43 protein-coding genes (2 of these 43 cut by a window edge) are annotated in these 57,671 nt (G+C 55.6%); 19 read left to right on the top strand and 24 right to left on the bottom strand.

Annotated elements, in window-relative coordinates; all coding sequences use genetic code 11:
- Both CEE69_RS09225 and CEE69_RS09220 read right to left on the bottom strand, forming a co-directional pair.
- Positions 1-805 carry the 5' portion of a TIGR03364 family FAD-dependent oxidoreductase gene (locus CEE69_RS09225; protein WP_099260379.1) on the bottom strand. 368 nt of this gene lie to the left of the window's left edge, so only the first 805 of its 1,173 coding nucleotides appear in the window; the start codon lies at positions 803-805; its stop codon lies off the left edge, out of view.
- A gap of 34 nt (positions 806-839) precedes the next feature.
- Positions 840-2,183, bottom strand: a complete 1,344-nt coding sequence (locus CEE69_RS09220) for a DUF5690 family protein (RefSeq protein WP_099260378.1) — start codon at positions 2,181-2,183, stop codon at positions 840-842.
- 162 nt (positions 2,184-2,345) lie between these two features.
- Here CEE69_RS09220 and CEE69_RS09215 point away from each other — a divergent pair, with 162 nt between their 5' ends.
- Together CEE69_RS09215 and CEE69_RS09210 are read left to right on the top strand one after the other, a co-directional pair.
- A complete protein-coding gene (locus CEE69_RS09215) occupies positions 2,346-2,900 on the top strand; it encodes a helix-turn-helix domain-containing protein (RefSeq protein ID WP_099260377.1) in 555 nt (184 codons plus the stop codon).
- Positions 2,873-4,033 (top strand): zinc-binding dehydrogenase, encoded by a 1,161-nt coding sequence (locus CEE69_RS09210; RefSeq protein ID WP_099260376.1) that lies wholly within the window; start codon positions 2,873-2,875, stop codon positions 4,031-4,033. The genes CEE69_RS09215 and CEE69_RS09210 overlap by 28 nt, the downstream gene beginning before the upstream one ends.
- A 32-nt stretch (positions 4,034-4,065) precedes the next feature.
- On the opposite strand, the gene CEE69_RS09205 is transcribed toward CEE69_RS09210, so the two are convergent.
- Positions 4,066-7,830, bottom strand: a complete 3,765-nt coding sequence (locus CEE69_RS09205) for an FHA domain-containing protein (protein WP_099260482.1) — start codon at positions 7,828-7,830, stop codon at positions 4,066-4,068.
- Positions 7,831-8,358: 528 nt separating this feature from the next.
- Here CEE69_RS09205 and CEE69_RS09200 point away from each other — a divergent pair.
- Entirely contained in the window at positions 8,359-8,781 is a 423-nt protein-coding gene (locus CEE69_RS09200; RefSeq protein WP_099260375.1) for a TraR/DksA family transcriptional regulator, read from the top strand.
- Between the two features lie 186 nt (positions 8,782-8,967).
- A complete protein-coding gene (locus CEE69_RS09195; RefSeq protein ID WP_199169832.1) occupies positions 8,968-9,540 on the top strand; it encodes an adenine phosphoribosyltransferase in 573 nt (190 codons plus the stop codon).
- Between the two features lie 36 nt (positions 9,541-9,576).
- Here CEE69_RS09195 and CEE69_RS09190 read toward each other — a convergent pair whose 3' ends face one another.
- The 4 genes from CEE69_RS09190 to CEE69_RS09175 all read right to left on the bottom strand — a co-directional run bounded on the left by CEE69_RS09190 (position 9,577) and on the right by CEE69_RS09175 (position 16,180).
- Positions 9,577-10,470 (bottom strand): glycosyltransferase family 2 protein, encoded by an 894-nt coding sequence (locus tag CEE69_RS09190; protein WP_099260373.1) that lies wholly within the window; start codon positions 10,468-10,470, stop codon positions 9,577-9,579.
- A 227-nt stretch (positions 10,471-10,697) separates the two neighbouring features.
- Positions 10,698-12,710, bottom strand: coding sequence for a LamG-like jellyroll fold domain-containing protein (locus tag CEE69_RS09185; RefSeq protein WP_099260372.1), 2,013 nt, complete (start codon positions 12,708-12,710; stop codon positions 10,698-10,700).
- Positions 12,711-13,017: 307 nt separating this feature from the next.
- Positions 13,018-14,577, bottom strand: coding sequence for a glycoside hydrolase family protein (locus tag CEE69_RS09180; RefSeq protein WP_099260371.1), 1,560 nt, complete (start codon positions 14,575-14,577; stop codon positions 13,018-13,020).
- Positions 14,578-14,794: 217 nt separating this feature from the next.
- Positions 14,795-16,180 carry a phospholipase D-like domain-containing protein gene (locus CEE69_RS09175; protein ID WP_099260370.1) on the bottom strand — a complete coding sequence of 462 codons (1,386 nt, stop codon included), beginning with the start codon at positions 16,178-16,180 and terminating at the stop codon, positions 14,795-14,797.
- A 334-nt stretch (positions 16,181-16,514) separates the two neighbouring features.
- On the opposite strand from CEE69_RS09175, the gene CEE69_RS09170 reads away from it, so the two are divergent.
- Positions 16,515-17,018: a hypothetical protein gene (locus CEE69_RS09170; protein WP_099260369.1), complete on the top strand. Its 504-nt coding sequence runs from the start codon at positions 16,515-16,517 to the stop codon at positions 17,016-17,018.
- Positions 17,019-17,044: 26 nt separating this feature from the next.
- Here the strand turns inward: CEE69_RS09170 and CEE69_RS09165 are convergent, their stop codons facing one another.
- The 4 genes from CEE69_RS09165 to CEE69_RS09145 all read right to left on the bottom strand — a co-directional run bounded on the left by CEE69_RS09165 (position 17,045) and on the right by CEE69_RS09145 (position 23,422).
- Positions 17,045-17,623, bottom strand: a complete 579-nt coding sequence (locus CEE69_RS09165; protein ID WP_099260481.1) for an ECF-type sigma factor — start codon at positions 17,621-17,623, stop codon at positions 17,045-17,047.
- A 104-nt stretch (positions 17,624-17,727) separates the two neighbouring features.
- Complete coding sequence (locus CEE69_RS09160; protein ID WP_099260368.1) at positions 17,728-18,402, bottom strand: hypothetical protein; 675 nt, start codon at positions 18,400-18,402, stop codon at positions 17,728-17,730.
- A gap of 497 nt (positions 18,403-18,899) precedes the next feature.
- Entirely contained in the window at positions 18,900-19,406 is a 507-nt protein-coding gene (locus CEE69_RS09150; RefSeq protein ID WP_099260366.1) for a hypothetical protein, read from the bottom strand.
- Between the two features lie 143 nt (positions 19,407-19,549).
- Positions 19,550-23,422: a protein kinase domain-containing protein gene (locus CEE69_RS09145; protein ID WP_099260365.1), complete on the bottom strand. Its 3,873-nt coding sequence runs from the start codon at positions 23,420-23,422 to the stop codon at positions 19,550-19,552.
- 241 nt (positions 23,423-23,663) lie between these two features.
- Between CEE69_RS09145 and CEE69_RS09135 the strand changes: the two genes are divergently transcribed.
- The 3 genes from CEE69_RS09135 to hisG all read left to right on the top strand — a co-directional run bounded on the left by CEE69_RS09135 (position 23,664) and on the right by hisG (position 25,673).
- Positions 23,664-24,176 (top strand): hypothetical protein, encoded by a 513-nt coding sequence (locus CEE69_RS09135; protein WP_099260364.1) that lies wholly within the window; start codon positions 23,664-23,666, stop codon positions 24,174-24,176.
- A gap of 139 nt (positions 24,177-24,315) precedes the next feature.
- Positions 24,316-24,678 (top strand): phosphoribosyl-ATP diphosphatase, encoded by a 363-nt coding sequence (gene hisE / locus CEE69_RS09130; RefSeq protein ID WP_099260363.1) that lies wholly within the window; start codon positions 24,316-24,318, stop codon positions 24,676-24,678.
- Between the two features lie 104 nt (positions 24,679-24,782).
- The gene (gene hisG, locus CEE69_RS09125) at positions 24,783-25,673 is read left to right on the top strand and encodes an ATP phosphoribosyltransferase (protein ID WP_099260362.1); all 891 of its coding nucleotides are present in this window, start codon (positions 24,783-24,785) and stop codon (positions 25,671-25,673) included.
- Positions 25,674-26,117: 444 nt separating this feature from the next.
- Here the strand turns inward: hisG and uvrA are convergent, their stop codons facing one another.
- Positions 26,118-29,120 carry an excinuclease ABC subunit UvrA gene (uvrA, locus tag CEE69_RS09115; RefSeq protein ID WP_099260361.1) on the bottom strand — a complete coding sequence of 1,001 codons (3,003 nt, stop codon included), beginning with the start codon at positions 29,118-29,120 and terminating at the stop codon, positions 26,118-26,120.
- Between the two features lie 83 nt (positions 29,121-29,203).
- On the opposite strand from uvrA, the gene CEE69_RS09110 reads away from it, so the two are divergent.
- From CEE69_RS09110 to CEE69_RS09095, 3 genes are all read left to right on the top strand, one after another.
- Complete coding sequence (locus CEE69_RS09110) at positions 29,204-30,568, top strand: 3-keto-disaccharide hydrolase (RefSeq protein ID WP_099260360.1); 1,365 nt, start codon at positions 29,204-29,206, stop codon at positions 30,566-30,568.
- A 452-nt stretch (positions 30,569-31,020) separates the two neighbouring features.
- Complete coding sequence (locus CEE69_RS09100) at positions 31,021-31,821, top strand: hypothetical protein (RefSeq protein WP_099260359.1); 801 nt, start codon at positions 31,021-31,023, stop codon at positions 31,819-31,821.
- 24 nt (positions 31,822-31,845) lie between these two features.
- Complete coding sequence (locus CEE69_RS09095; protein ID WP_099260358.1) at positions 31,846-32,928, top strand: DNA glycosylase AlkZ-like family protein; 1,083 nt, start codon at positions 31,846-31,848, stop codon at positions 32,926-32,928.
- On the opposite strand, the gene CEE69_RS09090 is transcribed toward CEE69_RS09095, so the two are convergent.
- From CEE69_RS09090 to der, 4 genes are all read right to left on the bottom strand, one after another.
- On the bottom strand, positions 32,917-34,044 hold the full coding sequence (locus CEE69_RS09090; protein ID WP_099260357.1) for a hypothetical protein: 1,128 nt from the start codon (positions 34,042-34,044) through the stop codon (positions 32,917-32,919). The genes CEE69_RS09095 and CEE69_RS09090 overlap by 12 nt on opposite strands.
- Positions 34,045-34,101: 57 nt before the next feature.
- The gene (locus CEE69_RS09085; RefSeq protein WP_099260356.1) at positions 34,102-36,138 is read right to left on the bottom strand and encodes an alpha/beta hydrolase family protein; all 2,037 of its coding nucleotides are present in this window, start codon (positions 36,136-36,138) and stop codon (positions 34,102-34,104) included.
- 150 nt (positions 36,139-36,288) lie between these two features.
- Complete coding sequence (locus CEE69_RS09080) at positions 36,289-36,738, bottom strand: NINE protein (protein ID WP_099260355.1); 450 nt, start codon at positions 36,736-36,738, stop codon at positions 36,289-36,291.
- 184 nt (positions 36,739-36,922) lie between these two features.
- Positions 36,923-38,287, bottom strand: coding sequence for a ribosome biogenesis GTPase Der (gene der / locus CEE69_RS09075; RefSeq protein ID WP_099260354.1), 1,365 nt, complete (start codon positions 38,285-38,287; stop codon positions 36,923-36,925).
- Positions 38,288-38,377: 90 nt separating this feature from the next.
- On the opposite strand from der, the gene CEE69_RS09070 reads away from it, so the two are divergent.
- The gene (locus CEE69_RS09070; protein WP_099260353.1) at positions 38,378-39,352 is read left to right on the top strand and encodes a uracil-DNA glycosylase; all 975 of its coding nucleotides are present in this window, start codon (positions 38,378-38,380) and stop codon (positions 39,350-39,352) included.
- A gap of 52 nt (positions 39,353-39,404) precedes the next feature.
- Here CEE69_RS09070 and CEE69_RS09065 read toward each other — a convergent pair whose 3' ends face one another.
- Entirely contained in the window at positions 39,405-39,917 is a 513-nt protein-coding gene (locus CEE69_RS09065; RefSeq protein WP_099260352.1) for a hypothetical protein, read from the bottom strand.
- A 14-nt stretch (positions 39,918-39,931) separates the two neighbouring features.
- Positions 39,932-40,114, bottom strand: a complete 183-nt coding sequence (locus CEE69_RS09060; protein ID WP_099260351.1) for a Flp family type IVb pilin — start codon at positions 40,112-40,114, stop codon at positions 39,932-39,934.
- Between the two features lie 367 nt (positions 40,115-40,481).
- On the opposite strand from CEE69_RS09060, the gene CEE69_RS09055 reads away from it, so the two are divergent.
- Together CEE69_RS09055 and CEE69_RS09050 are read left to right on the top strand one after the other, a co-directional pair.
- Positions 40,482-43,151 (top strand): M1 family metallopeptidase, encoded by a 2,670-nt coding sequence (locus CEE69_RS09055; RefSeq protein WP_099260350.1) that lies wholly within the window; start codon positions 40,482-40,484, stop codon positions 43,149-43,151.
- Between the two features lie 38 nt (positions 43,152-43,189).
- Positions 43,190-43,741, top strand: coding sequence for a DUF6702 family protein (locus CEE69_RS09050; protein ID WP_233215070.1), 552 nt, complete (start codon positions 43,190-43,192; stop codon positions 43,739-43,741).
- A gap of 50 nt (positions 43,742-43,791) precedes the next feature.
- On the opposite strand, the gene CEE69_RS09045 is transcribed toward CEE69_RS09050, so the two are convergent.
- Both CEE69_RS09045 and CEE69_RS09040 read right to left on the bottom strand, forming a co-directional pair.
- On the bottom strand, positions 43,792-44,640 hold the full coding sequence (locus tag CEE69_RS09045; protein ID WP_099260348.1) for a ParA family protein: 849 nt from the start codon (positions 44,638-44,640) through the stop codon (positions 43,792-43,794).
- Between the two features lie 74 nt (positions 44,641-44,714).
- Positions 44,715-44,990 carry a hypothetical protein gene (locus CEE69_RS09040; protein ID WP_099260347.1) on the bottom strand — a complete coding sequence of 92 codons (276 nt, stop codon included), beginning with the start codon at positions 44,988-44,990 and terminating at the stop codon, positions 44,715-44,717.
- Between the two features lie 351 nt (positions 44,991-45,341).
- On the opposite strand from CEE69_RS09040, the gene CEE69_RS09030 reads away from it, so the two are divergent.
- From CEE69_RS09030 to fliG, 4 genes are all read left to right on the top strand, one after another.
- Positions 45,342-46,196 (top strand): TIM barrel protein, encoded by an 855-nt coding sequence (locus CEE69_RS09030; protein WP_233215069.1) that lies wholly within the window; start codon positions 45,342-45,344, stop codon positions 46,194-46,196.
- Positions 46,197-46,252: 56 nt separating this feature from the next.
- Complete coding sequence (locus CEE69_RS09025) at positions 46,253-48,478, top strand: hypothetical protein (protein WP_099260345.1); 2,226 nt, start codon at positions 46,253-46,255, stop codon at positions 48,476-48,478.
- Between the two features lie 39 nt (positions 48,479-48,517).
- Positions 48,518-50,146, top strand: a complete 1,629-nt coding sequence (locus CEE69_RS09020) for a Na+/H+ antiporter NhaC family protein (RefSeq protein ID WP_099260344.1) — start codon at positions 48,518-48,520, stop codon at positions 50,144-50,146.
- Between the two features lie 180 nt (positions 50,147-50,326).
- Positions 50,327-51,334: a flagellar motor switch protein FliG gene (gene fliG / locus CEE69_RS09015; protein ID WP_099260343.1), complete on the top strand. Its 1,008-nt coding sequence runs from the start codon at positions 50,327-50,329 to the stop codon at positions 51,332-51,334.
- A 346-nt stretch (positions 51,335-51,680) separates the two neighbouring features.
- On the opposite strand, the gene CEE69_RS09005 is transcribed toward fliG, so the two are convergent.
- The 3 genes from CEE69_RS09005 to CEE69_RS08995 form a co-directional block, all read right to left on the bottom strand.
- On the bottom strand, positions 51,681-52,379 hold the full coding sequence (locus CEE69_RS09005) for a 3-keto-disaccharide hydrolase (protein WP_099260341.1): 699 nt from the start codon (positions 52,377-52,379) through the stop codon (positions 51,681-51,683).
- 85 nt (positions 52,380-52,464) lie between these two features.
- The gene (locus tag CEE69_RS09000) at positions 52,465-53,994 is read right to left on the bottom strand and encodes a PA14 domain-containing protein (RefSeq protein WP_099260479.1); all 1,530 of its coding nucleotides are present in this window, start codon (positions 53,992-53,994) and stop codon (positions 52,465-52,467) included.
- A 149-nt stretch (positions 53,995-54,143) separates the two neighbouring features.
- Positions 54,144-55,847 (bottom strand): B12-binding domain-containing radical SAM protein, encoded by a 1,704-nt coding sequence (locus tag CEE69_RS08995; RefSeq protein ID WP_099260340.1) that lies wholly within the window; start codon positions 55,845-55,847, stop codon positions 54,144-54,146.
- 194 nt (positions 55,848-56,041) lie between these two features.
- Here CEE69_RS08995 and CEE69_RS08990 point away from each other — a divergent pair, with 194 nt between their 5' ends.
- A complete protein-coding gene (locus tag CEE69_RS08990; RefSeq protein ID WP_099260339.1) occupies positions 56,042-56,431 on the top strand; it encodes a hypothetical protein in 390 nt (129 codons plus the stop codon).
- Between the two features lie 478 nt (positions 56,432-56,909).
- Here CEE69_RS08990 and CEE69_RS08985 read toward each other — a convergent pair whose 3' ends face one another.
- A protein-coding gene (locus CEE69_RS08985; RefSeq protein ID WP_099260338.1) for a glutamate synthase subunit beta crosses the window boundary here: on the bottom strand, positions 56,910-57,671 show its 3' portion. The gene runs 741 nt beyond the window's last position; only the last 762 of its 1,503 coding nucleotides appear in the window; the start codon falls outside the window, past its right edge; its stop codon occupies positions 56,910-56,912.

Here is a 57,671-nt window from a genome sequence, read left to right as displayed (position 1 = left end):
CGGTGGCTTTGATTGCGTCCCAAGAGGGGCACTGGGAGAAGCTTTCGTAGCGGCGAATCGACAATCCAGTCAGGATATTTCCAGGGAGAACGGATTGTTTTTGAGGTGCGAGTCGGAGCATTTGCAATTTGCAAAGCTTCATCTCGCTTTGACGAAAATGTTCCGGGAACAGAGTTTGAAATTCTGCACCGCAGCAGACGATGACTTTGTTGGCTGAAAACTTTTCACCTCGCGAAGTTTCAAGTTCGATCAGATCCGACCGGACCGGATTCACTTGTTGGATCAAAGTCTCAAATCGTGGCTCAAAGTTCGATTGAGTTCGCAAGTGTTCGTGCAGATGATGGATCATCCGTCTCGGATTGACGGAAACCTCTGCTGGGAAGAAGAGACCACCACGGCAGTAGTCACTGCGAAGATTGGGGTACCTTGCTCGGCACTGTTCTGCCGTCAATAGTTCTGAGTGATACTCGGTCTCACGATTGATCTGATGCAGTTCCTCGATCAACGTACATTCTTCATCGTCCGAGGCGATGTAGATGCTTCCGTTTTGCTGTAACGAGATATCAGTTTGCGCTTGGATCTCTTTGTAAATCCGGAGGCTTTCGCGGCCGTGTTTTTGCCAGTTTTGGTCCAGTCCTGATGGGACGACCTGCCCAAAGTTACGAACCGTTGCATCGCTTGGTCGCGAGTTGCGTTCCACCAGCTTCACCCGCAAACCACGTTGCAACGCGTGATAAGCATAGAAGCTTCCGAGAACTCCGCCGCCGATGACGACCAAGTCGGAGTGGTGAGTGTCAGCGGTCATGGTTGAGTTTGGAGTGGGCAAAGAGCTTCGCGTTTCAGTTGTTCTCGTCAGCGATTGGTTCGCTGCGAGGAATCTTGGTTGTGTAGTGCATGCAAAGGAAGATCGTGATGACACTTGCCAACGCTGCGACCACCACGGAGGTTCGGTTCATCAGCGACAAAAAGTTGTGATCGGAAGTGACTGAGTTGCGATAAAACATCACACCGACGTAGCCGAGGTACCCAAGGGCATCGGCCAAGTACATCAAGTAGCCGATCGTGCCCGTTTCTCGAAGTGCGGCGATCATGCGTTCAAACACGGTGGTATGGAAGGCAACATACGGGATATACATCCCAAGTCCCAGCAGCACCATGAACGCCATCGGTGAAAGTTGTCCGTAGGTTTGGCCAACCACCGATGCGACGACGATCACAAACCCAGCCACGAGCAATCCAAGGGCCGATAGAAACGCGGTGCGGTTGTTGCGAATCAAACTGGTGAGCCCCGAAATGACAACCACGCCAATCATCACCCAGAATTCCGAACGGGCGAACACCGTGGGTTCGTTTTCCACGCCAAGTTCACTCCAGATTTCGATCGCGAAATCGTCTCGCAAGCTGCGGATGACGGTGAGCAGGACATAGATCGAAAGCAGTCCGGTCAATCCGAACGCGTGACGACGCCAATAGGCAAGGCGTTGTTCCCCGTTCATCGGTGATCGTTTGGATCGCAATTGTTCATCGGTCGCCGACGGTGCGGGGATTTGCGATAGCATCCAGACGAACAACAACAGAGGACCAACGAAGAAGAGGCCTGTCATGGCTGGCATCCAAAACGTATCGACGCCGTGACTTTCGATCAGAGTCCGACCAACGGATTTCACGAAACCAGACGACAGAATGAAGCTTGCACACAATCCTGCTGACAGAGCTTCGGTGACGGCGCGTCCTTCTAAGAAACCGAGCACCAAACCGAAGACCATTCCGAGCGGCAATCCATTGACGAACAGCCAAACGAAATTCCAGGGGACCGGCGTGACGGCAAACAGTAGCAGCGCGAACTCTGCTATTGCGATCAAAGCGACAATTGAGATCGCTCGATAGCGAGCTGGCATCTCGGAGACAACTTTGATGCCTACAAACTTTGAAAGGGTGTATCCGGCGACTTGTGACGTGATCAGAATTGTTTTGTAGCCAACGCCAAATGCGATCATGCCATCATAGGTGGCGGCAGTGAACGGCTTTCGAAACGCATACATGCAAAAGTAGGTTCCGAAAGCCGCAACGATGCAGTAGATCGAGAAGGCCGTTGGATTCGTACCCGACAACCAACGGGTGATGAGGCTGTCCCGCGCGATCGTTGCTTGCCCATCAAGGGAAGCATCCGTGGTCATAGCCATGATGTCACGCGTGGAATGTAGATTGTGTGAAGGAAAGCTGCGGCGGTGCGACGCAATGCCTGGACGTGAGTTCGCGATGGTGCAACAATGTTTCTTTACAGTCAACACGAGCGGAGGATTTTTCACCCGATCCTCATATTGCGTGCGACACGGAGTCGGTGAATGAATCTGGTGGAGCTAGCACAACGTCTTCGGCAACTGCGGTTGGATCGTGGGATGACGCTGGACGAAGTGGCGCAACAGAGCGGCCAAACGAAAAGTTGGTTGTCGAGGGTGGAAAACTTTCGGATCACGCCGTCGCTTCCTGCGCTCGCTGATTTGGCGACTGCTTTGGGGGTGTCGACGGCGAGTTTGTTGGAGGGGTTGGACGATCGTCCACAAATCGTGTGCGTCCGGCACGACGAAAAAAAGGCTATTCAACGGGATCCCGATTCGTCCATCGAGTATTACTCACTCGCGAGTGAGCGAGCCCACCGTACGATGGATCCGTTTCTGTTGAAGGTGCCCAGCGGCGAAGAGCGTGAGCCGCGCACCCATGAAGGCGAAGAGTTCTTGACCGTGCTGAAGGGGCGAGTACGGTTCTACTACGGCGAGCAAGAGTTCACGCTATCGAAAGGCGACAGCTTGTATTTCGATAGCGAAGTGGAGCATTGCTTGGCCAATCCATTTGCAAATGAAGCGGAAGTGTTATGTCTATTTCGGCTGGGACGTCAGTGACTCAGAGCGACTTTGAGTCGGAATCGTTTGCTGACGTTCCGAACGTCGCGATGGAGTTTGATTCCACCGAGCGGCGATTCGTGGAATCAAAGAGCAAGCTCAAGCCATTGCTCGAAGGCCAGGTCCTCGTTCGCGTTCTTTGTTGCACGTTGTGTGGAAGCGATTTGCACACGGTTTCGGGAAGACGGTCGGGGCACAACCGCGGCGTGCTCGGACACGAAATCGTGGGCGAAGTGGTGGGGTGGTGCGGCGAGTTCACGCCGATGGATTACCACGGCGCACCGCTTCAGATCGGGCAGCGCATCACCTGGGCGATGTCGGTCGGTTGTGAGCACTGTTTTTACTGCGACAACGACTTGAATCAGAAGTGTGATTCGCTATTCAAGTACGGACACGAAGCAAACGATGGTCATCCAACCGGTGGCTTGAGCGAACATTGCGTGCTGGTCGCGGGAACGCCGATCTTTCCGGTTCCGGACGCGTTGAGCAACGAAGTGGTTGCGCCGGTCAATTGCGCGACGGCGACGGTTTCGGCGGCGCTTCGTCTGGTCAATCAAACGCATCAGATCAAAGGTTCAACCGTGCTGGTCGTCGGTGCTGGGATGCTTGGTTTGACCGCAGCGGCACAGCTGAGCGAAGCAGGCGCGACGCGAGTTGTGGTTGCAGATCCAAATGCGGACCGAGCGAAACTGGCACAATCCTTTGGTGCGACTGACGCTATTGTCACTGAGACCGCGGAAGAACGACACTTGAAGCTTCGAGAATTGACCGACGGTCGTGGAGTCGACGTCGCCATCGACTTTGCGGGAATGACGACCGCCGTCGAAGCTTGCCTGCAGTCGGTTCGCATGGGTGGATGCGTGATGTTGGTTGGGTCCGTGTTTCCATCGGACCCCGTGCCGTTGTATCCCGAGCAAGCGGTCCGCCGAATGTTGACCATTCGTGGACTGCACAACTACTTGCCTCGTGATCTCGATGACGGGTTGCGATTCTTAGAACGCAACCACCATCGATTTCCATTTGAATCGCTGGTCGGTAGAAGCTTTCCGCTCAGTGAAGTGGATCAAGCGTTCGAGTACGCCATGCAAGAGCGACCCGTTCGAGTCGCTGTGTATCCCAGCTCAACAGATTGAGCTACGTGGACTAAGAGACACACGGCTTGCGATCACTCGACGACTTCTGCGAGGTGAATTTCCTCAGCAGGGTCAACCGCAGGTTGCTTGGGTGAGCGGCCCCGTGTTGAATTCAGCAGCGTCAGACCTTCTTTGACGCAAATGACTGCGATCAACAAGGCGGCAACCGCGGCGACGATCTTCAGCGTCCCTTGGGCGACAAACGTGACGGCCGCGATACCGCAGATGATAGCCACAACCGCTTGTGCGAATTTGACCATCGCTTGCACACGAGAACTGTGTGATTGCGATTTGGCACTTCGTTCGACTGCACTGCGAGCGGATTCGTTGGCCAGTTCTCGCATCGCGGACAGGTTGCTGTTTCGTTCGGGAGCTTGCGAACGAGGGATCAAAGGCGCGTTTGGATCAACCGGCTCGATGACCTCTGGTTCCAAATCGTGGTCCGTCGTTTCGGCCTGAACCGGAATTTCGACAGGTTCGGTAGCAGCCTTCTGAGGTTTTTCAGCCGCCGGTGTCGCTTCGTCACCCGACTGTTTTTGAACGCGTTGCAACAAACGATTCATGTAGGCTTCGATCGAATCGTCGTCCGGCTCTCCCGCCTCAGGAGCGACAACGGTTTCGGCGGCGACTTCATTGGTGCTAGGCAATTCAAGTTCAGCTGATTCTTCCTCGATGCTAGAAAGTGACGATTCAAATTCGTCTGCAACGTCGAGTGGTTCCTCGGAGTCCTGCTGATCCCATGAGTGAGGCTGCGTCGAGGTCAAATCGTTGGAGTCGTAGCCCTCGGACGTGGTGTCTTGCAATCCGGCATCCAGATCCGCTTCCGGAGCGTAGTCCGCTTGACCGTCCCACATTTGGGTTCCGGTTTCGTTCGACAACTCTTCGTTTGGTAGCGACAGCTCGGTTTCATCCGATGTCTTCTCGTTGCTGAGATCGCGAATCAGTTGGTCAGCGAGGCTGAGAGGTGATTGCGAATCCGCGTCGTCAAACGAATTTTGTTGTTCAGCCGATGGCTCGTCGCTTGGAAAGGACTGGTCCAGATCAGCTGTCGCCCATGGATTGTCATCGTTGAGCGACGCTTCCACGGGGATGTCATCACTTGCTTCTACGTTCGACTCGGAAACGGTCTCGGGTGAGAGCTCTTCCGAATTCCATTCTTGCGAAAGTCGAGCTTCGCGAATTTGCTCGGCTTCCTCTTGGGCAGCCGCGGTGAATTCGGCAGCGAACATTTGAGCGTCGACGTCCTCGGCGGAGTCGTCTTCATCGGTTTCGGAGACGCTGGCCCAATCAGCGTTGGCTTCACCGCTATCTAGATTGACGGATTCATTGATTTCATTGTTGATGACATCGTTCAACGGCTCGGCAACATTGAGTTGCTCTGCGTCGCTGTGCAGCTCAGCATCGTTGCCAAGCCGTTCTGCTGGCAGCAAAAGCGATTCCGATTCGTCGGGCCAAGCGGGTGAAGGCGAATCGTTGGCATCGACGCTCGATGGTTCATTGCTAAACTCGTCCGCACCCGCGGCGTCTGCGTTGGAAACGTGTGCATCGAGGTTTGGAAGGTCCGCTGCCTCGGCACTTTCGTAGGTTGGCCACGCATCTTCATCGTCGGTTTCCTCAACCGTTTCTTCCGCGATCGGCGTGCTCCAACTCGCTGCTTTTTCTTCGGCTTCGTCTAGCAAGCGATCCGTTTCAGAATCGTGGACCACGCTCATGGCTTCATCAATCAGATCATTCGAGGCGTGCTCTTCGGTCGCCACAGCCTCTGTGACGTCTTGAACTGGTTCATTCGCGATATGGAGTCCCAATCCATCAGTGATGGATTCAGGTGTGTTGTCTTCTGCGTAGGATGCGTCGGCAGACTCGAGAGGTTCGATTGTTTCTTCGGTGCCATCCTCATCCGCGGTCAACGAATCGCTCGCCGAGAGGATGCCCAAGCGAACATTGGAAGCCGGGGCGTTTGATTCGGCGTCGTTCTTTCCGCTGATTAGGTGGCGGGTTTCTTCCTCGAGCCGTTCGATTTGATCTAGCGTGTCGTCGTGGTCCCGGTTGGATCGGTCGAACAGTTGACGAGTTTCGGAAACTTCACGTTCGGCGCGAATGCGTTGCTTTTCCGAGGTTTTGTACTTGGCCTTGAACTCGTTGCGTTGTTCTTCGGTCAGCGACAACGTTTCGCGAAGTTTGTCATTGTCTTCGCGGAGTTGTGCGAGTTGCTGTTCCGCCTGCGCGAGGCTGAGCGTCAGCTCATCGACGCCATTTCGCAGGGCGTCCATTTCGTCGCTCCACGAAGTCCGGTCGGTGTCGTGGCGATTTTCAGATTCGCGAACTCGTGCTTCCAGTTCTCCGATCGTGGTGCGGGCGTGCTGGCAGTCACGACGCAACGCTTCCGCTTCTTTGCGAGCGTCGGAAATTTCGATCTGCAGGCTTTCGATTTCTTCCCGCAGTGATTCCTCGGTTTTCAACAAGTCATCGCATCGTTCGCGAGTCTCGTAAAGTTTGGCGTCGCTGCTAGCCTTTTGATCGAGAACGTCGTCGCGTTCTTTGTTGGCACTTTCGCGTTGGGCAACGGCTTCATCGCGAGCTGCTGACAATTCTTTGCATTGGCGAGCGTGTTCTTCAACACGTTCCAATCCCATCGTTTGCAGGGACTCTTGCTGTTCACCGAGAGCCAACAGTTGTTCGTTGAGCGAAGCAAACTTGGTTCGCATCTGTGTCACCGCTTCCGCGGCGGCGTCGGCCTGACTTTGTGACTCCTTCAATTGTTGACGAGTCTCATTCAGTTGTCGTTCGCTGTCACGTTCCCGTTCGAACAGGCTTTCTTTTTCGAGCAACAACTCTTCGATCTGAGTTCGGTAGTGAGCGTCGCGGCCCTGCAGGCGTTCTTGTTGGACCTTCCAGTCCTCGCGTTGCTGCTCCAGTTGATTCTGTTGAGCGGCAAGTTGGTCCTGACGTTCGGTGAGGTCACGATGACGAACTTGGAATTCCGCGTGCAGTTCCACCGCGGCGGTTTCTTGCGAACGGATCTCGTCCTCGCGTTCACGCAGTGCCTTGAACTGAGCCTCGATCTGATCGGCTTGCTTTTTCAGTTCTTCTTGTCGTTCACGCACCCAATGGTCGTGTTTCTCGGCTTCTTCCTTGAGCTTGTGCCAGCGCGCGGCTTCCTTCTGGAATTCGACATTGGAATCGAACATCGATGCCGAGTTGCCGGAAGCAAGTCGTGGGACTGATTCAGCGAATCGGTGCGTGGTCGGCTTCTGTTGCTTGGTTTCCTCAAACTTGGCTTGGACCAATTCAAATTCGTAGTTGCCCAATCGAAGCACGTCGCCTTGTTGCAACGTTCCTTCGGTGACGCGAACGTTGTTGATCAACAACGGAATCGAATACGCACGAATCAGGATGCGATGTGCGTCGCGAATCAGAACCGCGTGCAGCGGACGCAAAGTCGGGTCGTCGAGACGGATCGAGCATCCAACGCCGTTGCCGAGCGTGTATCGAGCACCGGCGAGGCGCAGTCGACGAGTGGGATGCGCTTCGCTCCGGACTCGAAACTCGATCGCACCTTCTTGGTTCCACATCGTGCCGTGGTCGCCAAGCGATTTGCCGGTCGATTGATCCGACGAATGTTCGGCGGCGGATCGAGATTCGACCGCTGGCGTGTTGCGTGGTTGATTCAACCAACTCGTTGCGGATCCTTCGCCGACGGAACGATTCAGTGACTCCGTTCGTGAAGGAGCCGCGAACGCGGTTGCGGAGTTGGAGTCGGCGTGTGTTGGTGTATTCGAGGAGTCAGTTGCCACCACGGAGTTCCTTCTCACTGGAATGCTTTCTTGAGAACGGTGAAACGCGACCAAAACGACCGTGGCGGACCTGTGTGGGGAGGATCCGACTGGATTTTGACTCGTTTCTCTGCCGTTCAAGCGGTTCGGAGTCACCACTTGGTTCTATTTATTCGGTTGAACCGATCAGGGGCATGAAGGCATTTGTTCCGTTTTGGCAAACTTTGCGGGTTCGAGGCGACTTTGCAGGGGGGAAAGCATCTGGTTGAATGCTCTTGGTTCCACGGAGGGGTTTGCGGCTTCGCGGGTTGTCGTCAAAGCGATTTTCCTTTCAACCGGAAATTTCTCACCGACGGCGCCCCGAAAACGGTTAAAAGTTCCCTTTGGTGGGAGGGAAAGCTTTTCCTCGATCTACCCTAACGAAACCGAGGTTTGACTCGGTGTGCAGCTAGGAACGCTCCATTTGAGTGAACTTGAATGGCTTGGCGTGCGTCACAGTCAGTGCCGTCGTTGGGTCGGTTTCGGTCACTTTGCCAGCCAGAGAGGTGAATTATGTCTCGCGATGAAACACTGAAGACGCTTCGGATCACGTTGCTTCGACGCCGAGACGCGCTTCGAAAGGCTTTGGAGGGCGATCTCAGCCTTCTGCAGGAGCTTCACAATCAGAAAACCGGCGATGCCCTCGATGCGGCGGCTGACACGGTCCAAGACGAGCTGAATAGCCAATTGGTCGAAGTCGAAAGTCGCGAATTGCTTGCAATCGAAGAAGCGATCGCGAAATTCGAAGAAGGCCGATTTGGTGATTGCGAAGATTGTGGCAAGCCGATTCCGCTGAATCGTTTGAAAGCGATTCCTTACGCGGTGGATTGCATCAATTGCCGTCGCGCCGCCGAGCGAGAAACGTCGACTGGCGTGGTTGCACCAACGGAATGGAATCGCATCTTCGACGCTCCTAAAGTCGACCCAGCCGTTTGATTGATCGAAGTTTGCTGCCCTGATTGTTTCGGGTGTGCAGATTTCGAGAAACTTCTTTTTGACCGGGTGTCGGACTGGGTGCCCGGTGTGAGACGTACGTGTTGATTCGTTAGGATGCGGCAAACAGGTTGATCAATATTGTGTGATCAGCTGGACTTTGCTTCTCAACGAAAATCGTATCAGCACATGGATCTGCGTCATCACGTTCGTGACATCCCGGATTATCCCAAGCCCGGCATTCTGTTTCGAGACATCACTCCCCTGCTCGCCCATCCTGACGCGCTGAATGCGTCGGTCGATGAAATGGCGAAGCCGTTCTTGGATCAAAAGATCGATGTGGTCGCCGCCGCGGAGGCTCGCGGTTTTATCTTTGGAACGCCGTTGGCAATGCGACTCGATGCGGGCTTTGTACCGATTCGAAAACCGGGAAAGCTCCCGTTTGATTTGCACTCCTTCGCGTACGAACTGGAGTACGGGACCGACGAATTGCAAATTCACGTCGACGGAATCAAACCTGGCCAACGCGTGTTGATCGTGGACGATCTGTTGGCGACCGGCGGAACGGTGGAAGCCTGTTTGCGACTGCTTGAGAAATGCGACGCAGAGATTGTCGGCTGTTCGTTCCTGATCCACTTGGTCGCTTTGGGCGGCGAAGCTCGCTTGTCGCCTTACCACGTGCACAGTGTGCTGGATTATGGCGGAGATGATGCGGAGGACGAACTCAGCATTCAAAACCGTCCGCCCGGCCCCAGCATCTGAGCGGAGGACTTTGGCAACGTTTCATGCCGTTGCGAATCAGTTGCCGTTGCGGTGTGCGATCAGGCTGCGAAGCGTCGTCATCGCGGTTTTTGCGTTGCGAGCGTACTCGGGGGCTCGCAAGTCCGCGGTGTAGTGCGTTGGCACTTCCATCACGGTGGAAGCGGCTCGGGCAACTTTCGCTGTGATTTCCGCGTCGATGCCGGATCCGGTTTCAGTCAGCGGCAAGGAGCGGATCAGATCTCCGAGGAAGACTTTGTGTCCGGTCTCGAGATCGGACAGGTGCAGACCCGTGGTCAGGTTGCTGCATGTGGTCAGGCAACGATTGACGATGCGACGCATCCGGTTGCTCAGCCCGCCACGCAAGTTGTTGCTGTGTGATCCGCCGCGACGCATCGAACGCGAGCCGTAAACCACTTCGGCTTGTTCTTCCAAGATGGGCCAGATCGCACCGAGGAGATCCGCGGGATCGTAGGCCATGTCGGCATCTTGAATGGCGACGACGTGTCCGCGCGTGTGACGCAGTGCCATACGGATAGCAGACCCGCGACCATGGTGTCGTCGTCGGTGCAGGATGGTTCGGTTGGAACGCTCGGGAAGTCCTCGCAGGTAGTGCCAGCTTCCGTCCTCGCTCCCGTCATCAACCAAGATGGTTTCGGTTGCCGGTGGCATGACCTCATCAATTCGGTCAATCACTTCGGGAATGAATTCCCGGCAATTGTGGATGGGAACGATGACTGATACATCGATCTGCTTGACCGGCGATGCTCCACACGCGATCTGGTTGGCTTCGGCGATGAGGCCGAGCGTGTCGTCGATCCGCTGAAGGATCTCATCCGGATTGACTGCATCATCCGGGGTGGTCAGCGCCTGATCAAGTTGTTCAGGTGCCGCCAGGAACTTCTCGACACTCGGTTGGAAAGTGGTCGTCATAGGGGTCGTCGCTTTGAAGTCGCCGTGTGAATCGCCAGGGAATAGCGATCGGGGCACATCGCCACGGAAACTATGGGCAACGATTCTCGGCCGAGCGGACTCGACCAAGATTTTCGAATGAGTGGACCTTCCCTTTGAGCTGTAGTGCTGAGGATTGCAACGGTTGCAGCAATCGAGGTCAGCTGGCGGCGTCAATGACGCGACCAGCGAGATGCCAACTCTCCAAATCAGCGAGTGCTGAACTTGGAATTTGGTCCCAACGTGCCCATCCCGGCGGCGGGACTGTGATCCAGCACATACGGGCCAAGGGTACGATCCAAGTGCAGCAGTAAACGCGTGTCTGCGGTTGGTGACAAACGACGAGCCGGTTCGAAATCGTCCGTGTAGACGGCACCCGTCGTGATGCGAACTTCGTCAATCTTGCCGAGGAACGATCGTGTGGGTTGTCCGGCATTGTCCGGGTCAGCACCCACGTACAACGGGTACCGATTGGTTTTGCGTTTGCCCTTTGCCGCGACCGAAGCGATCTGCTTGCCACTGACATAAATTCGCACGTTTTCACCATCGAACACGCCGGCCACGTGAGTCCACTCGTTGACCGCGAGTTTGTCCTTGGCTTTGGCAGAGTAGTATTTGCCGTCCAGATTGACGTCAAACTGCGGCACGCCTTCGTCAGAGAAAATCGCGAATTCGCTGCTTTGTGTTTTCGCGACCACACCACGCATGCCTTCGGTTTGGCTGGGGTTTAGCCATGCTTCCAAGGTGAAGGGCCCGTTGGGCAACGCCAGTGCATCGGAATCAACTCGAATCGCAGAACGCTCGCCGGTGACTTCCAAGCACTGATTGTTATCGCCACTGAAGTAATCTGCTGGCACAGCGGCCAATTGCAGTTTGACGGGAGTCGAAACGCTGGGCAGTTCAATCCGAGTTGATTCGCCGATGAAGACGCGATCCAGTTCAATGCGAGGGATGGTCCAAGTCGCGGAGTCGTCGGCGATGCGACGAAGTTTCACAGTGAATGTTTCGCTGGCACCAGCAGCCAAGGTCATGTGGTCGTGATCCAAAGAGCTGAGCCAATCCCGTGACGCGGATCCAATCGATGCGGTCACGTCCATTTCGCGAGGCGAAGGGTTCTTGATTGACACCACGACTTGGCCGGACGCCGATCCATCGGTGTTCAACAACAGTTCGCTTTCGGTGATGATCGGACGCACCTTGCGAGCCAAATTGATCTCTTCGACGAATTCGGGAGTGAATTCGGTCGGATCCATCACGGCACCAACCGGCAACGACGCGACGGAGATGTCATCGGGACGAACTGTCACAACATTCAAATGGTGCAAGAATCCAGCACCGGGGATATCAGCTGACAGGTGACCGCCGGTGGTCGCCAGCGTGTAGTACTCGATGCCGTCTTTGGGGCCGTCGTAACGCATGTGGTGAATGTGACCAGCGAAGACAGCGGAAACGTTTCCGGCGTCTTTCATCATGCCGTGGACGGTGTCCCAATTCGATCCGGTGTAGCCGCCACCGATCCAGCGAGGGTGGTGCAAGAAGACAAACACATGATCCAGATCTTTGTGTTGTTTCAATGCTTCGGAGAGAAATTCCAGTTGCTTGTCGCTCATGCGTTGAAGCTTGCCAACGTTGAACGCTTTTTGGTTCGATACAGGATCACCTTCGTCGCTGTAGAGAACCACAAAGCCAGCGTTCTTGTGACGGAACGTGTACCAAAGCGGTCCGAAGTGCTCTTCGTAGTTCGAATCGTGTTGGCCCTGGGGTGCGGGACCTTTGCCACGCCAGTAAACGTCGTGGTTGCCGGCCACCGGGAACCAACGCACATCGAGCTCATTCATGATCTCTTTGTACTCGGCCATTTGCCGCATCCATTCGGGTTTCTCGTTGTACCCTTGGATCAAGTCGCCAACCGTCATCACCAAGTCAGGCGACAACAGGTTGGTGTCCTGGACGGCTTGTTCCAGCACCTTCAATCCAGCAGGAACTCCGCCGGTGCGGTCTCCATAGACGACGAAGTGAAACGCGTCTTCTTCATTGGCGAGGGGCAGGACCTGCGTGCTCTCGCGAGTCGTGTAGAAGCTGTCGTTGGTTTGATGCTCGTGCGAGTGTCCCTCGTCGCCATCGTGGGCAGACGAAACGGCTGGCAAACCAGCAACCGAAACGAGGCACAAAAGCCCCGAAGCGATCGACTTGTTCAGGCGGGTTGAGAATGAGGTGGGCATGTTGCGTGTCACGGAAGGAGGCGGGCGCGGAATTTCGCGTGTAAACGTAGACAATCCCGAGTTTAGCCCAAGTGGCCGACCTGTGAATTTTGAGCGAAGAAGTGGCGTCCGAGGCTACTCCGTCGCCCCGCCACGGGGCCGGCCAGACGAAGAGAGCCCGGGAGTGGACCTTGGAAGATCGAAAGGAAGTTTGTCGTTGATCAATTGCCTCAAGCCGAAGCATAAGCTTGGCCCATGCCTTCAGTCTTGTTGGTGGTTTTGTCCGCAATTCTCCGCGGCTTGAATCCCTCTGCATCGAGAGTCGTGATCAGCCGTTGGCGAGGTGTTCGTCTGATTGGACCGGTGGGTGGAAACGTTCGACGGATAGATTTGATACCCGCAGGTTGCCACTTTCCAGGTTGAACCCGATCGCACCGTAATTGAATGTTTGGTCCGCGAGAGACAACAGCACATGACCGCCGACGGAGACTTCGATGTAGCTGCCGTAGGCGATCAACCGCAGTTCGACTTCGCCACGGACTTCACGCTCCCAGTATCCAGCTTGCAGGCTTTGGAACTGCATCGTTTCTTCACCCGACCCGTCTGGCCCGCTGCCCCACGCACGAAGTTGTGCGACGCCTTTGAATAGATCCAACGACAGGTAGTATCCGTCATGTGATTCGCGATCGAGCCGGAACGCGACGCCACACTTTCCCTCATCCATCATCTTCAGGTCGCATTGCAAACGAAAGCAACTGAGGTTTTCTTCCATTGCAAAGCATTGAAAGCCGGACTCGCAATCCAAATCAAACGAGTTCTCGCTTGATGTGCGAGCGGACTGGCATTCGACCGGTTTGATCGGAGTGAGCTTCTTGACTGGGATCGAACGATCGACGAGCGAATCGAACCCTTCGAAGGTGCGGACTTCCAATTGGCCGTTTGGCAGGCGGCAAATGCGTTTGGGTGGAGGCATCAAGTTGCCGGTTTGTCGATCTTCACCGCCGGGGGTGAAGAAGCTCCAAAGCAGGATCCCTTTGTCATCCGTGGTGATCCTGCCAGCGTAGTTGCCACTGGCCAGCAACACGTTGTCCGCGTAAGTTCGCCATGGCTTTCCAATTTTCTCTGTATGCCAATAGCGAATTTTCGCGTCTTCTCGCATGCTGCCGACGAGATAGTAGTCGCCGTTGATCTTGAAAAGGTTGGGGACCTCGATGTCGTCGTACAGGCCAGGATGATGCAAGGGTGGTCGTTGTTCGAATTGATTCGGCGCGACCTCTTCCATCACCGCCACGCATCCGCGACGGACGATTGGTCCGTGGTTGACTCGGCCAGCCGCCAGCAACCAACCGCGTCCATCTTCGTGGTAGTAGTACGGGTCTCGCCATGAGACCCAGTTCCTCGCTTCATCGATTTCCGACTCGTAATACTCGCGATCGGGACTGAGGGGAAAGCAGCTCTGCATATCCTGCTGGAATGGCGGTTGGGGAGGCCGACCGGGCAAATCATAAGGCAACTCCGAACGGCGATCTTCCCAAGCAACCGGAGCTTTGGTCCAGCAATAGAGGTCGTCGCTCTCGGCCATCCCAAGTCGTTGTTTCGCACCGTGGTCGCGGCGTGAGAGTCCGGTGTAGAACATCCGCCATGATCCGGGACGGTCGGGGTTGGGGCTCACGTGCATCGTCCAGAGCATCGAGTCATCCCAGCCGCCGGGATGGCCAATGAACAACGCATTCTCGACACGTCGCCACGAGAAACAATTGTTGCTGACGGCGTGAGCGATGAAATCGTGGTTGGGTAGAACCAGATGAAAGAGATGGTAGAGGCCGTCGTGATAGAGGATATCAACATCACCGAGAGTTTTTCGTGTGCCGGCTGTTTCTGAATACATGCGGATCCAAGGTGTTTAAATTGCAAGGCTACCCAGCGAAGGGCGACTTTCGTTGAACAGGTTGAATGTGTCTGAGTGTGGGGCTGGCCGGTCAGATTGTGGACGATTCTTCATTGCAGATCGACGTGAATCTTGAAGCTGGCTCCGATTCGAACTGCGATGTCACAGAAGGTCGTGCCACTCAGCTGCCTCGGCCGACGACGATTGCGGAGCGTCGTTACAACTCCGAGGCAAACAGGCGAGCCCCGAGCCCCAACGTGGACCGCCAAACAGTGTGCTTGGGCAATCCAAGTTCGCAATCCGGTAAGAGCGACTCGTACCAATCGCTGAACTGTTGGATTGTGGATTTGTCGTGAATGGCGACCGACAGTTCATAATTGAGAAAGAATGATCGCACATCAAAGTTGGCCGAACCGACCAGAACGGCCATCTCGTCCACGATCCCAATTTTCGCGTGGACCATGCCTTTTTGATAGCGATGCAGTGTCCCACCCAAATGTTGCAGGTCGTCCATGTAGTCGATCCGCGCGTAATCAACAGGCGGCAAGTCACTGTCCTCGGGAACGAGAATTCGAACGTCCACCCCGCGGCGACAAGCGGACTCCAGGCAACGCATGGATTGTGCAGTGGGAACGAAGTAAGGCGTGCAAATCCAGATGCGATCTTCCGCTCGGTTGATCATGAAGTTCCAGTAGTCTTCCAGAATCTCATCCGGACCGTCTGGGCCGATGGGCATGACCGTCATTCGAGTGCCCTCGGGTTGCTCCGGTGGATTGGGACGCTCGAAGTCGACGGGAGGCAATTCCTCCTCGGTTGTAAAGTTCCAATCGCTGCAGAACACGGCCTGCAATTGGGCGGCAGCGGGGCCTTCGATTAAGACGCTCATGTCGACCCAAGGTTCTTCCTCTCCAGAATCATGGAGCTCTTCTTCGACCAAGTTTGCTCCTCCGAGGATCGCTCGCGCACCATCCGCCACCGCGAGCTTGCGGTGGTTTCGGAAATTCAAATAGGCGAGTCGGCTGAGTTGGGACATTGGTTTGAACCTTTCTGCCCGACCACCCGCTTCGCGAATTTGATCGAGCTGATCGTCCGACATTTGAAAGCAGCCAAACCCATCGCAAAGCAATCGCACTTGAAGGCCATCACGGGCACGCTCGCAGAGTCGCTCGACGATTTGTCGCGTGCAGTTTCGCTCGTCCATGATGAACGTCATCAGGTAGAGCGTGTGCTCCGCTCGATCGATCAAATCAATGAAAGCATCGTAGACGTCCTCGGTTTCATAGAGCAGTTTGGTTTTGTTTCCGATCGTGGGTGAGCGCAGGCCTCGTCGTTCCAACATCTGTTCCAGGCCGGTTCGTGAGCAGTCACTTCCTGATTCCGCTGGCGGCAAATCAACCAGCTTGCGCTCGGAGTGCTCAGCAGAGATTTTCCGGCCACCGAGCCATAAGAAGAGGGCGAGCCCGACTGGTGGTGATAACAGCACTAACCCCAACCAGCCCAGGCGCCCGACATTGTGACGTTCTTCCTGACGAATCACGGTCATGGCAACGATTGTCAGAAAGGCACCGAGAACGCTGCTGATGTATGCGACAATCCAAATCATGCGGGAGCTTGGAACAAGGATGAAACACAGGTCGGAATGATTGCCTGATCTTCCACCAAGAAGGCATGATCCATGCCAACTGGCCCAGTACGAGTCAACTGATTCAGGCCCTGCCAACGGTCTTGTTGCCTTCACCGGGTGAGTGAGCAGCCTCGCGGCGCTTCGCAAGCAGTGCAATCCGCCAGTTTCACGCCGCGAGTGCGTTCCGAATCCAGGACGTTTGTGAAGGCTCTTCAAACGCCAGCTCAAAATGCGCGAACCGATCTAGACTCGGATCGCTCGAAAACGCGAAAGATGAGCTTGTCCCATTTCATCGATTGGAAAAGGATTTTCCATGGACGAGCCCACCCCTTCGACTTTCGCGTCCGTGCGAGACGGTTTTGCTGCCATCCGAGAGTTGATCTTGGTGTTGGCGATGCTGGCATTGTTCCTGACGCCCACAACCGTTCGCGAAGTGTTGCAAGACGCTGGCATTCGTTCTTTCGCTGGTGTTGAGTTCGATGAAGAGACTTTGACCGAAGTCGAGAACGCTGAATCACGAGTGATTGAGCTCGAGAATCAACTCGCTTTGGCTCAATCGCAATTGGAATCGATCGCCAGCATCTCGCCCAATCGAATCGATCCGCGATTGGGTTCCGTTTCGAAACTGCTCGCCAACGCTCAGCAGAGTGCTTCCAAAATGAGTCACAGTTTGGAAGAAGCCAAAGGCAAACAAATTGAACTGTGGCAGCGTTCGGGACGCCCGCCTCGCTCGCATCACCGCGAAGAGACAACAGTTACTGAACAACCAGAAATCGAGCAGGCTTTGGCTGCACCCGAAGAACTGTTCAATCGCTGAAGTGATGCCCGGATGCAACGCTTAGGCTACGCATCCTGGCTTCGCAGTTGATCGAACAACTTCGCTCTCGCCAAACGCCAATCACGCTCCACCGTCGCGACGCTGATTTCAAGAACCTTGGCGACTTCTTCGTTCGTCAGTCCGGAAAAGAACCTCAGTTCAACGACTTCACGCTGGCGAGGTGACGTCGCTTCCAACCCTTCCAACGCCGATTCCAAATCTTCGTATTGGCAACGGTTGTTGGCTTCAAAGTTGTCCAGCACCACATCCAAGGAAGCTCGCTGGTAGTCACCGCCACGTTTATTGGTCCGTCGACGCCGTGCGTGGTCGATCAGGATCTGCCGCATCGCCCGGTTGGCCATTCCAAACATGTACCGACGATCGGACACATTCTTCAGTGCCTCGGTGTCCAATAACCGCACGCAGGCCTCGTTGACCAGCGCGGTCGCTTGCAACGTGTGATCGGGACGCTCGCCACGCATCAACGCCCCCGCCATGTCTCGCAGTTCAGACTGCAACGTCACAAACAACTTTTCGCGAGCCTCTTCGTCGCCGTTCTTGACCTGCTGCAACAGCATCGAGACTTCGGTTTCAGGTTGGCTCACGAGACAAAAACTCCAACGACGAGACGGGGACGAAGGCGGCGGTGCCGATCTGACAATGAAATCAAACGCCCCGGAAAGCATACCCGCTTTTCGATCCGCGGAGGTCACCGGCCGATCGCTTCCAAGACACGACGTCGAACCGCCGGAGCAAGGTTGCTGTTGCGAACTTCGTCTTCGATTTGGTCACGCGTCCCTTGGTAGCGAAGCGGTGCTGGATGCAGATTCGGCAGATCCAAATTCACCGTCACTTGGTCACCATTCTGGCTGACCGAAACGCTTTCGTTGCTACCAGCAAAGGCAGACGTGGATACTGCGACACCGGTCCGGCCAGGCAACGACCACTGACTCATCCGTGGGAACGGTTGCCCGAATTGGGATGCATTGGCCTGAGCCCGACGAGCACTGTGAACAGGAATCATCTGGCCACGCCGCAACACGAGCACGTTCGTCCGGGCGAGCTTGGGTGCACCATCGCGTTCCAGCACGGGCATCCCGTCGACCGACATCAACACGTCACCGCGTTTGAGTCGGAAGGGAGCGTCTTTGGATTCGACCACTTGTTCGACGACCAAACCGTGCCCAGGTGTCAGCATGGGACAATGCATTCGCAACAAATCTGGAACGGGAGCGAACTTCACCTTCCAATCTGGATGAAGGGAGTCGACGGCATCGATCTTCTCGGGCGGAGCACCTATCGCTGGCTGATCGGCACGCGAGGCTTGCAACGCGAAAAAGGACAACCCGAGACAAAGACCGGAAGCAAGGAGGAGACGTTTCATGAGAGCACCTTGAAAGTTGGTGATGGAGATGCGGTTGTGACCTCGCCCGAGGTCACTGAGAAAAGAGCGTCGGATCCTCCGACGTTCGTTGATTTCGAGAGTGTCAAAAAAGGGAAAGTCGTTGGTTGCTGTCCGCGAGTTCAGCAGGCAAACAAGCGTCTTGAGTATATGAGCCGAAGGGCGTTGGCCCCGGTTGCGGGTGGTAACCGGGGCTAACGCCCTTCGGCTCACTGGGTGAACCCCGGTCATTCGCGCTTTCCAAACTTCACCCTCCCTCCGGGGAGGTCGTGCAGTTTTAAACTGCTGTGTTGCCAAGCGTTTATCATCACCCTCCCCCTGGGAGGGTCGAGCGAAGCGAGGGGAGGGTCGAGCATCGGAACCAGCGCGTAACCCTCCCCGGCCCGAAGCGGGCCGACCCTCCCAAAGGGAGGGTGAAATAAAACTGCACGACCTCCGGGAGGGTCGAGGAAAGCGAGAAGCACAGCTCAACTTTCAGTTCAGCGGTTCCAGTACCGCGTGCGGCTGTTCGACCAAGCTCGGGTGCGGCTGCCAAATCCGCTCGACGTGCTGCCGCCGTAAATCTGGCCGCGTTGCGTGCCAGTGTTTCGAATCCCTGTGTTCCCACCGGTGTAAATCCGACCGTTTCCTTGTGACGTCACACCACCGTGGCTGATGTGTGTTCCGTTGCGTCCGATGGTCATGTTCAGGTTGTGACCGATCCCACCGACTCCTTTGCCGCCCACGCCAATCGAATTCGACAGCGAGATGCCGTTGGGGCCGGCTCCCACGCCAAAGCCATGGCCGAAGTTGGTGCCATTCTTAGAACTGCTCTTCGATTTGGCAAATTTCCACTGGCCGTTCGCGGATGCCCCCGCACTCGCTCCGCCATTGAGGAAATCGACATACGATCCAGCACTCTGTGCCGAAGCGGGTTGGCAAGTGGCCGCGACGAACAGGAGAGCAGCGACACCGGACAGGACTTTGAAGTTGACGATCTTGGACATGGTTTTTCTCGCAAGCAGAAGGTTTCAGGAAGTGATTCGAGCGGCTGACTTGCCGGCTCACAAACACTTGCGAGATCCCCTCTCGGATCCCCTCACGAAATTCAAAACTTTTCCAAAGACGGCAAAACACCGTGTTTTGAGGCTCAATCCGCGTCGAACACCGTCACCGTCAAATCATCCAACCACGCTTCGCCCTCGCCGGCCGAGACAATCTGAACCTCCATCGGGATGCTGGTCAGCGTTGGATCCGGCGAGCGACCGAAGTAGATTTCGCTCTCGAATTTCTGCCAATCGTAAGTTCCCTCGGCCAAATCCAAAGTCACTGGGACCTGCGATCCATCGACGATCAATTGCACAGCGTCTTCGTCCAGATCTTTTGCCTTGGCCCAAACCGAGACAACACACCGCGAATTTTCGGGAATCGGGAAAACCTGTTTGGTCCGCCCACCCTTTGGAATTGTTTCGCCGTCAGCCTGCGTCGCATCTTCACCCGATAACGGTCGATCACCCACGATCCGGATCGAATGCTCACCCGTGTGAGCTTGAGACGACGTGACGCTGGCCAATGACCGATATCCCGGATCGTTGATCCACGCGATGCCTCGATCGTTGGACCAGTAGTTCCATCCGCCTTGCTCAAAGCCACCATTGAGCAGCGATGCTTGGTAAGGCTTTGGCGTCTCACCGTCCGCAATCAGCACCTTCGTCGCTCGCGGCAGTTTGTTGATTTCTTTGATCCAGTCCGACAACAGCCGCATCTCCTCCTTTGGCCGCGACGTCTTTGACCATTCCTTCAGCCGGTCATACAACGGCCGCACCGCGCCGAGCACTTCGCAACCGGGCTGCGTTTCCAAAGCCGCTTGAACCGATTCGGCCGCTTCGGGATAGCTCCGCAGATAGGCTTGCGTCCGCCCAATGCCCAACAAACATGCCGCCTGGTGTTCACTCAGCTTTGCAAGCTTCGATGCCAGCTTGTAGAGCCCGAGAGCTTCTTCGTACTCACCCGAACGATCCTTGCAGGCAGCGATTCCGTAGGCCGCCCACAAGTGATGCGGATCCAACTGATTGGCTTTCTCAAAATCTTCCGCCGCGAGTTCCAATCGTTCGGCAGACAAATGAATGATCCCGCGAGCCGCCAACGCGTGAGCCAGTAAGGGCGGCGACAACCGATGGACTTGTCCCGATTCAAAGAGTTCGCCCAACACCACTTCAGCCACATCATTCTGCTGGCGTGTCAGATGAATGGATGCCAGTAGCAACGGGTAAACGGGCTGATCCTTATGCCGCTCCGTCATTTGCTCTGCGAACTGAATCGCATCGGATCGTCCTCGCAAATCTTCCGCGGCAATCAAAGCGGAATCCACCACCGGCACCAAAGCCAACGACTGCCGACATGTTTCCAGCAACACGTCAACGGCAAGTTCGTTTTGATCGATCGCGGAAAGGGTCATGCCGTAGACCCATCCGACCCAAGGTTGTTTTTCGCCCAGCCGGAATGCGTTTTCCGCATCTTGCATGCTCCACAACAAAAGGTCTTCGATCCGTTCTTCGCGGATGGACGGATCGACCGACTCATCGTCTCGCAACAGATCCGCCTGCATCCGATACAAAGCAGCACGGTCGGCGTAGCCAAAGCAGTTGTCTGGATTGATCGCGATGCATCGCCCAAAGGTTTGAATGGCCAACGAATAGCTCTGCCAAGTCAGTTCAGGCTGTTGGATCGCGGAGAAGTACTGGAGATGGCCGAGAGTGAGCTGCGTCCAATAGTGGTTCGGACGCAGTGACGCCGAACGCTGGAACAACTGGCGTCCACCTTCGACGGCGTCGAGGTTTTTGTAATCTTTGAACACCACTCGGAACGATGGATCCATGGCGGACAGCAAACACATGATGCCGATCTTTTGCGCATCAGCCGCGTTGCGAGCCGTCCCCAGCTCTTCGCCTTTGACCCATTTGCCATCGCCCAAACGGAAATTCGCGATCCCGCGGTACCAGCGCACCGCCTCCGATTGCCGAAACAGTTCGACTCGTTCGCTCACGACCTTGGCCGCCTGAGCTTCTGCGATGCCGGCTTTGGTCTGCATCGCCGTCCAGGCCTTCCACAAACGCTCGCTCGAATCCGAATCACCATCGGAATGCTTCATCACCCCGAACAATCGAGTCCCAATCGTCTTGACCAACATCCCGTCCAAGATGATCCATTGTTGGTAGGTGTCCCAAAGCAACCGATCCTTTTGATCGGCTGACAGATCCTCGTTGGGCAGGTAGTTCCACCAATCGCGTTGCTCCCAAATACCGAGAGCCTTCAGCGCGTTCGAGGCCGCCATGATTCCCTGTGTGTCACGGCTCATGATCCCAAACTCTTCGGCTTGTTCCGACAAATCGTAGAACGAAACCAACTGCTGCATGCGTTCCGCCTTGGCGACGATCCGATCGCGATCCTGGCTGAACTCGGGTTCTTCCTCCAACGTTTTGGATGCCCGCTGCAGAATGCCCAGCGCTGATTCATAGCGTCCGAATTCGATTTCGCTGGCCGCGACCTGCCAATCGGAGTCCACCGAATTACGAATCTCGTTCAACCGCTTTGCATTCGCGATGGTGAGTTCCAATTCCTTTTGATTGCGTTCGCGTTCAACCTTCAGACGTTGCGAACTTTGGTAACTCCAAACCGCCGCTCCGGCGATGGAGCCGATCATCAACAACAGCGCAGCGACCGCGCCGCTGGTCGCCAGCGTTCGATGCTTTCGCCCCCAACGTCCAATCCGCACCGCCAACGGATCACTGAATACCGACACGGGTTCGTCGCCCAACCAACGTTCCACGTCGGCCGCCAACGCGGCCACGCTCGGGTAACGATCCGCGGGCTTCTTCGCCATCGCTTTCAAACAAATCGCTTGCAAAGGTTCTGAAACACTCGCATCGCGGCGACGTGGCGGTGTGACCTCTTCTTGGCGAACACGCTGGAGAATCTGGCTAACAGAATCGTCTTGATGAGGCGCCGATCCCGTCAAGATTTGATACAGCGTCGCCCCCAGCAGATACACATCGGTTTGGCATCCAACCAGTGAAACATCTCCGTTCGCTTGCTCCGGACTCATGTACTGCGGCGTGCCCACGGTCCCGCCCGCTCGCGTGTGGCTGGAATCGCTTTCGCCTTTCGTGGAAGCGTCTGGTTTCGCATCGAATTTATCAGCGACCGCAATCTCCGAACCATCATCGAGCTGCTTCGCCAGTCCCCAATCCACCACCAGCGTCTCGCCGTATGGACCGACCATGATGTTGGCGGGTTTGATGTCGCGATGGATGATCCGCCGACTGTGTGCGTATTCGATCGTGTTGCAAACATCGACGAAACGATTCAGGATCGTCCGCAGTGAACGAGCCTGCTCGCCATCGTTTGAAGAATTAGCGTGCCTCGATTCGTCTTTCAATGAATCACGGTATTCGCGAATCACTTGCCGCAGCGTTTGTCCTTCGATGAAACGCATCGCATAAAACGGCCGTCCATCCTTCCAAGTCCCCATGGCATAGACGGGAACGATCCCGGGATGTTCCAACCGGCCAGTGATCTCGGCTTCGCGAAGAAAGCGTGCGTTGGCTTCTTCGTGCCCGTTCCATTGCGGCCGGATTTGCTTGATCGCGACCTCCCGGTCGAGCTGCCGGTCGTGCGCGACCAAGACTTCGCCCAATCCACCTTCATCGTGACGCGAAAGGATTTGGAAACGAGCGGACTCGCTGAAGGCGGCGTATTCTTCGGGGATGTCGCCGGAGTCGTTCTGCTGGTCGTCCCCGAACGCCTGCATCAATGGCGACGCCGGCATGAACTTGGACCTCAAGAACTCGTCATCCTGAGCCGCTTCGTCTGCCGCGATTAGGTTGCGAACTTTGCGCAACAACTCCGCATCTCCATCGCACCGCTGCCGCAGATAAGCCTCTCGATCCGCTGCGGGCAGATCGATGGCGTCCAAAAAAATGTCTTCTGCGTTGGATGACGGGTCATCTGGCAAAACGGTCACCTCGTTCGTTCAACATCGATTGTGTGGAGCGTCGATCTCTGTGGAAAAAGTGAATCCGCCTGGCGAAGCTTACTCGAACACCAACGGTCGACGGCTTCGGTTTGGCCGTCTTTTTACGATGGAAACAAAAAAAAACGAAAAACGATGAGGGGTTAGCGATGGGTTTCTCGCAAGGTTCCGGTGAAGACAACAAAGTCCTTCAAAACAACTTCTTGAAACTCGCTCACTGAGGAACCCAGCCATGTCCACTCGTCTCTTCGCCATCGCCGTCGCAGCCGCTTGCTTGATGACCGCCGAAGCCAATGCTCAAGTCACCGCCCGCAGCTACTCCAACGGCGGCACCGCGATCTCAACCGCCAGCGGCCGTGGCAACACTCGACTGAATGCCAGCTCCTACGCCACCAATGGCGGCTACGCTCGATCCGACATGCGAGGCAGCGGACGCAACGGTGGATTCGCTAGTGGAAACAGCACCGCCTACGCCAACGGCGGTGTCGCAATCAGCCAAGGTCGCTCGCACGCCAACGGCTGGAGAGCCCGATCACACGCCGATTCACGTGCGGTCACTCACGGTGGATTCTCGAGAAGCAGCAGCACCGCCAAAGCACTTGGCAACTGGTCCAACGCTCGATCCAACTCGACCGCGAATTCATGGTTCGGACGATCCAGCACCAGCCGCGCTCGTGCGGTCGACAACCGCTACATCGCGCAACCCTACACGCCGCCCGTGCAAAACGCGGTCATGCCTTGGTGATCTTCACCGCCTGAGCAAAAGCTCCATCAGCAAAACGACAACGGAACTCGCGGGCTTCATTGCCCTGCGGGTTCCGATCGTTTGTTGACGGAAGTATGTTGGCCAGGGCCGCTAACTCTTTCGCTGAAACGGAAATCCCATGCCCGAATCGTTGCTTCCCCTGGATCGTCTGATGGCCACCCTGCGGACTCGTGCCGCGGAGCGTCCCGAGGGCTCCTACACGACCAAGTTGATGAACGGTGGTGCGGAGGCGATCGGTCGAAAAATTCGTGAAGAAGCCGAGGAGCTGATCGAAGCCGCCGATGAACCCGACGAAGCCGGCCGCCAACATGCCATCTACGAAGCCGGCGACCTGATCTATCACGCGATGGTCCTGATGGCATGGCGAGGAATCGAACTGGATGAAGTCGCCGCCGAACTGGCTCGTCGAGAAGGCACGTCCGGCTTGGTCGAAAAAGCCTCCCGGCCCGCAAAAAAGGACTCGGACGCCGCCGATTCGTGAACCTGAATGGGGGCGGCACCAAACAGACACCTGCCAAAAATCGAGTCCAGTGATTACTCTTTTCGCCTCACTGACTTTTTGGTTCTCGATCTTTTTTGGTTCCCATGACGACTTTGGCCCCCCTCGGAAGCGGCTCTGACCCCGAAAATTTTTTGCGTTTGGGGATTCCCAGCAAAGGCCGACTCAGCGAACTGGCCACCGGACTGCTGAACCAAGCAGGATTGAGCTTTCGCCGTCAAAATCGAGGCCTGTTCGCTCGAGTCAGCGGGCTGCCAATCGATCTGATCTTTTTGCGAACCGATGATATCCCAACGCTATGTGCCGAAGGTGCCATCGACATGGGGATCACCGGCAGTGACCTGGTCGAAGAAGCCGGGGCCAACGTCGAACAACGCATGGCGTTTGGTGTCGGCCGATGCCGACTGGCGTTCTGCGTCCCCGATGACGAAGACTACACCGACGCGGCACAGCTCGACGGCAAACGAATCGCGACCAGCTTCCCGCACGTCACAGAGCAATACCTCGCCACCAAAAACGCGAAAGCACATCTGGTGTCGTTGTCCGGCAGCGTCGAAGCGATGATTCGTCTTGGCGTCGCGGACGCGATCGTCGACTTGGTCGAAACCGGCAGCACTCTGGCCGCCAACCGCTTGCGGATCCTGGAAGAAATCGGCCACTACGAAACCGTGCTGATTCAAAACGGAACGCATCGCCGCAAAGAAGTTGCCGACCGTTTGGTTTCGCGACTCGAAGGCGTGGTCCTCGCTCGAGACTACTCCCTGGTCGAATACAACATCCCGCGATCGCAACTTGCCGAAGCGGAAAAGATCACCCCCGGTTTCAACTCGCCGACCATCAACTCGCTCGAAGACAAAGACTGGTGTGCGATCCAGGTCATGGTCCGACGCGGCGAAGTCGTCGAAGTCATGGAACGCCTCAAGGAAATCGGCGCGTCCGGCATCTTCGAAATGACGATCAATAATTGTCGTTTGTAGGTCGACTCCAAACGCGGAACAGTGCCTTCAACGGTTCCGTCAGGCCACGCACAAACACCAAGCCGCGTCGATTCCCAGACGCAACGTGTCACACCATTCGCACAACGCTGCTCAACGGCATCACCCAGCCACGCAAGGAGGTCGTTCATTTTTTTGATGCCGCTTTTCGGCTGACTTACACACGGCGTACCTCTCCCGAAACGAAGTTTGGGGAGAGGTCGAGCGACGCCGTTCAGGCGTACGCGAGGGTGAGGGCCGAGCATGGGAAAAGGTGCGCACTACCCTCCCCGGAATTCTCGCTGAACGCTCGCATTCCGACCCTCCCCAACTGCGTTCAGGAGGGTGATTTCAACAATGCGAGCACGGCACATCAATATTGCACGACCTCCAAAATATTGCACGACCTCCAAACGTTTGAGACAAACGTTCTACTCTGATTGCTCGTCAAAGCATCTGCCGCAAGACCTGTCCCGTCAAACTATCGTTGACCGACGCGACTTCATCACGAGTCCCACTGGCCACGATCTGCCCACCCTCTTCTGCGGCACCAGGACCGACTTCGATAATCTGATCCGCGGCGGCCATCAGCATCGGATGGTGCTCGATCACGACCAACGAGTGCCCTTCGTCGATCAACGCGTCAAAGCACTTCAGCAGTCGCGTGATGTCGTCGAAATGCAATCCGGTCGTGGGCTCGTCCATCAAGAACAACGTCCGCCGCTTGCTCGATCCCGCCAGGAACGCGGCCAACTTCAATCGCTGGGCCTCACCGCTGGAAAGCGTGGTCGCTGGTTGCCCCAACGCGACATAATCCAGCCCCACGTCGATCAATCGTTTGAGCTTGTTCTGCACCTTCGGCATTTCGCGAAAGAACTCAGAGGCCTCGCGAACGGTCATTTCCAACACATCGGCGATCGTGCGATCTCGATAGCGAACCTGCAAGACTTCGTCGCGGTATCGCCGCCCGCGACACTCGCCACATCGCATCGAGACATCCGCGAGAAACTGCATGTCGATCGTTTGCACGCCCGCTCCCTCGCACGCCGCACATTGCCCCGCCGAAGAATTGAAACTGAAGTGTCCCGGTTTGAAATTGCGAATCTTAGCGTCAACCGTTCCGGCGAACGCTTGCCGAATCGGATCAAACGCTTTCGCAAACGTGACCGGGCAACTTCGAGGACTGCGGCTGATCGGCGACTGATCGACCAACAAACAATCGTCAATCGCTTGCTCGCCTCGCAACGTTCGATACGGAAGCGTGTTGGCGACGATGTCGGCGGACGGCACTTCGCCGCGACGCTCAGCCAACCGAATCGACACGGCGCCGAACAACGTGTCATGAATCAGCGAACTCTTCCCGCTGCCCGATCGTCCCGTGACGACGGTCATGCATCCAAGCGGAAACTCCACGTCAATATCACGAAGGTTGTGCCCGCTCGCTCCATTCAAAACCAACGAGCCTGTCGGTGTCCGGCCATCCGTCAAATCCAACTGAATCGACTTCTTTCGATTCTTGCCGAGATACCGCCCCGTCAAACTATCTTTGGCCTTCATCAACTGTTTGGGCGTGCCTTCAAACGTCACCAAGCCGCCGCCAACGCCCGCCCCAGGTCCGATCTCAATCACGCGGTCGGCGAGTTGAATCAAGGTGTCGTTGTGCTCCACCGTGACGACGGTGTTGCCACGGTCTCGAAGCTGTGTGATCGCGTCGACCAATTGCTCCACATCGACCGGATGCAAACCAGCCGTTGGTTCATCGAGCACATACAACATGCCAACCAACGTGCTGCCCAAAGCCAACGTCAACGCGATTCGCTGGGTCTCACCGCCGGACAACGTGCGAAGCGTACGGTTGAGCTGCAGGTACCCCAGCCCAACTTGATCCAAGTAGCGCAACCGATCGCGAATTTGCCGGACTGGTTCGCTGGCGATCGTGTGCCGACGCTGCTGATCCGCAATCAACAACTCCGCCTGCGTCTGGTACCCAACCAATTTTTCGCGAACCACATCGTCATGCAAAACGTCCGCTTCGTTATCGCTGGATGCATCGTCGCCAAACCAATCCGTCAAAAATTGATCTAGCTCATCACACCGCATCGCCAGCATTTCAGAGATGTTGCGTCCGCCGACTTTGTAAGCCAACGATTCAGGCTTCAACCGATCGCCACCGCAGGCCGGGCAAGTCCGATAGCTTCGGTAACGCGATGCAAACACACGAATGTGCATCTTGTACTTCTTGCGATCCAACCAAGCAAAAAAGCCATCCAGCCCACCAAACTTGCGTTCGCGGACGCCTTCGTGAATCAGCTTCAGATGCTTCTTTTTCAATTTTGAAAACGGAACATCGACCGGCAAATCGTAATCATCCGCGAGCGCCAACAACTCTTCCAATTCATGCTGATACGAAGGCGCATTCCAAGGAGCAATCGCACCTTCGCGAATCGACTTGGATTTGTCTGGAACAATCCGGTCCATGTCGATTCCGATCACATCACCGAACCCTTCACACTCCGGACACGCCCCCATCGGATGATTGAAGTTGAATGCTCGTGGGACTGGATCGGGATACTCAATGTCACAGTGATCGCAGCGATGCCGATCGCTGGCGACTCGTTGCAACATCTCCCGTCCGTCGATCGATTGGGTCGGCAACCCGGCGAACCGATCTTCCGCATCGGACTGGAACAACACGACCGCACGCCCGTTGCCTTCGGTCATCGCGGTTTCCAAGGACTCAGTCCAGCGAGACATTTCCGACGAGGAGGAAAGCCGGTCAACGACCACCGTCGCCGTCACTCCCTTCGATCCAATCCGCTTGGCCATCTTGCTGCGGTCTTCGTCGGACAACTGAAACGTTTCCCCCTTGAGGATCAAACGCACGAAACCTTCCTGTTGCAGGCCGAGCAAGATCTCCGAAGCGGATTTCCGATTCGGCAACCAGAGTTCGAAACCCACGATCGCCCGCTGAACCTTTGCTGCTGGATCACTTAGTTGTGCCGCAACACTTTGTGGGCTGTCGATCACGACCGGCTGCCCACACTGGTAGCACACCAATTCCGATGCACGGGCGAACAGCAAACGCAGGTGTTCCGCGATCTCGGTCGACGTTGCCACGGTGCTGCGGTTCGTCTTCACCGCCGACGCCCGAGTCACCGCGATCGCGGGCGGAATCCCCGAAATGCTGTCGCAATCGGGCTTGTCGAGCTGGTTGAGATACTGCCGCGTGTACGCTGAGAAACTCTCGATGTAGCTGCGCTGACCCTCGGCATACAGCGTGTCCAGCGCCAACGACGTCTTTCCACTGCCGGACAGTCCGCAAATCACGACCAATTCCCCGCGAGGGATGTCGACATCGACGTCACGCAAGTTGTGAACTCGGCATCCACGAACCGAGATCGGTTGTCGTGTCACTCGGGTCTTTGTTGTCGAACTTTGCGTTTGTCCCATGATGCATCCATTCACAATTGAATTAAAATGTCTCCTCCCCCCAGACTGCCCACCATCCCCGAAAGCACGAGACCCGTTCGAGTATGTCATTTCGCAAATTTCTCGCGACCCCAACCCCACGCGTTTTCACGGGTTTGCTCACGCTGTGCCTGACGGTGTCGCTGACGCCACAGACAGTGTCGGCACAAGAAAAGGACCCCGTCGCCGCCAAGAAGTCGGACGACTCCAAATCCGAGGGCAAACCGGCCCAGGAAAAGGCCGAAAAGAAGGCTGAGGACGCCTCCAAAGATGTGAAGGCGGCGGAGAAAAAAAATGACAAACCAGCCGATTCGAAGGCGGACGAGTCGAATGAAAAGGAGATGACCGACAAAGCGGCAGACGCCCCAAAACAAGAGGCGACGGAAGAATCCAAAGAACAACCGTCCGAGCCCAAACCAGATCCGACCTGGGTCGAGAAGGGTGTCTGGACCTTGCCACCGACCGACGGCCCCGCCGCAGTCGACTTCCAGTTGATCGGTGAATACGCTGGCGACGTTTCGATTGCAACCGAAAAGAAAACCGACGACTCAGACGCTTCCAAGCCATCCATCAAGCAAAGATATGGAATTCAAATCCGCGCCATTGGCTCGGGTGAGTTCGAAGCCCTCGCCTACGAAGGTGGACTTCCTGGCGATGAGAAATTCGACGAGGCGACCCAGCTTCGGCTGATCGGCCGCCGCAACGGAGAGACGCTGGTTCTGTCCGGTGGACCATGGGCATTGTTTGCCGGTCCTGAAAAGTGCCGCTTGATCAACTTCGAAGGGGACTCGCTCGGCGAACTTCCTCGCGTGATTCGCACCAGCCCCACGATGGGCGCTCAGCCACCCAAAGAAGCACTCGTGCTTTTCGATGGCAAGAACACCGACCAGTTTTCCAAGGCCCGGATCGCCGACGAAGGTTTGCTCGCCCAAGGTGCCAACGTCAAATGGTTGCTCAACGATTTTGACCTGCACTTGGAATTTCGAATCCCGCACATGCCCGGCAAACAAGGCCAGCAACGAGGCAACAGCGGTGTGTATCTGCAAAGCCGTTACGAATGCCAAGTCCTGGACTCGTTCGGCACCGACCGAGTGTTCAATGGCCTGGGAGCCCTTTATCGTTTCAAGCCACCACGTTTGAACATGGCTTTCCCACCACTCACCTGGCAAACCTATGACATCCGCTTCACCGCTGCACGGTTCGGCGCCGACGGCAAGAAACTGCGTCCCGCTCACGTGACCTCGTGGGTCAACGGCGTGAAGGTCCAAGACAACGTCGCATTGCCAGGACCAACCGGAGCCGGCAAAGCCGAGGAAGCTCTTCCATTGCCGACTCTGTTGCAAGATCACTCCGACCCCGTCCGATTCCGCAACGTTTGGGTACTGGACCGAGGGATCGCAGCAAGCGACTCGTTCCCTCCCAAAAATTGAAAACTAGGGTGCGATTGGCGTTTTGGTTGCATCCTCTTGATGGAGGTTCTGCGTTATTTAAATGCCACGCTCGCAAGGTTGAATTCACCCTCCCGAACGCAGTTTGGGAGGGTCGGAATTCGAGCGTTCAGCGAGGATTTCGGGGAGGGCAGTGCGTGCCGTTTCTCATGCTCGGCCTCCTCCCTCACGTACCCCTGAACGGCGTCGCTCAACCTCCCCAAAACTTCGTTTTGGGAGAGGCTGTTGCAGAAATTCGACCAAACGTCGCGTCGAAAAAACGCACAGCCTCTGTGTGAGAGAGGCGATCCGAAACATGACAATTGCACTGGCCTCAATTAGTCACCGCGATACGCCGAGTTGATTGAGCTCCATCCCAACATCGCTTGGGGGGTAGCAGGTAGATTAATGAGCAAGTTCATTCTCATTCACTTGTCCGTTGATCGATCAGCACCATGTCCGTTTTGAACCGCAGATCATTCCGCTATCCAATCGCATTCTTATTGTTTGCGTGCCTCTGCGTCGCCGGGTTCTTTGCCGGTTATCGAACTGGCTACTCAAGTGGTTACTCGTCCGGACGAGCCAAGTATCAATCCGAAGAACCCTATCCGGTGGTCTACCAGGTGGGTGATCTCATTCGAGCCACTCGCGACGCTGGGGATTCGCCAGACACACCCCTCGACTTTTCGATGTTGATGCAAGCAACGCAATCGGTGGTTTTTCCGGGAGAGTGGGCACAGCTTGGTGGCAATTGTTCAATGGCACCGTTTCCGTCATTGGAACTGCTGGTGATCGATGCGACATCCGGTGTCCATGCCAGAACCGCAGAACTGTTCGAGGACATGGACTCGCTCAAACCTGCAATCACGGAGATAGAGCAACAACGACTGGAATGGAAGCGGATGCAACAGGAGCAAGTCAGCAAGGCTCTCGAACCAGTCAGCAAACGTCTCGGCGAAACATTGGTGCCGCTTGCCGGTGATGTTGACATGTCTGGCAAATGGAATGTCAAAATCGTCACACCAGACGGAAAGCCCGCTACCAATCAATACACGTTCATTGATCAAGAAACCTTTGAAGCGCAATCTTCCGACCCGTTTTTCCAACCTGGCAAACAATGGTTCTCAGTATCCGACGGAGCCATGGTTGCGATTGGAACCGGATTTCATGCGGCAATGGGCAGCGACGATGATCTCATCCTTGTTCCAACCAATGATCCCACAACGTATCTTCGGTTGACTCGAACAAACAACTAACACCAAGACACCGTTGCGTTGCCCATGCCGTCCCTCGATCAATTTCGAAAACGAGTGCTGAATGACAGCCTGTTTTCACCCTGCGGGTTGGCCGATGCAATGAAGCGACTCGGTTTCGTACAAGCTGATCCGATTCGCTGTCCGGCTCGTGCCCAAGATCTGATCTTGCGTCACCGAGTCAAAAACTATCGAGCGGGAGATCTCGAACGCAGCTACCCCGATCTCGATTTGGAAGAGTGCTACTTGTACGCCTACGGGTTCCTCTCCAAAGATCTTTGGCGGGTTGTCCACCCCAAGGCGGCCAAGGCACTGACCGATGAACATCGCGAAACGCTCGATGTGATTCGGCAGCACGGCCCAATGCACTCCCGGGAGCTGGAGACGCACGTTGGTGGCGAACGGGTGCAGAACTACTGGGGTGGCGTATCGAGATCAGCCAAGATGGCGATGGAATCACTGCACAACCGTGGTGCTCTGCGCGTCTCGAACCGGAACAACGGCATCCGAATTTACGAAGTGGCAGAAGAATTCCAATCAGCATTGTCATGCGAAGAACGATTGCAGGAACTGATGCTCGTCACTTTGCAGGCGATGGGAGCAACGACTCGCCGCTTTCTGTTGAGCGAATTGTCCCACTTCAAATATCTTGTCGAGAGTATCGCGGATCGACGATCGTGTTTGCAAGGATTGGTCGACGCTGGTCGAGTCAGAGTGGACATCATTGACGAGGTCGAATACATGTCTCTCGACTCAGGAAAAAAACGACAGCGGAACGCGGATGTCGTGCGGATCTTGGCACCGTTTGATCCGATTGTGCGAGACCGAACTCGGTTTGAACACTTTTGGAATTGGACTTATCGCTTCGAAGCCTACACGCCGAAGTCGAAACGGAAACTTGGGTACTACGCCATGCCGGTGCTGTGGCGAGACCAGATCGTTGGATGGGCGAACGCGGTCGTCGAGGAGGGCCGGCTGAAAGTGGACTTCGGGTACACGGGGCGTCGTCCCCGAGAACGAGCCTTCCGCGAAGCCGCAACTTTGGAGGTGGGGCATCTGGCCAAGTTCCTGCGTCTCGGGGAACGTGACCATGAGATTTCACATGGCTGAAACGTTTTGATGTTTTCGCTTTCTTGCTAGCACCGCAATCGAGAGCAAACCAGTGACCAACGAGGAAACGCAGATAACGACCCCGGTCGTCGACATGCCGATCGACACTTCTGTGGATTTCTCTTCTTCCGCGTTAAAGCTGGGCGTCGGTGCATCGAAGTACTTCTTTTCGAACTCCGCATCGACATCTAGTCCGGCTGAGATCCAGGACTTCTCATCGTCTAAGATTTGCTGGGACAACGCGTTCGCCTGTTCGACTTCTGCCATCAATTGCTCTTCGATATCTTCCAATTCGACGTCGTTTTGCATTGCGATCGTCCACTTCGCTCTTTCCCGATATCCCGTTTTCGCGGCTGGGTCTTCCACTTCCATCGATGCTCTCAGAAACGCTCGGGTGGCCAGCATTTTCGAGTCATCGTTGTTGTAGTCTGCGAGCAACAAGTCGCCGAGTGATTCCAGAAGAACCGGCGAATCTTCGTTTCCAAATCGCATCATTCCCATGACACCTTTCGCTGCCTTTTGGATCTCCTCCAATGTTGTTTCCTCTGGCGGTTGCCTCGAGTCCAACACAAAAGCAGTGAAGCCGATTCGACCTTCACCGCCGGCAGTGGACAACGGCAGATCTTCGGAAGAACTTCGCCTCTCAATGAGATATTCGACGAGCAGCTGCTGGTAAACTTCACGACCAAAGTGGGCGTCAGAGTTGATTGCGATAGCTTTCTCGATGTGCTCCAGTCCTGTTTGCAGATGCCCAGCATGAATGTGGAACGTCCCGAGATTCGCCTCGGATTCATAGCGACCTTGATCCGGCCAACGTTCGATCTTTTTCAAGATTGTTTCGATGGCTTTCTCATGATCGCCAAGTTTGTCGTGGGCGACCGCGATGTCATCCAGATCCGAGGGGCTCAGCTGCTCGGCGGGCTTGCTCATCCGATCGGTGATTCGCCACTCATAGTAGGCATCGGAATGACGAACGAAGTACCCGGCGATCAATTCATGGGCACCGGGGAAGAGTCTCCGCTCCATCGCCAGAGTGTCGTAGTCCCACAAGCAAGCGGATAGGTCTCTGGGAAAGACCACCGAGAAGGCGGCAACGATCAGCACAAATTTTCGCATTTGATAGGCTCCTGCTTCCGTTCAGCCTACACGATCGACAGCATGGCTGTCGCATGATCACTTGGTGATGCCATCGATGACAACCGTTGAAACTTGGCCGGTCGCCATCTGAACGAGCTGAGGTAGGTCAACGATGCGGCTGACGTTGAGCAAGTCGGGTGACTCACGATTCGACGCGGGCAGATCCGTCAATTGAAGCTCGACGATTGAATCCGACCACAGCGAAGTATGCAGAGCAAGGAACGCTGCGTCACCGCTTCCTTTCAGGTTCCATGGACCGGATACAGCAAGCTTGTTGTGCTGGTTGTTCAACGCCTTCAACGCACTGACCACATCGAAAATTTGCATTCCCGCAGCGGTTTGTCCCAACAACATGAAGCGACGACGAATGTGAGTCCGATCACGCTCGTCGCGAGACCACTCGGTTGGCCCCACGCCTCGAGGAGCAACCCACACGGTCGTTCGTCCGAGGGATGTCAGTCGTTTCCAAACTTCTGCGTCCGGTTGAACGCCAGCGAAACGCTCGGGTGCCACCACTGCCAATCCAGACGCAACTCGTTCCCATCTCGCTTGGTCCAAGACGACCACGTCGACCTGATTGTTCTTGCCGGCTTGCTCGGCCTTCGGATCGTTCGTTGAGTCTTGAATTGGGCGGCAGACGATCAGCGGCAGGCGATAAGGTGTCTGGCTCGAGTACTCGGCGAAAGTGACTTGGGCGTCGCCATGTTGGACTTTTGACACCACATTCAGTTCTGGCGAAGCAGTCTCTTCCGGCCAAGCTGCAAACGTTTTCGTACGTAACTGTTCCTTCCAATTCTTCGCGGCGGTTGCCAACTTCTCCGGCGTATCGGGTTCACCATCGAGCGTGGCAGTTGGAACGAAGGTTTCGTGAATCGTCGTCACACGTTCATCTTCGGGCAGTTGATCAAACACCTTCAACTGCTCTGGTTCGAACAATTTCGTTGCCGCCATCTCGATCAGCGATTCGTCGCCGCGAAGGTGGCGGTTCAACCATCGGAAAGCATGGATCCGCAGTTCCTGGGTGTCTTGGTGCGGCCCCGATGTGATTTGTAATCCTAGGTTCTCGTCCGCTCCGTAAAGCTCGTAAATCTTTCGAACCTTGGCGTGGACATCGACCACGCCATCGAGCGGAAAGATGGAGTCGCGATCGGTGTTGGAAATCAGCAGCGGACGTGGCGCCACCAATGCCGCGACGATCGGAAAGTCCCAGCGGTAGGTGTTGACCATGTACATGCAGTCACAGTGACCGCTGACGCAGCCATCCACAACATGGTTTTGTAGGTTGGTGATTCCGGCAACCGGAATAGCCGCTTGGATGCGTTCATCGATCGCGGCCAACCACCACGAGTAGGCTCCGCCGCCGCTACGTCCGGTCACGCCGATTCGTTTCGGATCGACTTCCGGACGAGATTCCAGCAAGTCAATCGCTCGCGTGCAGTTCCAGGCTTCCACGCCGGCCGGGGTGTAGCCGCGATTGTTCCACCACCACATTTTTTCGCGGTAGGTCCCGTGATGGATGCCTTCAATCTCGCCGAGCTGAATCGTGTCGATGACCAAACACACATAGCCGTTGCGAGCGAACCAGGCACCGTGGTGCTGGTAGTAAACCTTGTTCCCGTAGCTGACTCCGTCTTCGACCACGCGGCCATGACCACAGACGTACAAGACCGCCGGCAAAGGCTCGTCGACTTCCGCCGGGCGATACAAATTCGCGGTGACGTACAAGCCCGGCATCGACTGAAAGTGCAGCTTCTCAACGACCACGTCATCTTTGCGAGCTTCCCCCGTCACGGTGGTGTTCAGCTCGCTTCGGGCTGGCATCGGATCCAGCCCAAGCATGTCGAGCAGCTGTTGCCGATAAGTCTCTCTCCGGCTCGTCCAGTCCTCCAGCGTTTCAATTTCTGCCAGAGACTTTTCGCTCAGCTCTTGGGTTTGCAGTTCGAAGTATTCGGCCACCAAGCGATCACCGTTGGTCGTGTCAGTCGGAGGTTCCTGAGCCTGGCCGCACGAAATTGAAATCCAATTCAACCAACAAAGAACGGTCGCGAGAGCAACCAAAAGGGAGGGGCGCATGAGTGGATCTCAATCGCGAAAGGTGGGAGGTGAGGCGGGGAGCGGTCGGTCCAATTTGACGAATGGTCCAAGCACTGCTCGGACGCATTGTAAATGGTTTTCACTCGACCCGTGCGATTCAGTCCCGTCACTGCCGCGGTCCGTTACCAACTACGCCCGGCGGTTGTATTGGTCGACTTGTTCGTTCAGCGTCCAAAGATCGTAGAGCCAGCCCACACCGAACAAACCTCCGGTCAGGAGATAGAGGACTCCGGTGACCCATTTCTCAAGGTAGAACCGGTGGATTCCGAACAAGCCAAGAAACGTCAACAAGATCCACGCAATGGTGTAGTCGACCGGCCCCGTCGTGTATCGCCGTTGAGCACGCCGGTCCATTCCCGGAATCAAAAGCAAATCAACTAGCCAGCCGATGCCAACCAACCCGAGCGTGAAGAACCAAATCGTCCCACTGATTTGCTTGCCGTAGTAAAAGCGATGCGCCCCGAAGAAACCAAAAATCCAAACGATGTATCCGATGACAATCGAATGCGTTTCGGGCTCGGACATGTAGCCTTGAGCAGGCGAGGGTGACGGCTGGGAATGGTCGTGGGATGTCGACATGGCACTACGCTGAGGTGGGACGGGGGCATCGCGAAATGTCGCGATGACAGAGTTCTTACCCCTCAAAGGGCACGATTCACGGGTGCACGTGGCGCGCCATTTTGTGCCGCCGAAATCGAGGCCACTTCACCATTGCAAAACAAAGTGATTCATCGCCGCGAGCAAAAAGACTCGACGGTGCGTCCTACGAATCCATCGAACGACCTTGGCCGGAGCGTTCGGCTTTGGCTTCTGATCGGCTGCGTTGTTGCATGTAGAGCTTGATCGGGACCTCGCCGAACGGCAGGTGGTCTCGCATCCAGCCAATCAGGTATCGCTGGTAGTCGTGGGTCAGAGCTTTGGGATCGCTACACATCACCACAACTGTTGGCGGTTCCGTCGAAACCTGCGTGGCGTAGAAAATCTTCGGTCGACGACCTTGGTACATCGCTGGTGGATGCTGGTCGATCGCAGCTCGAAGAATACGATTCAGTTCCCCCGTCGACACACGACTTTGGGCTTGCTTGTAAAGCATCGCGGCGTGGTTCATCACCGCTTTGACGTTGCGTCCGGTTTGCCCCGTGATGAAGGCAATCGGTGCGTAGGACAGAGTCGTGAATTGGTGACGCAGGTATTTGACCCAGCGTTCGGTCGGGACTTCTTTATCAACTTTGTCCCATTTGTTGACCACGAAGATCACCGGTTTGTGATGCTCCATGATGTAGCCCACCAGTTGCTTGTCGACTTTGCTGGTCTTCTCAAGAGCATCAAAGAACATCAGCACGACGTCGGCACGTCGAACGCTGCGTTGGGCTCGGTGGGTTCCGTAGAAGTCCAAGTCCGTTCGAATTGATTTGCGTTTTCGCAGACCGGGTGTGTCGATTGCCAAGAACGTCTGCCCGTCGATTTCGAATCGGACGTCGACACTGTCTCGCGTCGTTCCGGCCACTTCGCTGACGATCATCCGGTCGGATTCTGCCAGTGTATTGACGAAGGTGCTCTTGCCGACGTTTCGGCGTCCAACGATCGCGATCTTCATCGAGGACTCGGGTGCGACCAAGTCTTCGTCTTTCTCTGGCAGTCGATCCACGATGACTTGAATCAGATCGTCGCGGTGACGGTTCTGCGTCGTACTGACGGTGATCAAGTGACCTCGTCCGAGTCGACGAAATTCGTCAGCATGGATGTCCTGGTGTTCCTGGTCAGCTTTGTTGGCAACCAAGATCACGGGACGTTCGACTCCTCGGAGACGCTCGACGACTTCTTCGTCCAAAGGCATCAGGCCGGTTTGAACATCAACAACCAACAGGATCACATCAGCCGATGCGATGGCCATGTCGATTTGCCGGCGCACATCACTGGTCAGATCGTCAGCGTCTTCGACCCCCATTCCGCCCGTGTCGACCAGCTCAAAGAACTGGTCGTCGGATTCGATCAGGGTGGTCATGCGGTCGCGGGTCACGCCTTCGAAGTTGTCGACGATGGCGAGCCGACGGCGAGCGAGCCAGTTGAACAGGCTGCTCTTGCCGACATTGGGGCGACCGACGATGGCGACTTGAGGGACAGGCATGACAAAAATCGAACAGAGGGTAAAAGGATCGACGAATCGGTGGTAACCTGCCAATGGTAAGCTGCGTCGAGCATTTCAAGAATCCCTTCCTTGCTCGAACTTTCCCGCAATGACCGTTTTTTTGACGCGAAAACGCCACTTCAGTTGCTCATGACCTCTCCAGAACACGACCTCGACCCAGGCGAAACTTTCGAAGCGGCGGGAGAACTGCTGGCTCACCTGCAGCGGGGCGGCGTTCGGTTCATCCCCCAAGCGAACGCCGAATCGGTCGAATCATGGAGTTCACGTTGGATCCAAGCAGCTGGCCCAGCCGTTTCTGCTGATCCGTCGACCGGCGTCGCAGCAGCGTCCGATGCCCAATTGCAACCCAAAGCCCCAGCAAACAAGTCCTCAATTGGCCCCGAAGTCAAAACTCCGCCTCCGGCCCCCGAAGGTCGGCTGAAACCCGTCGAATCGTTTTCGGCCAGCGACGACCCGTACCCAGGCAGCAACCTGCCGATTGCGGAACGCGAAACGGAGCTGGTCAATTTGGCGTCCGTTGTTGCGGGGTGCACCAAGTGCGAACTGTTGGCCAAGTGCCGAACGCAAACGGTTTTCGGTGAAGGGAATCCCGCCGCGAGAATCGTGTTCTTTGGCGAAGCACCGGGTGCCGATGAGGATCGGCAGGGGCGTCCCTTCATCGGTCGTGCCGGGCAGTTGCTGGACAAAATGGTTCAGGCCTGCAAGCTGCAGCGGGAAGACATCTACTTGCTCAACACGGTCAAGTGCCGGCCGCCAGAGAACCGAAATCCGGAGCCGACCGAACTTGCCAATTGCCGCGACTACTTCGAGCAGCAACTGCAGATTTTGCGTCCCGAATACATCGTGTGCCTCGGCGCGGTCAGTGCTCACTCGTTGCTGAAGACCAAGTTGTCGATTGGTCGGCTTCGACAACGGTTTCATCAGTACCACGAAAGCAAAGTCCTGGTGATTTATCACCCGGCTTACTTGCTGAGAAATCCGGACGCGAAGAAGGCGGCGTGGGCCGACCTTCAGATGTTGATGCGCGACGCTGGTTTAGCGTAATTCCCCGACGGGACCAAATCGAAAACGCCTGAGCGGATCGATCCCGTTGGAATCAACCCACTGGAACTGCGTCGTCTGCGGGAGTCGCATCCATCCAGCTGTCGTCTTCCTCTTCTTCTTCGGCTTCGTCAGCCATCTTGGCTCGCAGTTCGAGCAGTTCCTCGCGGATGTTGTTGAACTGCATGGCCAGAGTTGACCAATGGTCGTCGGTGCGGAAGGTGATGTTCCGACCTTCTTTCCCGTCAATCAAATTTTGCATTTCGCGACGCATGCTGAAAATCGGACCGGCAAATCGGTTGCTGACCTTCAACACGTCATAGATCATCAGCGGTCCCAGAACCAACAGCCCGGGCACCCAGTACATCGCTTCGTCAGTCAATGAGAAGAACAAATCCGCGGTGTTCACACCGGGATGAATCATGGACTGCGTGAAGAATTGAATCACAACAAAGTAGATGACACATGCGCTTCCGTACAAAACGGCACGCAGGATCAACGCTACTTGCACGTCGTTATCGATCAACAACTGTTGACGTAGAGGACGTGGAGGTCGCTTGGCTTTCATGGGGGCAATCCAATTCAGTTGGCGATGGCATCGGAGGAATTGTTCAAGCTATTGCTTGTCTCGGTGACCAGAATGCTGATGCCAATCGACGCTGTCACAATGATCAGTGACAACATCACGGCATACTCAACAGCGGTCGGGCCATCTTCTTCGAGCAAGAATCGCTGGATCGATCGCAAGAAGGTTCGTTGGGACATGGAACGGACTTCATTCGGTTACAAATCAATGCGGTAGGATCACGCTCCTACTCTGTCGAAAACCTAGCCTGGCATTGTCAGGTGAGCCGGGCATATCGAATTGGTTTGCCCCCGAAGCGGAAATTCATGCCGATCGTTCGGTTTGTGACGTTTGTTCCGTATTCTCTAGAGCAAACAGCGCAGATTGATCCCCTCATGCGAGGAATCCATGGGTTTGGAGCCTTTGCCAATCGAAAGCTGCTGAGAGAATCACCTCCCTAATGAAATTGAGTCGGCGACGTGGACAAACCGTGTTTCCTGGCGAAGTATCCTGTGGGGATTCAGTTTGATCCCAGCTTGGTACCTCGCCGCCCTAGGTCTTTGAGTGATGCGATTTCGATCGATCCTGCTTTCACGTGCTTCTGCTCCCGCATCCAAGTCTCGTTTCGCCGCCGCGATGGTTTATTTGGCCGTCGGACTGGCTGGAATGCTAACCGTGTTTGCTCCCAGCAACGCCTCTGCACAACCTCTGCCCAACCCAAAACACGGCGACCCAACGGACAAGTTCCATCCACTGGAACCATGGCTGCCAACACCAAATGTTTATCGAACCGCTTCAGGTGCGCCGGGTTCGCAGTACTGGCAACAACGTGCCGACTACAAGATCGACATCGCACTGGACGATGAGAATCAATCTCTGAGTGGCACCTGCGAAATCACCTATCACAATCAATCTCCGGACACGCTGGATTATCTGTGGGTCCAATTGGATCAGAACCGATTTAAAAACGACTCGGTCGCCATCACCAGCAAGGCTGCGCCTCGAATCAGCTCGCAAGCGACGTTCAAGTTCGTCGAAACCATGTTAGCGCAGCAAGCCTTTGATGGCGGGTACAAGATCAGCGCTGTGACGAATCCAAGCGGCGAAGAAATCGACCACTTGATCGTCGACACGATGATGCGAGTGGACTTGGCCGAACCACTTCCTCCCGGAAAGTCAACGCAGCTCGCGATTGAGTACAGCTACAACATCGTCGATGCGAAAGTCATCCGTGCTCGCGGTGGTTACGAGTTTTTCGAAGAAGACAAAAACTACATCTACGAAGTCGCCCAGTGGTTCCCACGAATGGCGGCCTACACCGACTACACCGGTTGGCAGCATCATCAGTTTTTAGGCTCTGGCGAATTTACGTTGGAGTTAGGCGACTACGACGTCCGCATCGACGTACCCGCTGACATGGTCGTTGCTTCGACAGGAACGCTTAAAAACACCGACGACGTTCTCAAACCGGAATGGAAGACGCGTTTGGCGAAGATGAAGAAGGGCGAAGATCTTGAATTCATCGTCACGCCAGAAGAAGCCAAAGAGAACGAGAAATCAAAATCCAAAGAACGTGCGACATGGAACTTCACCGCCAAGAACGTTCGTGACTTTGCGTTCGCCGCCAGTCGCAAGTTCATCTGGGATGCGATGCCAGTCAAAGTCGGTGACCAAACCGTTTTGGCGATGTCTTACTACCCCAACGAAGCCGAACCGTTGTGGAGCCAGTACAGCAGTGAATCGATCGCCCACACGTTAGAAGTCTACGGTCGGTACTCGTTCGAATACCCCTACGAAGTCGCGATCAGCGTTAACGGCCCGGTCTACGGGATGGAATACCCGATGATTTGCTTCAATGGCCCCCGTCCCGAGGACGACGGCACGTACAGCAAAGCGACCAAGTACGGATTGATCAGCGTGATCATTCACGAAGTCGGTCACAACTTCTTCCCCATGATCGTCAACAGCGACGAACGCCAATGGACGTGGATGGACGAAGGGCTCAACACGTTCCTTCAGTACCTGACCGAACAAGAGTGGGAAGACAATTACCCTTCCCGACGTGGGCCGCCGGAAAAGATCGTTCCCTACATGCGAGGCAGCAATCAACGTCCGATCATGACCAGCAGCGATGAGATTTTGCAGTTCGGTTCGAACGCGTACGGCAAGCCGGCAACCGCCCTGAACATTCTTCGCGAAACTGTTTTGGGACGGGAGCGATTCGACTATGCGTTCTCGCAATACGCGAATCGTTGGAAATTCAAACGACCAACGCCGAGCGATTTCTTCCGAACGATGGAAGACGCATCGGGAACAGATCTGGATTGGTTCTGGCGAGGCTGGTTCTACAGCACCGATCACGTCGATGTCTCGATCGAAGGCATCGAACTGTATTTGATCGATAGTGGCGATCCCGACGAAGCCGCCGAGCGAAAACGCAAAAAGAAGGATGCTCAGGAAGACACGCTTTCCGACGAACGAAATCGTGCATTACCGCTTCGACGTCGTATTGAATGGCGTCCGGGTTTGAAGGATTTCTACAACGCACCGGACTACGACGAAGACAAAGTCGAGGAAAACGACCGTAAGAACTATCAGAAGTTCTTGGACAAACTCGATGACGAACAACGTGCCATGCTTCGTCGCACGACTCGGTTCTACGTGGTCCATCTGGCGAACAAAGGTGGGTTGGTGATGCCCGTTCCCATGCGGATTCACTACGCCGACAACACCTCGGAAGATGTTCAGTTGCCAGCCGAAATCTGGCGTGTGAACAGCAAGGAAGTGAAACGAATGTTCCTGAGCGAGAAAGAAATCGTTCGTCTGGAGATCGATCCCAAGCGAGAGATTGCCGACACCGATGGCGGCAACAACCACTGGCCGCCCAAGTTAGAACCAAGCCGCTTCAAGCTGTATCAATCCGGCAAATCCAGCAATCCAATGCGGAAGGCAGCCGAGAAAGAGAAGGCCGAAGAGAAGCAAAAGGCTGAGAAAGAAAAGAAGGAAGCCGCGTCCAAAGACGAAGCGTCTGCAAAGGCCGCGAAGAAGTCGGGCGAGGACAAAAAGTCGGGCGAGGAAAAGAAGTCAAAGGACGAAGGCGATGAAGCTGAACCGAAATCGGCTAAGAAAGAAGCTGCCAAGGAGAAGCCAGCCAAACCTGAGTCGGAGGAAGAACCCGCGAAGGAAGCAGGTGAGGGAGCTAACGATGCAGACGCGGCGGAGGCGTCTGACGAATGATCGCGGTTGTCACCACTTGCTGGCTTGCTCTGAGTGGGATGCTTCTGCATCCCACCCAAGAGACGTTGTGCGAACTTCAGTGGAATCAGGAGACCAAGCGAATCGAAATTGCGTTTCGCTTGTCGCTTGCCGATGAAGAACGCTTGATGAAGGAAGCCGAAGTGGCTCTTTCAAAATCACGCGAACGCGGCACAGAGGAGACAGCCGGCGAAAAGTCGGCTCCACGGTTGAAGCCGCAGCAACTGGCGTTTGGTCGGCACATGACGTTTGGCAACGACGACGCGTGCCTGCCCGCACCGGCGTTTGCAAACGCTGCGAAGTATCGCTGGGTGGGCCGCCGAGAAGAAGGCATCCACGTGTGGTGGTTCGCCGAATTCGCGGTGTCGAAAACCGACAAGACCGAGATCAATCTGCCCAGCCATGTGCGATGTGATTTGTTCGTCGACACCGCTAGAAACACCGTGCACCCGAGTGGTCATGGACCTCACGACGCGTTTCAAAACACGTTCGTGATTCTGGGGCATCCAGTCCCGGTTTCCGCCGTGATCACACCGCGAGAACCGGTTGCTGAGTTGAAATGGCCTGACTGAACTCGATTGGTCGGTTCAGTCGGCCAAAATGCAAACGTTTCCGGGCGGGCTCAAGCCGCCATTCGTGCGTTCTGAGGCGATGCCTTGGCCGATCTGCCAGCACTGGCGGTTTCTTGAGCCAGTACCTCTTCGGCGAGCGATTGGTAGTCAACCGCTCCGTTGCTGTCGCTGGAGTAATCGAAGATCGACTGCCCAAAGCTGGGAGCTTCCGCCAATCGAATGTTACGACGAATGCGAGTGTCAAAGAACTTGGCACCGGTGAAAAATTCGCGGCCGTCTTTCGACGCGGCAAAGAATTCGTCGATATCAGTGCTGACTTCGGCGGCCAGGCGTGTGTTCGCATCGTACATGCACAACACAACTCCGCTGAGACGCAGTTTGTTGTTCATGCGTCGCGAAACGACTTCGATCGTTCGCAGTAGTTTCGACAATCCGTGCAGCGCCAAAAAGTGTGGCTGAAGCGGCAAAAAGACTTCTTCGACCGCGACCAAAGCATTCAACGTGAGCACGCCCAAGCTGGGCGGGCAATCCAACACCAAGTAGTCGAAGTCTTCTTCGTCGTCGGCGAGCTTGTCGCTCAAAATCATTTCGCGACCAACTTCACCGGCCAACTCCATTTCAGCGGCGGCCAAGTCCAAGTTGGACGGGACGACGAACAGGTTTTCACCGACTTGTTGTCGAGCTTCTGAGAGCGATACATCACTGCACAGAACTTCGTACATCGACGGAACACTTCCATCGATCGCGGTGATTCCAAGGTGCAATGACGCGTGGGCTTGTGGATCCAAATCCATCACACAGACGCGACGACCGGATCGAGCGAGAGCGGCGGCCAAATTGACGCTGCTGGTCGTTTTGCCCACACCACCTTTTTGATTGATGACTGCGATTGATCGCATGATGGCAATGCTCCTGAGTTACAAATGGTTAGTGTCGTGCGTGTAGATGGATCCGATCCAAATCTGACAACCAATCAAGCGGTGCGAAGGTCGCTGCCCAATTCTTGGTATGCCAGAAGGACTTCGTACAAATCGGAGTCGATTCGTACCACGTCATCTGCGAAATCCATCAGCCAAGTTCGGTTGCTCTGGGCGGCGTCGATCAACAATCGAGCCACTTGTGACAGCGGAAGAGAAACGGTTTTGGGCGTTCCCAATCCAGCCATTCGGTCCAGTTCCATATTGCGGCGAGCTTGCTTCAGGTCGGTGGAATCCGTTTTCGATTGGTGACGTGCGGTGAGGGATGTCACAGAGAGTCATTCCATTGACGAGAGTTTCGGTTGGCATGGCCGCGAAGATTGGCAACCCGATGATCAGGATGTAACAAGCCAAGCGGGTTCGACGCCAGGGCGTCGCGTGAAAGAAGTATCGACTGTGCCGATTGGGTAACTTGAGTGAAATTTGCGGGCGAATCACAAAGCTTGAACCCGATGTCGAAAACTCTCACAAATTTCTCTGTTTTCGGGACCAAATCGCTCGCTCATCCGTCCAATCAACTCGCTGCGATTCACTTCGCAATCACTTTCCTTGTTGAAGGGTGCAGTCCAAAGCGATCATGATGTGAGTTCCCACTTAATTCCCCCACGCGACGGACTTCTGCGATGCCCGCTCAACCACCGCCTTCCTCTGAAGCAACCAACGCGACGACGGGGGCTCAGAACGCGACGACTGATCAGCCGACGACTTCCATTCGGCAATCCATTATGGGCTGGTGTTTCAAACCGATGCCGGTGATGACGTTGGCCGCCGAAGCGAAGAAGATTGGCTACGTGGCGCTCGAAGGTGTCGGTGCAGAGCACTATCCGGCGATTCGAGAATTGGGTTTGGAGATCTCGTTGGTTGGCAGCCATGGATTCCAAAAGGGGCCGCTTGATCCTGCGAATCATCAAGCCGTTGAGAAATCGCTTCGACACGGAATCGACCTCGCGGTGAAGTTCGGTGCTCCTTCCGTCATCACCTTCGCCGGAATGCGGACACCCGGCATCACTGAAGAAGCCGCCTTCCGAAATTGCGTGTCCTGTTGGAAACGCGTGGCACCTTACGCGGAGCAGAACGGAATCCAGATCGTGCTGGAACACCTCAACAGCGTCGACGATTCCCATCCGATGAAAGGGCACCCCGGATACTGGGGCGATGATATCCACCGCTGCGTGGATTTGATCCGAGCGGTCGATTCGCCAGCCATGAAACTGCTTTTCGACATTTATCACGTGCAAATCATGCACGGGGACGTGATCCGTCAACTACGCCGTTATCACGAATTTGTGGGGCATTATCACACCGCCGGCAATCCAGGCCGGGGAGAGCTGGATTTTAACCAAGAAATCAACTATCCACCTATCATCAGGGCAATTCAGGAGACCGGTTATACTGGCTACCTCGCCCAAGAATTCATTCCTACCAACCCGGACCCGATCGCCTCTCTCCGCCAAGCCTTCACGTTGTGTAACGTCTGATTCTTGGACTCCCGCCGCTGGACATCTCACCTGATATTCGGTTCGCACTTTCGCACATGTCCGAAAACACTCCCCCCAACGACCGACCGATCGATGCTTCGATCGACGACGCGAATCCGGTTTCGGATCGCGACGCGGCGGATGGAGATGCATTGACGCGACCGGGATTGCCGACCGCGGAATCGGACGATGCAGGCGACCACGGAGACGATCAATCCAACGATTCGATCTTTGACCAAGTCCGCCACTGTCATCCAGATCCGAGTTCGGCCAACGATTTTCTAGACGACTTGCATTTCGCGACATTGGGACTTCGAACCAACGAAAGTCGTCTGCACATCATCCGGACGGCCACCAAACGCAGCGCCGGTGCACTCGCGTCGGTCCAGGTCAGCAGGCCGTCGACGATCAATGAATGTCATCTGGCTCGAGTCATCACGTCGGCCTACCGAGTGATGGACCCGCGGTATCGAATCGACCGCCACCAACAAGTCCAGCTGGGACGCATCCTTCCGCTTGAGATGGAGAGCGTATCGCACACCGCGTTCTCGCAAGAAACCATTTTCGCAGCGGACGACCAATCGTCACCGATTCAAAACAACGTCCTGGTTCCCGGGCATCCTCCCGCCACTCGCGACCAATTGGTTGAGTTGGCGATCGATGCCAGTGACCCGAAAACAGTCGCAGTCGCAACCGATCTAACCAGTCAGTGGGTTCAGCCTTCCGTCGAGCGGTCGTTGCTGGATGATTTGCCGCCGCGCAACGAGAACGAATTGGTTCTCGAGGAAATGCGATCTCAGCGTGGCCGATGGAAGCGTTGGATGTCGGAAGTTCGTACCTTGGTCGGACTTTCCATTCTGTGTCTTTCCGCCACGTTTTATTTGGCGTACTGGTTGGGAGCTCGACAAGCCAACCAACCGACGATCGCAACGCAACCAACTGAACTGGTGGAGGCACTGCCGGTAGAAATTCCAACGATCGAGACAGACGCGGCGCGCCCTGAAGCGGTCTCGGATGAGATGCCGAGCACGTCAACGCTACCAGAGCCCGTGATTGCGGATGCTGCCGTTGTCGAAAACTCCGAGAATCAACCACAGCCAAGTCTCGATACAAACGTTGCCGAGACGGCTGTCGAAGAATCGATGGAAACGGTCTCACCCAGCGGCCCGGCGGTGGTGGAACTCGCGAACGAAATGGCCGAAGGAGCCGAGACATCCGAGCCTGTCGGTGAAGAGACGGTTGTGGCTGAAGTCGCGATGACGGAATCTAGCGTTGCTGCGACAACGGTTCCCAAACCGATCGAACCACGATTCACCGAAGCGGAAATCAGCGAAGCAACACAGGAGTTGTGGGATGAGACCGAGCGGGTCACTCGCCGGTTTCGTTTGACCGAGGCGGCCGGCTTGATTGACCAGTGGGAGCTGATCGCCGAACTGGCTGGCAACGGATCTCTCGAGCACCTCGCTGCAATGCATCTGAGCTTGCGGGCAAGTTGGCTGGTTGAACCAGTCGATATGACTTGCCAACGTGCCGAGGAACTGGTCGCGTTGACCGCCGCAGCAACCGGGCAATCATTGCCGGGCGACGTTCAATCGACTTGGTCTGATCCGATGGTGCGGCAACTGATCGAAAGCTGGCGAGATTGTCGATTGACGATTTCCACCACCGATCACCTGAATCACTTGTTGCTTCGTGCGAACGGTTTGCTGGACCAATTGATACTGAATAACAAAAATCAATGGTGTACATCGTTTGGATTTGATGCCGAAAGACTGGTCGCCTTCGCAACGAACGAGCAGTCACGCACCGAACTGACTGACTTGCTGACGTCCATCAAGACGCTGCCCACCGATTCGGAATTAGCACGTATGGAGCAGTCCGAGGCGTCGGCTGGTGTGTTGGGGCGAACGCTTTGCTTGCAACTTCGACGCTGGGATGACGGCCTGTCGCTGATGTGCAATGCTTCGGATTCACGGCTGTCATCGTTGTCAAAGGCGGAGATGCAGTGGCGTGAGGAATTTGGCGACTCGCAAGACGACGCGGCGGCACAAGCTCGAGGAAAGCTCGGGGTCAGGTGGTCAAAGATCGCTGGCCGATATGATGGTCGCGATGCCGCTTCCATTCGCTTGCACGCGTTGGACTTGTTGGATGGCTTGGAATCGTTTGCAAACGAGAGAGCCGAAATCATCGAATTGCTTCCGAGCTACATGACCGCCAGCTTATCGGAAGCCGCGGCCGCACAAAGCTTGTCCGCTCCCGTCCGCTTGTCGCGGTTGCGATAGCCGTCTCAGCCGCCCTGAATTTCCCTGACGGAACCCAGTATGTTCGACGGCATCGAATCGTTATTTCCGCCCGCCGTCGCGATCATCTTGGCTCTGCTCACCCGCCGCGTTTTGCTTCCTCTCGCGATCGGTATTTTTGTTGGCACCTTGTTGTTGTCGTCTCGCGAAAGCCCCGGCCCCTTGGAATCGGTCGTTCGAGCGACAACCCAATTTGTCGTGACGATTGAACAGTCCGTTCGCGACATGGATCACCTTCACGTCCTCGCCTTCACATTGCTTTTGGGCGGAATGGTGGGCGTGCTGGAGTCCGCTGGCAGCATGGCCCGGATGATTTCCGGATGGACTCGTCGCGTGTCCACTCGCCGCGGTGGGCAAACACTGATCGGCTTCACTGGATTGTTGATCTTCTTTGACGACTACGCCAACACACTGCTGGTCGGCGGAACGATGCGAACCACGGCGCAGCGGTACGGGATCTCGAGAGCCAAGCTGGCCTATCTGGTTGATTCCACGGCCGCTCCCGTCGCGGGGCTGACGCTTGTGAGCACCTGGGTCGCAACCGAACTCAGCTACTTGCAGACCGGCCTCATTGACGCCGGAATCGAAGCGACGAACATGACCTTTTCAGTCTTCTTGCATAGCCTTCCCTATCGTTTCTACCCGCTGTTGGCATTGTGGTTTGTCTTTGTCATCGCTCGATCGGGACGAGACTTCGGGCCAATGTGGGCGGAAGAAAACGCCGCGGCGAGACAGCCAATCAATCATCATCTTTCTTCGTCATCCACATCGTGGCGAGATACGCTTGCCTCGGTCATGCCGATTGTCGTGTGCTTGATTGTGATCAGCGGTGTTCTGGTCTGGACGGGACTGCAGGAACCGATGGAAGGCGAGATGTCGACCTGGCAAACCTTTGGGCACGTCATCGGGAATGGAAATTCTTATCTAGCACTTGTCGTTGGCGGTGGGGCGGGGCTGTTCGTCGCTGGGACGCTCGCCATGCTTCTGAGCAAAGTGTCGTGGGAGTTGGTTGTCATGGGATCATTGCAAGGCATGCTGCAAATGTTGCCAGCGATGGCGGTGCTTTGGTTGGCATGGGGACTGTCGTCGCTGACCGGGGCGGACCAACTCGACACGGGAGGCTATCTCGCGTCGATTCTGGATGAACGTCTCCCCGTCGAATGGCTTCCCACCTGCGTGTTTCTGTTGGCCGCCTTCATTGCATTCGCCACCGGAACCAGTTGGGGCACCATGGCGATTCTGACCCCGCTGGCCGTTGCGCTATCAATCAATCTGCAACAAGCTCTTCTGGGTACAGCGGACGCTGTTTCCTCGTCGGGCTTGTCAACGGCAGCGAATGCGTCTCTCGCGATGTCGCCGATCTGCCTCGCCACGTTCAGCAGCGTGCTCGCCGGGGCGATCTTCGGTGATCATTGCTCCCCGCTATCCGATACGACGGTGTTGTCCAGCCGAGCTTGTGATTGCAATCACGTGCTGCACGTGCGAACACAAATGCCTTACGCGTTGGTGGTCGGCGTCACGTGTATTCTTTTTGGGACACTGCCTGCATCCTGGGGCATCTCGCCTTGGATCAGTCTGCTGATCTCCGCGACGGTGCTCTGGTTGATCGTTCGCGTGCTCGGCAAACCTCCCCAAACCGCAGCACCCTAGCCGAGTTTGCTGGTTCTGCCAGATATCCCGATCCTAATTCGGCACGACGCCTCCCTCTTCGGCGTTCGGTTGAGCCTGCCCTTTGGATTGCCGATGAAAGATACGTGAAGTGCTCACTCATGCGGTGCTTCCTCTCATTTGCATGGCAGGTTTCTCAACGAAGTGAATAGTTCGTCGACCATGAGTATCGCTGACGATCGCGGATTGACGAAAGCGGCAATCTTGCTGATGAGCCTTCCCACGAAGGTCGCGGCAAAGGTCCTCGGTCAACTTCCGCCGCGATTGATCGAAACGATCAGCATCAAAATCGCGCAGATCGACTCGGTCGGTGGCGACGAACAAGAAGTCGTGATCGCTGAGTTCCTGACCAGCAAAGCGAGCTCGATCTACGCCAGCCCAGGTGGCCTGGAACGAGCCAAGGAACTGATCAAAGAAGCGTTGGGGCGGGATGCCGGAGAACTGATCGGCAACCTGCAACAAACCATCGATGCGATGCCGTTCGGCTTTGTCAAAAAGGTCGACACGCAAACTCTGCTGCAATTCATCGGGGAAGAACACCCGCAAACGATTGCTCTGCTGCTTTCGCACGTTCCCTCGTCCTACGCCGCGGAAGTGCTGGCCGGACTCGATCCCGTGAAACAGCTGGAAGTCATCCGGCGCATCGCGTCGATCGGGCGAACCAGCCCTGCGGCGGTTTCCGAACTTGAACGTGGCCTAGAACTTCGCCTCAGCAACATGGTCAACCAACAACACAGCAACACCGGTGGCGTCGAAAGCGTCGCGGAGATCCTCAACGTGGTCGAACGTGCCATCGAGAGAACCATCATGGAATCACTGGGTCGCGAAGATCCCGAGCTATCCGAAGACATTCGACGATTGATGTTCGTCTTTGAGGATATTTCCAAACTTGGTGATCGCGATATCCAAGCGTTGCTGAAGAATGTCGAAACGGCTCAGTGGGCGATGGCGCTGAAGGGCGCCAGCGAGGGGCTGCAACAGAAAGTGCTGCGAAACATGAGTTCGCGAGCGGCCGAGAATTTGCAGGAAGAAATGGGGTACTTGGGCAGTGTTCGCATCAGCGAAGTCGAAGCTGTCCAGCAAAAAATTGTCGACATCGTCCGGCATCTCGAGGACACCGGCGAAATCTCACGCCCAACCGGCGAAGCCGAAGAAGAGTACGTCACCTGACGTCACCTGTTCTTGCAACCGGAAGACTCGTTTAGAACCGAGCCTTCCTTCGCGGCAAACCGCATCGAAAAGATACAAAAACGGTTGCTTTGCCAAAGGAAGATGCGCCCCGCCAGAAAAAACGGGTTCACCTCACCAAATCGATTGAAGCATTTGACCGGTGCGGTCCGATACTCCTTGTACCATGGATTGGGAGGGTGGAACGATCGGTGCCAAATCGTTCCAGCAATGATAGGGCCATGGTGAGGCAGGGAGGGCTTCACCATGGCCCTTCCCTTTGCCCCAGCGTGTTTCACGCGGATCGTTTCACATTAGGGGAAGCCATCCGCTCGCTGTCAGTTACGACCTACAGACGCCGAACGCGAATGTTGCGATACGAAACTTCGTCGTTGTGATCTTGCAAGCAAATGTGACCGTTTGTGGGTTCGCCAAAGCCTTCCCACTTGCCAAACTTTGACTTGGCAACACGTTCGTTCCAATCATCGCTGCCTTTGACGAACTCACTGTAGAGAACACCGTTGACTTCAATCTGGCACTTCGCAGGTGTGATCAGCACTCGCAAGTGATTCCACTCGCCGGCGGGTTTGGTTGAATCCGTTTCCGCGGGATACAGCTGATACAACCATCCACATTTTTGTGGATCGTGGCCGCCCTTGTGATCCTGGATCTGAATCTCAGGTCCGGTGTAGTAAGGCGGCTTCTTTGTTTCGACGACATGGAACATCACACCGCTGTTCGCTGCGGGGGTGACTTTGAAATCGAGTTCCAGCTCAAACGCTGCATACTTTTCTTTTGTAATCAAGTTTTCGCCGCGAGCACCTTCGCCTTGATCTTTGCGTGAGATGCACGTCAACGCATCGCCATCAATCTTCCAACCGGTCGTCACCGATTCGCGGTTGTATTCGCGCCAAGCATCCAAGTTGCTGCCGTCGAAAAGTGTTTCCCACTTTCCGGTCTTGGCGGCGTCCTCCGCCATTGCGGCGGGTGAATGGGCAAGAAGTGTCGAAACACACAGTGTGACAGCAGCAAAGAAATACGTTTTCATCAGCAATTCGCAGGTAGGAAAGTGAGGTGGGGGAAACAGGCTGGAACAACCGCCGCGCTGCCAACCAAAGCAGCAGGCGAAGATTTTACTCGCTCGGAGCTCCCGATGTGGGTTTCGACTCAGGGTCTGAGGCCGGCACGCGAAAGAACTGCATTTCGACTGGAGTTCGTTCCGTTTCGGGATCCGTGTCATCGCCGTCGACGTCTTTTGAAACGTCTAGGCGTGTCAGCCCCACCGTCAACGTTTGTGCGCCTCCACCTTCGAAATACTCGATGCGGATCGGATGCAAACCGGCGCCGGCTCGAACCAATCGGCTGACCGTCATGGGGGGATGGTTGCCATCGTGATCCAAGAAAAGTTTGTCATGCAGGAAAACCCGACTCCCATCGTCGGATGTGATTTGGAATCGATACAAACCTTCCTCCGGCACGCGGAACATCGCGTCGATCCTCAACGCAAAATCGTCTCGCTGATCAGCCTGGATCTCCTCTAAGTTCAGCGAATCCACTTGCCCTGATCTTGCAACTTCCATCTCTTCAAACTCGGGCAACTTTTTGAACTTGCCCAGGTACATTCGATAGTCCAGACCAGGTTCATGCTCATCCAGCTCGATGCCTTGCAGCCGAGGCACCGCAACGGTCTGCAGCGAAACCGGGATCGCTGATCCGCGTCTGCTCGCCAGCAACTCAACCTCTTCCGATTCTCTGAGCACTTGATCCAACACCAGCGTGTATTGAGCCGCATTGCGAACACGGCTACCTGCCACCATCTCAATCACATCACCGGCAAGTACCCCCGCTGTTGCAGCTGGTGAACCTTCTTCGACCGTGGCGACAACGGCTGCCTCGGCAAGCGGATTGAGTGAGATGCCAACCCATCGATCGTGTCGCAGTTCCGGTTCAACAATTCGACCAAGCAATTTGCGAACACGATCGATTGGAATCGCAAATCCGGCGTTCTGCTCTTCCGGGTTCACGCGAGAAACGATGCCAATGATCTTGCCTTCCATGTTCACGAGTGGACCGCCTGAGTTTCCGCGATTGCTGGCCGCATCGAACCGCAAGAAATCGTCACGTGCGAGCAGGTTGTAGTTCGTCGCGATCAGAGCGTTGGGCATGTCCAGGTACGTCTTTTTTGAACTGACGATTCCTGAGGTGATCGTTATTCCGCGACCACCAGGGTTGCCCGCCACGACGACCGCTTCGCCATTGTGCACATCGTTGCTGCGTCCCAAAGGAACGGTCGGCAAGCGACCCTTCACGTGCAACAGGCGAACGATAGCTATGTCCTTTTCGGGCATTCTGCCAACAACCTCAAATTTGCCAGCAACTTTGCCCAGAACCACGTAGCCGCTGTTGCTCGACAACACATGATCGTTGGTCAACACATACCCGGACGATTCAATGATCGTCCCACTGCCGGAGTTGAATCCGCCGGTCTCCTCATCCCTTAGAAACAAACCGACTACCGCGGGCTCCACCTTCGCAATGACGTCCACCAGCGGTGACCAGCGTGGAGACCTCGGGTCGAGCCTCTTCGGTTCATCCGCCGAAACCGATGGCGAAAACGTTTGCCAAGTCAAAAATGCACAGAGAACAATCGAAAAAAGTCGCATGAGTTTTCGCGGCGCAGGTCGGTGGAGATCAAAAGCCAACAACCTACCTATATTTCCACTACCTCGCGATCCGCCAACTCGGATTCCGACTCACTGCCGAGTCGTGACAATGAAACGGTGAAACTTCTGAGTCACCGACACAGACATTTTCAGGTGGACGTCGTAGTCTCAACCACGGGCAAACTGGGTGATGACACAGCGATGGGATTTTCTGTGAGTTGCTGATCAGCCGCGGACCGGCAGTCTGATTGTTCCTCGGTGGATTCATCCGAACGCATCGCCTTTCCATAGGTCGAAACAAACTTGGAGGGATCGTCAATCATTTCGCTTGTCATACGGTGGTGATGATAGTGCATCGCACACTTCAGCACGTAGAAGAAGTAGATCTCCGGGGTCGTGAACCTCCCGCGGACCACCGCCAAGATCTGACGCCGGTACGTCCGACGCAAATCGGCATCTGGAACCTTCCACATCAACCGGATGAACATGGCGACGAAACCAACCGTGAAGATGGTGCGTTGCTTGCGACGCTGCCACCGATGCTTTTTGAAATAATCTGTGTTCAAGGCACGAAACTGAAATCGATCGTGAACAAACAATTGATCCAAGCGATCGAAGTAGACGTCAGGTTCGTATGCATTTCGCATTGTTTCTAGGTACCCGCGAAGCAACTCGTCTCGTGTCATGCCTTTTGGAATAACGTTGGTGCCATAGTGATGCTCATCCGCCAGATCCAAACGCCCCTCTTCCAACAACCGAGCATACAGCGGCGTCTTTGGAATCGCGTGCAGCAGACCCACCATCGCATGGGCGATTCGCGAATCCTTCAAGAACTTTTGCTGCGTCGCGAAGATCTCCGACGTGTCGTTGTCAAAACCAACAATCAATCCGCACCAAACTTCCATTCCAAAGTCCTGAATGCGATGAACTTTTTCCAGCATCGTGCCACCGCGACTGCGGACGTTTTGATACTTCTTGGTCTCTTTGAGTGATTCCTCATCAGGACTTTCCAGTCCGATGAACACGGACTGGATATTGGCTTCCGCCATCAACTCCATCAGCTCATCATCTTCGCACAAATCCAAGGAAGCCTCGGTGCTGAAAACGATGGGGTAACCGTGTTGTTGTTGCCACGCGGCGACTTCACGAAGGACCGGTTTGATTGCCTTTTTATTGCCGATCAGGTTGTCATCCACGATGAAAACAATGTGCATCCCCTGGGCAAGCAAGCTGTCGAGTTCAGCGGTCACCTGGGATGCATGCTTGATGCGCGGGCGACGACCAAAGGTGACGATGATGTCGCAGAACTCGCATTGAAACGGGCAACCCCGCGAAATCTGCAAGCTGCCAACGAGGTAGTGTTTGCTTTTCAGGAGGTCGTGACGCGGCGTGGGGACGGTCGCCATGTCCGTCTTGTCGGTTTGCTCATACCGATGTTGATGCGAGCCTTGTTGCCACTCTTCCAAAAACTGCGGCCAAGTGTTTTCAGCTTCGCCGATGAAAATGACATCCGCTTGATCGCCGAAGTAGTCCTCTTCGACCGTCACCCATGGGCCGCCGATGACAACGAAGCAACCTCGGTCGTTCAATTCGGAGACGATTGAATCCATCCGGAATCGTTGCACGCTCATCCCCGTGAGCGCGACGATGTCAAATGTTTCTAGTTCATCAAAATCCAATGGTTCAACGTTCTCGTCGAACAGGACGACTTCATGTTCAGGAGGTGTCAACGCGGCCAGCAACGGGAGGCTGGCCACGGGCATGTTGGCTTTTTTGCCAAACAAAGGCTGCGAATACTCCAGCCCCCAATAAGAAACCTCGAAGGCGGGGTTGATGATCGCGATCCGTGGCATGTTCGCACCTTTGAGTTTCGGGGTGAGTTGTCTTCCGAACCTCAGCATACCGCAGGACCCGCTGTTAGGGGGGTCGGTTTCCTTTCTCGCGAAAATTCTGGTGTGGGGGTCACACTCGCGCCCCGAACGTCGTCGGATCCAACCTGACACAGAACGCACGCTCACCGAGCATTCCTCGCTCCACTGCCACGACCATGTATCAGCACGATTGGATCTACGATTTGGCCGACCGACTGTCAGATGGTCCCGACGGCGGTCCCATCACAAGGCGTGTGGTTGGCGTCGGTGCGGCGTCGGTGGTTTGCATGTATGGGCTGCGGTGCTGTCTCGTCCAGCGAGCGACAACGATCAACCTTTCCCACCGCGGGCAGATGTCACCGATGTTTTGGAAACAATACATCGGCACACCCGCGATCACGTTTGGAGTGCTGTTGGTCTGCGTCGGACTGTTCATTCATTTCCGATGGTATTGGGGCAATCACAAGCGATTGCAGTACTACTACGAGATTCCGACTGCGATTTCGATCGTCTGCTTCATCATTGCGATCGCAGTGCACCTGTGGACGGTTTGGCGGTGGACTTGAGCGTCTTCACGTTTCCATACGATGAGCTTCGAAGACGGGTAGCCAAGCCCGCCGACCACACCCAGTGAAAAGACAGGAACGACGCAGCATCTCCACGACGGCCCCATCCGGGGCGACTTTCTGTTTTTCCTAATGGTCTCGGGGCTTCCGCTCCGAGCTAACGACGGCGGCCCCATCCGGGGCGGTGATGATGGGACTGCGTCAAGGACGCCTGAACGGCGTTGCTCGCCAAGTCGTGGTAAAGGCCTGACAAAACGCGAGGGCAGATGCGACTGATGACGGACACAAAAAAAGCGACCCTCATTGAATGAAGGTCGCTTTGACGGAGTCTTGTTTGGAACTTGCTAAGCAGGTCGGCAGGACTTGTTTTTAGGGTCGTGGACGAGGCCACGAGTCCTGAACCGGCGTCAAATCCAAGGACTCGTGTCCTCGTCCACAACGATCAACCCTAACTATTAACTTTGACGGACCACTAGGCTCAGACGGCGGACATGGAGGTGCCCATCGTTTGGCCTGGGGCTGGTAGGTTGCTGGAACCTTCCAAGAAGATGTCGATCGCACGAGCGGCGCCGCGGCCTTCGTTGATGGCCCAAACGACCAGGCTTTGTCCACGGCGGCAGTCACCAGCGGCGAAGACGCCGTCGATGTTGGTTGCGTACTTGCCGTGTTCAGCTTGGAAGTTGCTGCGAGCGTCAGTCTCGAGCCCCAACGATTCTGCAACGGTTTGCTCGGGGCCCAAGAAGCCCATCGCCAACAAGATCAGTTGGGCAGGCCATTCTTTTTCGCTGCCTTCGACTTCGGCCATTTGCCAGCCGCCTTCGTCATTCTTTGTCCATTCGACGTTGACGGTCTTGATGCCTTTCAGCTTGCCTTCGTCGTCGACCAAATACTCTTTGCTGAGGATCTGATATTCGCGAGGGTCTTTTCCGAACTTCGCTTCGGCTTCTTCGTGACCGTAATCGACACGGAAGATACGCGGCCATTCTGGCCATGGGTTGTCGTCGGCACGTTCGGCGGGCGGCTGAGGCAGCAACTCGAAGTTGACCATGCTGCGGCAACCATGACGGAGGCTGGTTCCGATGCAGTCGGTCCCGGTGTCACCACCGCCGATAACGATCACGTCCTTGCCTTCTGCGCTGATGAAGTCGGCACCCAGGTTGTCACCGTGAACACGTTGCTGAGTGTTGGACGTGAGGAAGTCCATCGCGAAATGAACGCCTTTGGCTTCGCGACCTGAGAT

This window comes from Rhodopirellula bahusiensis (assembly GCF_002727185.1).
GTDB lineage: Bacteria > Planctomycetota > Planctomycetia > Pirellulales > Pirellulaceae > Rhodopirellula > Rhodopirellula bahusiensis.
This window is presented reverse-complemented; position numbering and strand designations above follow the sequence as displayed.

What these genes read in the sequence shown, in the direction of transcription:
- fliG (WP_099260343.1), top strand. Translation starts at nt 50,327, where the DNA reads ATGAGTATCGCTGACGATCGCGGATTGACGAAAGCGGCAATCTTGCTG.
- hisG (WP_099260362.1), top strand. Translation starts at nt 24,783, where the DNA reads ATGACGACTTTGGCCCCCCTCGGAAGCGGCTCTGACCCCGAAAATTTT.
- CEE69_RS09090 (WP_099260357.1), bottom strand. Translation starts at nt 34,044, where the DNA reads ATGCGAAAATTTGTGCTGATCGTTGCCGCCTTCTCGGTGGTCTTTCCC.
- CEE69_RS09065 (WP_099260352.1), bottom strand. Translation starts at nt 39,917, where the DNA reads ATGAAAGCCAAGCGACCTCCACGTCCTCTACGTCAACAGTTGTTGATC.
- hisE (WP_099260363.1), top strand. Translation starts at nt 24,316, where the DNA reads ATGCCCGAATCGTTGCTTCCCCTGGATCGTCTGATGGCCACCCTGCGG.
- CEE69_RS09180 (WP_099260371.1), bottom strand. Translation starts at nt 14,577, where the DNA reads ATGTATTCAGAAACAGCCGGCACACGAAAAACTCTCGGTGATGTTGAT.
- CEE69_RS09135 (WP_099260364.1), top strand. Translation starts at nt 23,664, where the DNA reads ATGTCCACTCGTCTCTTCGCCATCGCCGTCGCAGCCGCTTGCTTGATG.
- CEE69_RS09110 (WP_099260360.1), top strand. Translation starts at nt 29,204, where the DNA reads ATGTCATTTCGCAAATTTCTCGCGACCCCAACCCCACGCGTTTTCACG.
- CEE69_RS09030 (WP_233215069.1), top strand. Translation starts at nt 45,342, where the DNA reads ATGCCCGCTCAACCACCGCCTTCCTCTGAAGCAACCAACGCGACGACG.
- CEE69_RS09050 (WP_233215070.1), top strand. Translation starts at nt 43,190, where the DNA reads ATGCTTCTGCATCCCACCCAAGAGACGTTGTGCGAACTTCAGTGGAAT.
- CEE69_RS09195 (WP_199169832.1), top strand. Translation starts at nt 8,968, where the DNA reads ATGGATCTGCGTCATCACGTTCGTGACATCCCGGATTATCCCAAGCCC.
- CEE69_RS09100 (WP_099260359.1), top strand. Translation starts at nt 31,021, where the DNA reads ATGTCCGTTTTGAACCGCAGATCATTCCGCTATCCAATCGCATTCTTA.
- CEE69_RS09220 (WP_099260378.1), bottom strand. Translation starts at nt 2,183, where the DNA reads ATGGCTATGACCACGGATGCTTCCCTTGATGGGCAAGCAACGATCGCG.
- CEE69_RS09185 (WP_099260372.1), bottom strand. Translation starts at nt 12,710, where the DNA reads ATGCCCACCTCATTCTCAACCCGCCTGAACAAGTCGATCGCTTCGGGG.
- CEE69_RS09190 (WP_099260373.1), bottom strand. Translation starts at nt 10,470, where the DNA reads ATGACGACCACTTTCCAACCGAGTGTCGAGAAGTTCCTGGCGGCACCT.
- CEE69_RS09095 (WP_099260358.1), top strand. Translation starts at nt 31,846, where the DNA reads ATGCCGTCCCTCGATCAATTTCGAAAACGAGTGCTGAATGACAGCCTG.
- CEE69_RS09085 (WP_099260356.1), bottom strand. Translation starts at nt 36,138, where the DNA reads ATGCGCCCCTCCCTTTTGGTTGCTCTCGCGACCGTTCTTTGTTGGTTG.
- CEE69_RS09080 (WP_099260355.1), bottom strand. Translation starts at nt 36,738, where the DNA reads ATGTCGACATCCCACGACCATTCCCAGCCGTCACCCTCGCCTGCTCAA.
- CEE69_RS09215 (WP_099260377.1), top strand. Translation starts at nt 2,346, where the DNA reads ATGAATCTGGTGGAGCTAGCACAACGTCTTCGGCAACTGCGGTTGGAT.
- CEE69_RS09025 (WP_099260345.1), top strand. Translation starts at nt 46,253, where the DNA reads ATGTCCGAAAACACTCCCCCCAACGACCGACCGATCGATGCTTCGATC.
- CEE69_RS09000 (WP_099260479.1), bottom strand. Translation starts at nt 53,994, where the DNA reads ATGCGACTTTTTTCGATTGTTCTCTGTGCATTTTTGACTTGGCAAACG.
- CEE69_RS09045 (WP_099260348.1), bottom strand. Translation starts at nt 44,640, where the DNA reads ATGCGATCAATCGCAGTCATCAATCAAAAAGGTGGTGTGGGCAAAACG.
- CEE69_RS08995 (WP_099260340.1), bottom strand. Translation starts at nt 55,847, where the DNA reads ATGCCACGGATCGCGATCATCAACCCCGCCTTCGAGGTTTCTTATTGG.
- CEE69_RS09150 (WP_099260366.1), bottom strand. Translation starts at nt 19,406, where the DNA reads ATGTCCAAGATCGTCAACTTCAAAGTCCTGTCCGGTGTCGCTGCTCTC.
- CEE69_RS09175 (WP_099260370.1), bottom strand. Translation starts at nt 16,180, where the DNA reads ATGATTTGGATTGTCGCATACATCAGCAGCGTTCTCGGTGCCTTTCTG.
- CEE69_RS09005 (WP_099260341.1), bottom strand. Translation starts at nt 52,379, where the DNA reads ATGAAAACGTATTTCTTTGCTGCTGTCACACTGTGTGTTTCGACACTT.
- CEE69_RS09020 (WP_099260344.1), top strand. Translation starts at nt 48,518, where the DNA reads ATGTTCGACGGCATCGAATCGTTATTTCCGCCCGCCGTCGCGATCATC.
- CEE69_RS09170 (WP_099260369.1), top strand. Translation starts at nt 16,515, where the DNA reads ATGGACGAGCCCACCCCTTCGACTTTCGCGTCCGTGCGAGACGGTTTT.
- uvrA (WP_099260361.1), bottom strand. Translation starts at nt 29,120, where the DNA reads ATGGGACAAACGCAAAGTTCGACAACAAAGACCCGAGTGACACGACAA.
- CEE69_RS08990 (WP_099260339.1), top strand. Translation starts at nt 56,042, where the DNA reads ATGTATCAGCACGATTGGATCTACGATTTGGCCGACCGACTGTCAGAT.
- der (WP_099260354.1), bottom strand. Translation starts at nt 38,287, where the DNA reads ATGCCTGTCCCTCAAGTCGCCATCGTCGGTCGCCCCAATGTCGGCAAG.
- CEE69_RS09200 (WP_099260375.1), top strand. Translation starts at nt 8,359, where the DNA reads ATGTCTCGCGATGAAACACTGAAGACGCTTCGGATCACGTTGCTTCGA.
- CEE69_RS09055 (WP_099260350.1), top strand. Translation starts at nt 40,482, where the DNA reads ATGCGATTTCGATCGATCCTGCTTTCACGTGCTTCTGCTCCCGCATCC.
- CEE69_RS09060 (WP_099260351.1), bottom strand. Translation starts at nt 40,114, where the DNA reads ATGTCCCAACGAACCTTCTTGCGATCGATCCAGCGATTCTTGCTCGAA.
- CEE69_RS09160 (WP_099260368.1), bottom strand. Translation starts at nt 18,402, where the DNA reads ATGAAACGTCTCCTCCTTGCTTCCGGTCTTTGTCTCGGGTTGTCCTTT.
- CEE69_RS09210 (WP_099260376.1), top strand. Translation starts at nt 2,873, where the DNA reads ATGTCTATTTCGGCTGGGACGTCAGTGACTCAGAGCGACTTTGAGTCG.